Source organism: Methylobacterium sp. 001424705, assembly GCF_059816145.1.
Window position 1 is genome coordinate 1 of the sequence record NZ_JCBANU010000028.1, and the last position, 57,347, is coordinate 57,347.

A 57,347-nucleotide genomic window follows, 5' to 3' on the forward strand; every position below is an offset into this window, starting at 1 on the left:
CCCCCTCCCCTGAACCCCGAATCCAGTCCCTTGCCCCGCCGATCACCCCCGATGCCGCTGACCGTCGCCGCCCTCTACCAGTTCGTCGCCCTGCCGGACGTCGCCACCCTGCAGGCGCCGCTCCAGGCCCTGTGCACGGAACTCGGGATCACCGGCACCCTGCTGCTGGCGCCGGAGGGCCTGAACGGCACGGTGGCGGGCCCGGACGCGGCCATCGACGCCTTCCTCGCCGCGCTGCGCGAAGGCCCGCTCTTCGGCGGCCGCCTCGCCGGCCTCGACGTCAAGCGCTCGCAGGCCGAAGCGCCGCCGTTCCGGCAGCTCAAGGTCCGGCTGAAGCGCGAGATCGTCACCTTCGACGACGGCGCCACCGACGCGGCCACGGGCGCCGGCACCCCCGTGGCGCCGGAGGCCTGGAACGCCCTTCTCGACACGCCCGGCCTGCTCCTGATCGACACCCGCAACGCCTTCGAGGTGGCGCTGGGCAGCTTCCCCGGCGCGGTCGATCCGGGCATCACCCGGTTCAGCGCCTTCCGCGCCTATGTCGACGGCCTCGATCCATCGGCGCATCCCCGCGTGGCGATGTTCTGCACCGGCGGCATCCGCTGCGAGAAGGCCGGGGCCTACATGCGCGCGAAGGGCTTTCCCGACGTGCGCCACCTCGAAGGCGGCATCCTGCGCTACCTGGAGACGGTGCCGGAGGCCGAGAACCGCTGGACGGGCGACTGCTTCGTGTTCGACGGCCGGATCGCCCTCGGCCCCGCCCTGGTGGAGCGGCCCGACCACGCGCCCGAGACGTTGATGTCCGAGCCCCGGATGTCCGAGCCCCTGATCTCCGAGACGCCGCGATGACCGATCTCTCCGCCCGCATCGACGCCCTGGAGATGCGCCTCACCGAGCAGGACGTGGTGATCGACGACCTCAACGCCACGATCACGGCCCAGTGGCGCCAGATCGACGCCCTCACCCGGCAGATGGCCAAGCTCGTGGAAGAGGTGGAGCAGGCCTCCCACCGCCCGGCCTCCGGCGCCCCGGAGCCGCCGCCACCGCATTATTGACGGGACGGTCGCCGCGGGATCCCTCTCCCCCCTGCGGGAGAGGGTGGCCCGCGAAGCGGGTCGGGAGAGGGGAGCGCTGTTTCCGGAGAGGTCGACCCCTCTCCCGCCTGCTCCGCAGGCACCCTCCCCCGCAGAGGGGGGAGGGATGATCCGAGATACGCGACGGCCCTACACCCCTACGCTCGCCTGGCTGACGAACTTCGTGGTCAGGTAGGCCTCCAGGGCCTCCGAGCCGCCCTCGCTGCCGTAGCCGGAATCCTTGACGCCGCCGAAGGGCGTCTCGGGGAAGGCGAGGCCGTGGTGGTTGATGCCCACCATGCCGCTCTGGACCCGCGCCGCGACCTCGACGGCGCGGGAGGCCGAGCGGGTATAGGCGTAGGCGGCCAGGCCGTAGGGGAGCCGGTTGGCCTCGGCATAGGCATCCGCGTCGTCGGAGAAGCGCTGGATCAGCGCCACCGGGCCGAAGGGCTCCTCGTTCATGATGCGGGCGGTGGCCGGCACGTCGCAGAGCACCGTCGGCGCGAAGAAGTTGCCGCGGTTGCCGATGCGCTGGCCGCCGGTGCGCAGCTCGGCGCCCTGCGCCACCGCGTCGGCGCAGAGGCTCTCCATCGCCTCCAGGCGCCGGGCGTGGATGAGCGGACCCATGGTGGTCTCGGGGTCGAGCCCGTCGCCGACCTTGCGCCCCTCGGCGAAGGCCACGAAGCCATCGCGGAACCGGTCGTAGACGGACTCGTGCACCAGCATCCGGGTCGGGGCGACGCAGACCTGGCCGGCATTGCGGAACTTGTTGGCTCCGAGCACCGCCACGGCGGTCTCGACGTCGGCATCCCCGAACACGATCGCGGGCGCGTGGCCGCCGAGTTCCATCGTCGCCCGCTTCATGTGCCGGCCCGCCAGCGCGGCGAGCTCCTTGCCCACCGGGGTCGAGCCCGTGAACGACATCTTGGCGATGACGGGGTGCGGGATGAGGTAGCCGGAGATCGCGGCCGGATCGCCGTAGACCAGGGAGAGCACGTCGCCCGGGACGCCGGCGTCGAGGAAGGCCCGGATCATCGCCGCGCAGCTCGCCGGGGTGTCCTCGGGTCCCTTCAGGATCACCGAGCAGCCGGCGCAGAGGGCGGCCGCCACCTTGCGCACCGCCTGGTTGATGGGGAAGTTCCAGGGCGTGAACGCCGCCACCGGGCCGACCGGCTCGCGCAGAACCATCTGCACGACGCCGTCGGCGCGGGCCGGGATGATCCGGCCGTAGGCGCGGCGGCCCTCTTCCGCGAACCAGTCGGTGACGTCGGCCCCCGCCAGGATCTCCACCCGCGCCTCGGCCAGGGGCTTGCCCTGCTCCAGGGTCATGAGGCGGGCGATGTCCTCCACACGCGTCCGCAGGAGGTCGGCGGCCCGGCGCAGCACCTTGGCGCGCTCGTAGGCCGAGACCTTCCGCCAGGCGGCGAAGCCCCGTTCGGCCGCCGCCAGCGCACAATCGAGATCGGCCCGCGTCGCCACCGCCAGGGTGCCGAGGGTTTCGCCGGTGGCCGGGTTCAGCACCGGCAGGGTCTCCGCGCCGGCCCCGTCGGTCCAGGCCCCGGCGATGTGCAGCGTCACGTTCGGATACGTCATCGGCGTCTCCCGCATGGCAATCGAGCGGGGTTGTCCGCCCTTCGCACGCAAGCCGCAACCCTTATCCGGGAGGGCTGGGGCGTCGTCAGGCGGCGATGCGCGCGGCCACGGCCTCGGGGCCGGTGACGATCACCGGGCCGCCGCGGCGGGCCTGGAGCGTGCCGCCCTTGGGGACGACCTTCCAGCCGTCGCGGCAGCCGTCGATCGGCTCGGAGACGACGACGAGGCCGGTCTCGGTCTGGCGGTAGTACAGGCTGGGCGGGCTGCTGTCGCAGGCCCAGCGGAAGGCCGTGAGGGTGTCGCCGTCGGTGACGACGGCGGTGAAGCGCAGGGGCTCGGTCGCCTCGGCCGCCCGCATCAGCTCGCGCACCGTGGCCAGGGTCTTGTGCATGGCGCCGATCGGGTCCTCGGCGAGGCCGTTGCCCAGGGCCAGCAGGAAGATCGCCTCGGAATCGGTGGTGCCGCGCCGGTCGTCGTAGAGCGCGTCGGGGATCAGCGCCTCGATGCGGCGCTTGATGCGGTGATAGCCGCCGATCTGGCCGTTGTGCATGAAGAGGTGGCGGCCATGGGTGAAGGGGTGGCAGTTCGCCCGGGTGGTGGCGGTGCCCGTGGAGGCCCGCACGTGGGCGAAGAACATCCGCGCCCGCACCTGCTGGCAGAGGTTGACCAGGTTCTCGTCCGACCAGGCCGGGCAGACGTCGCGGTACAGGCCCGGATCGACCCGCTCGCCGTACCAGCCGATGCCGAAGCCGTCGCCGTTGGTTTCCGTCTTCGCCTCGGCCGCGTGGAGCGACTGGTGGACCAGCGAGTGCGTCGGTGCGCAGACGAGGTCGGTCAGGAAGACCGGCTCACCGGAATAGGCGAGAAAGCGGCACATGACGGACGAACACCCCCTGATCTCGACGATTCGACCGACCCGGTCGCCGCCCTCGGGCAGCGTCCGCCTTATACAACCTGTGCGATCCGCACGACCATGATATTCACGCTAACGTGGTAAACGAATGGTTAACGCGCGCCACCGGCCCGGCCTCCTGCAGAACCCGTGATGCAAGAGGCGCACCGTCGGGCCCGGGCCCTGCCCGGTCGATGGCGGCCCGCAGCCCATTCACCATGCGAGCCCGGCGGGAATGCGGCGGCGAACGCGATCATCGATGCGGGAACCGCATGGCCGGAACATGGATTCGGACTCTTGCCCCCCGCACCGTGGCGGCGCAGCATCACCCGACGAGAATCAGTCATTCGATTGGACAAGGCTGGGACGCGGACGGCGGCTCCGTGCCGCCCGCGTACCGCGTCCCGCCCTGCATTCCGCGCGTTCGCCACCCAAACGCCCGACGAGGAGACTTCATGGACCGCTCACACGCCCCCTGCCCGATCGCCCTCGTGGTCGAGGACGACGCCGATGTCCGCAACCTCGCGACGGCGGTCCTGGAGGAAAGCGACCTCGACGTCATCGCCTGCGACACGGCCGAGGCCGCGATCTCGGTGCTGGAGCGCGCCGGCGGCAACGTCGCCCTGCTCTTCGCCGACGTGCGGCTGGGCGCCGGCATGGACGGGATCGCCCTGGCCAGCGCCGTCGGGCGGCGCTGGCCGGATGTCCGCGTCGTCCTCACCTCCGGCGGCGATGCCCGCGGCGTCGAGGCCCTGCCGGCCCAGGCGGTCTACATGCCGAAGCCCTGGCGCGCCCTCGACGTGCTGGTCCAGGCCGAGCACGCGACGGTGGCGGCCCGGGCCGCCTGAGGGTCTCGCCCCAACGCGGAAAAGCCCGGCCGCAAAGCGACCGGGCTTTTCCGTATGTCCATGACAGGCGACGGCCGGTGCAATGCGCACCGCGGCCGTCGCGGGCCGTGTCGCGCCTCAGGCGTTGCCGGCGGGCGGCAGCACGGTCGGAGCGGTCGGCGCGAACGGCGAACCGCCCGGACGACGCGGCGCACCGGCGCCGAAACGGGGCTTCGGCTTCGGCGCGGCGATCAGGCCCTCGCGGATCGCGGTCTTGCGGGCCTGCTTGCGGGCGCGGCGCACGGCCTCGGCCTTCTCACGAGCCTTGCGGACGGAAGGCTTCTCGTAGGCCTTGCGCTGCTTCATCTCGCGGAAGATGCCCTCGCGCTGCATCTTCTTCTTCAGGACGCGGAGGGCTTGGTCGACGTTGTTGTCGCGAACGAGTACCTGCAACGGTTTCAATCCTCTGAAACGATGTTTGTTGGGCGGCGCCGACCCTGAGACCCGCCCGGAGCCCCGCGACGCGAACTGCAAAACGTCCCGGACCCGGGATCTCCCCCGGGCGGGACGTCCATCAGACGGCCTCGAATCGGCGCAGAAACTGCACTTGGGGCAGGCTCATACACCAACCGCCCGCGAGTTCCAACACGCCTCGCCGCGGCCGGGGCGCATTATCGCCGCGCCGGTGGGACAAACCGCGGGCGCTGTCGCCTCCGGGACGCAGGCAGCACCGGGGGCGCGTGCTCCAAGGATTCCGAAGTGGTCGCCGACGTCCGATGCGGCAACGACGGGCGCTCGACAAGATGAAGCGCGCGTTCCTGAGCTTTTGCCCGGACAAGGCGGGTCACGCGAAGCACGAATGGTTGCCCAATCGGTTGTGGGAACGCACGAATTTTCTGATCTTTAATTTTTGTGTCGGAGTTTCTGTGCGCAGCAGCGGACTCATCCGGCGCGATGACCGAGAACTGCGACCTGAGCCCTTCCGGGGTTCTGACTCTGGGGCGTACGATGCTGGGTCTGAAGACGAGGACGGCCGCCGAGACGGCCGCGAAACTGGCGGCCCTCGACAAGTCGCAGGGCATCATCGAGTTCAACCTCGATGGGACGGTGATCACCGCCAATGCGAACTTCCTCGCCGTCATCGGCTACGACCTGGCCGAGATCCGCGGGCAGCCGCACAGCCTCTTCGTCGCCCCCGCCGAGCGCGACAGCCCCGCCTACGCCGCCTTCTGGGCCAAGCTGCGCCGGGGCGAATACGAGGCCGCCCAGTACAAGCGCATCGCCAAGGGCGGGCGCGAGGTCTGGATCGAGGCCTCCTACAACCCGATCCTCGACGGGGCCGGCAAGCCCTACAAGGTGGTGAAGTTCGCCACCGACGTCACGCGGCAGAAGATGCAGGACGCCGACGTGCAGGGCCAGCTCGCCGCCCTGCACAAGGCCCAGGCGGTGATCTCCTTTTCCCTCGACGGCACCGTGCTCGACGCCAACGCGAACTTCCTCGCCGCCGTCGGCTACACCCTGCCGGAGATCGTCGGCCGGCATCACCGGATGTTCGTGGAACCCGCGGAGCGCGACGGCGCCGCCTATGCCGAGTTCTGGGACCGGCTGCGCGAGGGCACCTACCAGGCCGCCCAGTACAAGCGCGTCGCCAAGGGCGGGCGCGAGGTCTGGATCGAGGCCTCCTACAACCCGATCCTCGATGCCGGCGGACGTCCCTACAAGGTCGTCAAGTTCGCCACCGACATCACCGCGCAGGTGACGCTCCTCGAGAACCTGCGCCGGCTGATCGCCCAGAACTTCGGCGAGATCGACGGGGCGGTGCTCCTTTCCAACACGCAGACGCGGGACGCCGACGCCGCGGCCAGCACCACCGCCAGCAACGTCCAGACCATGGCGGCGGCCTCCGAGGAACTCGCCGCCTCCGTCGCCGAAATCTCGCAGAGCATGGCCCATTCGCGGATCGCCACCGAGGCGGCGCAGGGCCAGGTGGTGGCCGCCGCCGAGGCGACCCAGAAGCTCACCCAGGCCGCGGGCGCGATGAGCGGCATCGTCGGCCTGATCCAGACCATCGCCGGCCAGATCAACCTGCTGGCGCTCAACGCGACGATCGAGTCGGCCCGGGCCGGCGAGGCGGGCCGCGGCTTCGCGGTGGTGGCCCAGGAGGTGAAGAACCTCGCCAACCAGGCGGCGCGGGCCACCGAGCAGATCACCGGCGAGATCGACAACGTGCAGGCGGTCTCCCGGCAGGTGGGCGACTCGCTCCAGACCATCCAGGCCTCGGTGGCGCAGATGCGCGAATACGCCATCAGCACGGCGGCGGCGGTGGAGGAGCAGAGCGTCGTCACCCAGGACATGTCGGGCAACATGCAGCACGCCGCGAGCGCGGTCGCGGCGATCTCGCAGAACATCCAGGCGATCGGCCACTCGATCGGCCAGGTCTCCCGCGCGGTCGGGACCACGAAGGACGCGGCCCGCGTCCTCGCCCGCTAGGCCCGCGCCGACCTCCCGGGATCAGCCCTGGGGCGCAGCGCCCTTCGGACGCGCCAGATCGGCCAGCAGGCTCGCCGCCACCGTCGCCTTGGAGACCGTGAGCCCCGAGGCCGTCACGGCCGCCAGGGTGGCGCGGGCATGGTCGAGGGCGGCGCCGCGGCTCCGGCTCCAGGCCGCCACCGCCTCGGGGCCGGCGCCCACCGTGCCGACGACCTCGGCGGTGAGCTGGCGATGCGCGGTGGCGATGGTGGAGACGGCCCGCTCCAGGGCGATGCGGTCGTAGGTGTCGCCGGTGGCGACCTCCCGGGCCGCCGCCGCGAGGTCCGAGAGCCGGAGGGCCCGGTCCAGGGCGAAGTGGGTCGCGGCGATCTCGGGGATCGCGCCGCCGCCGGTCTCGGCGATCCGCACGATGTCGGGGGCCGAGGTCAGGGCGGGGAGCGCCGCGAGGCGCCGGGCCGGCGCCTCGGCCATGCCGAACCCGACGAGTTCGGCCTCGCGCGCGGCGCGCCGCCCGTTCACCGCCTCCCCCATCACCTCCGGCAGGGCCGCCTGCAGGGCGCTGATGCCCTCGCGGTAGCGGGCCACGAGGGGCGCGACGCTGCCCGAGAGGTCGAGGTTGCGCAGGAACCAGACGATCCGGCCCACGAGCAGGTCCTGCACCTCGGCGTAGAGGGCGATCTGTGCCTGACCGCCGATGGCGCCGGCCAGCCCGTCGATGGCGAGGTTCAGCTCCATCAGGCCATAGGCGTCGCGGGTGATGGCGTAGGCCTTGGCGATGGCGCTCGCATCGGCGCCGGTCTCCTCCACGAGGCGGGTGACGAGGGAGGGCCCGCCGCGGTTGACGATGATGTTGGAGAGGGCGGTGCTGATGATCTCCCGGCGCAGGCGGTGGCCGTTGACCGCGTCGGGGAAGTGCTGGCGGAGCGCCGCGGGGAAGTAGCGCTGCAGCTCCCGGTCGAAATAGGGGTCGTTCGGGGCCGGGCTCGCCAGGAGCGCGTCGTAGAGGGCGAGCTTGGCGTAGGCGAGGAGCACCGCATATTCGGGCCGGGTCAGCCCCTCCCCCTTGCGCATCCGCTCCGCGATGGCGGCATCGTCCGGCAGCAGCTCCACGCCGCGGTCGAGGCGCCCTTCCGCCTCGAGGGCCTGCATCGTCCGCATGGCGAAGCCCGTCTCGGGCAGGCCCCGGTGCTGGGCCAGCGAGAGCGCCAGGGTCTGGAGCTGGTTGTTGCGCAGCACCAGGGCGGCGACCTCGTCGGTCATCGCCACCAGGAGGGCGCTGCGGGCTTGCCCGTCGAGGCGGCCGTCGCGCTCCGGGGTCATCAGGGCGATCTTGATGTTCACCTCCACGTCGGAGGTGTTCACCCCGGCGGAGTTGTCGATGGCGTCGGTGTTGAGGCGCACCCCGTTGCGGGCCGCCTCGATGCGCCCGCGCTGGGTCGCCCCCAGATTGGCGCCCTCGCCGATGACCTTGGCCCGGACCATCGCCCCGGTGATGCGCACCGCGTCGTTGGCCCGGTCGCCGGCCTCCTCGTCGGATTCGGCGGTGGCGCGGATATAGGTGCCGATGCCGCCGAACCAGAGCAGGTCCACCGGCGCCTTCAGGATCGCCTGCATCAGCTCCGCCGGGGTCGCCGCGTCCTGCGCGAGCCCGAGCACCGCCCGGATCTCGGGGGAGACCGGGATGGTCTTCAGGCTGCGGGCATAGACGCCGCCGCCGGGCGAGATCAGGCCGGTGTCGTAGTCGCGCCAGGAGGAGCGCCCGAGATCGAACAGGCGCTTGCGCTCGGCGAAGCTCGCGGCGGCGTCGGGGTTCGGGTCGAGGAAGATGTCGCGGTGGTCGAAGGCCGCCACGAGGCGCAGAGAGCGCGACAGCAGCATGCCGTTGCCGAAGACGTCGCCCGACATGTCGCCCACGCCCGCCACCGTGATCGGGTCGCTCTGGGTGTCGATGTCCATCTCGAGGAAGTGGCGCTTCACCGCCTCCCAGGCGCCGCGGGCCGTGATGCCCATACCCTTGTGGTCGTAGCCCTGGCTGCCGCCCGAGGCGAAGGCGTCGCCGAGCCAGTGGCCGCGCTCCGCCGAGAGGGCGTTGGCGATGTCCGAGAAGGTGGCGGTGCCCTTGTCGGCGGCCACCACCAGGTAGGCGTCGTCGGGATCGTGCCGCACCGTGTCGGCCGGCGGCACGATGGCGTCGCCGACGATGTTGTCGGTGAGTTCGAGCAAGGTCCGGATGAAGATCCGGTAGCTCTCGGTGCCCTCGGCCATCCAGGCCTGCCGGTCCGAGGCCGGCGGCAGGCGCTTGGGGAAGAAGCCGCCCTTGGCGCCCACCGGCACGATCACGGCGTTCTTCACCTGCTGGGCCTTCACCAGGCCGAGGACCTCGGTGCGGAAATCCTCCGGCCGGTCGGACCAGCGCAGGCCGCCGCGGGCGACGTAGCCGAAGCGCAGGTGCACACCCTCGACGCGCGGCGCATAGACGAAGATCTCGAAGACCGGGCGCGGCAGCGGCATGCCGCCGACCTTGGCGCAGGCGAACTTGAAGGCGATGGCCTCGCGCCGCCCGCCGCCCGGGGCGACCTGGAAGAAGTTGGTCCGCAGGGCGGCCTCGATCAGGTTGACGAAGCGGCGCAGGATGCGGTCCTCGTCGAGGCTGGTCACGGCGGCGAGGTCCGTCTCGATCCCGGCGCGGATCGCGCCCTGGGCCGCCTCCCGGTCGCCGGCGGCGGCCGGGTCGAACCGGGCCCGGAACAGGGCGACCAGGGCGCGGGCCACGCCCGGATGGGCGCTGAGGGTGGCGGCGAGGTAGTCCTGGCCGTAGCGGATGCGGAGCTGGCGCAGGTAGCGGCCGAGGGCGCGCAGCAGGGCGACGTCGCGCCAGGGCAGCTCGGCCTCCAGCACGAGGCGGTTGTAGCCGTCGGATTCGGCCAGCCCCGTGCCCAGCGCCAGCAGGGCCTCCTCCAGCAGGGTCTCGAGGCGGCCGAGGTCGATGGCCGCCCCCGTGGCGCGCTCCAGCAGCATGTCGTGCAGCCAGACCCGACCGGCCTCGTCGGCGCCGGGGGGCAGGATGCGGTAGGTCCGCTCGTTGATGACCCGGAATCCGAGGTTCTCCAGCACCGGCACCCGCTCGGACAGGGAGAGCGAGGCGCCCCGCGAGAACACCTTGAGGCGGATCTGCGAGTCCGGGTCGGCGGCGCGCCGGCCGATATCGGCCGCCCGGGGCCGCGCGGGGCTGAGGCGCTCCACGGTCATGATGTCGGCGATGGCCACGCGCGGGGCGAAGCTCTCGCGATAGGCCGCGGAGAAGGCCTCGCCGTAGCGGGCCGCCAGGGCGCGGGCCTCGGGGCCGTCCAGGGTCTCGGAAAGGGCCACCCGCAATTCGTCGCCCCAGGTGCGCACCAGGGCGGCGATGCCGGCCTCCAGGGCGGCGGGGTCGCGCTCGGGCGCACCGGATTCGGGCAGGCCGATGATGAAGTGGGTGCGGGCGAGCGGCCCGTCGGGGAAGTACGGGTAGGCCGCCGAGACCCGGCCGCCATATTCGCCGGCGAGGTAGGCGCCGATCCGCGCCCGCACGGTGGAATCGTAGCGGTCCTTGGGCACGTAGACGAGGAGCGAGACGAAGCGGCCGAAGCGGTCGGGCCGCGAGAGCACCCGCAGGCGCGGCCGGTCGGCGAGATGGGCGATGGCGAGGCTGAAGCGGTAGAGCCGGTCGGCGTCGATCTGGAACAGGTCGTCGCGCGGGTAGGTCTCCAGCACGTCGAGGAGGCCGCGCCCCGCATGGCTCGTGGGATCGAGGCCCGCGCGCGTCGCCACCTGCGCCACGGTCTCGCGCAGGTAGGGGATCTCGCGCGTCGGCAGGGTGTAGGCGCTCGCGTTGAACAGGCCGACGATGCCGACCTCGCCGGTGAGGCTGCCGTCCGCGCCGAACAGCTTGCAGGCGATGTAGTCGAGATGGGCGGCCCGGTGGACCCGGGACTTGGCGCTGGCCTTGGTGATGATGAGGGCCTGCGGCCCCTCGAGGAAGGCGCGGATCTCGGGCGTCATGTCCACGAGGGCGCCGCCGCGCCGCAGCACCGCCACCCCCGGATCGCGCAGCAGGCCGAGGCCCGAGCCCTCCACCAGGGCATGCTCCGCCCCGGAGAGGCTGTGCTCGCGCAGGCCGAGCAGGGTGAAGTGCCCCGCGCCGAGCCAGGCGAGGAAGGCCCGCGCCTCCGCCACCTCGGCCGCCGACAGGGGCGGCGGGGCGTGGGCATAGGCCTCCGCGAGGCCGGCCAGGCGGGCGGTCATGGCGTCCTGGTCGTCGGTGGCCAGGGCGACGTCGTGGAACACGCGGGCCAGGCCCTCGACGAGGCGGGTGCGGGCCTCGCCGGCATCGAGCCGGTCGAGGTGGATGTGGATGAAACTCTCCCGCGCGAAGCCGGCCTGGGTGTCGGCGGTGGTCTCCCCCACCACCCGGACCAGGGCGCCCGCCCCGTCGCGTTCGACGCCGAGGATCGGGTGGGCGACGAGGTGGGGGGCCAGCCCCTGCTCCGTCAGCTCGGCCAGGGCGGAATCGAGCAGGAACGGACGGTTGTCGTTGACGACCTCGACGATGGTCAGGTCGCGGGTGCGGCCGTCGCGCAGGACGGCGCGGTCGCTGACGGACAGGTTGGCGGGTGCGCCCGGGTGCCGGGGCTCGGCCAGTCGCCCCCGGGCCGCCAGGGCGAGGTCGGCGAGATCCTGCGCCGTGTAGGGCGCGAGGTCCTCGGGCGGCACGCGCCCGAACAGGTCGGTGACGAAGCCGCCGGGGCCGCCCTGCGCCACGACCCGGTCGGCCGCGGCGCCGAGAAGGTCCGTGCGGGCCCCCCGGGCCTCGGGGCTGGACAGGGCGGCGTTCCGTTCCAGTGCCATGGTCATCGTGTCCTTGCGGGGGGCGTCGACGCGATCGATCCCGGGGGGGCCCGATCAGGGCCAGTTCGATCCGGGCCAGTTCGACCCGGGCAGGTCGTCGCGGCGATCGGGCGGGGATGGCCCGTCGGGCGGCAGGGGGCGGAGGGACGGTGGCTGGATCGCATCGCTGGGTCGCCGATCTCTTCGCTGGCCCGCGATTCGCTCGCGATGGCCGCCGCGCCCTCACTTGAGCATCGGGCTCCCCGTCTTTCCAGGGCCGGACGGCCGGATCGGGCGCGGGCCGCTACGACCGGCGGTCGATGTCAGGCATTGCGGGCACCGCGCGGCGCGGGTGCCGCCCCCGGGCGGCCGACGCAGCCCTGCCAAGAGCGAGGGCAGGCCGGCCGGCTCGATCCGAAATGGGGTACGGGAAGGCGTTCGGGAAGCCGCTCGTCAATGATCGACCGTATCCGTTCGCGCTATTTCCATCCTCTGCTCGTATCTCATCACGAAGACTTGAAGACAACTCAGGGTTTCATTGGGGGTTTTCAGTTTTGGATACGCGTCAATTTCAGGCACATCCATCGATCATCTGTCTGCGGAGGCCCGGAACCACTGTAAGCCAGCGGCCACCCGAGGAGAGAAGTCCTGCCCCCTTCAGCGGGCGTCCGCCCCACCGACCGGCGCAGCGTCCGTCTGCGGTGCCATCCGCCCGTGCGCCGAAGCCGCCGCAGGGTCTCCGACGCCGGTCGAGGGCAAACGCCGGACCTTGTGCCGGCGAGAACAAGTGCAGGACCCACGACCGTGCCGGCGCCGATCGGAGTCGGGTCCGGCGGCCATCAGATCCCCCGATCGCCGGGCGATCGAGACGCGTTTCCCGACCGCGCGGGACCTTTGGCCCGCTCGGGGCGCGTCGCCCCGAGGCGGCGCTCCGCCCCGGGATCGCCCCCCTGGACGCGGCAGCGCATCCTAGGATTGGAAGCATCTGAGAGCTATTGTGAATGAATTTTAATGTAGCGCCCAGGCTTTTAACTGGACTTGCAGCGATGGCGTTTCATAATCTGGCCCGGTTCGGGCAACGCGTGCCTGCCCTTACATCGTCATGAAAGATGATTCTTTGTTTTCCGCGGGTGTGATCCGTTCCGGAATTTCCGTGCCGAGGGAGGAGCCGCGCCAGCCCGTTCCCGCCTCGCTGGCCCAGATTCTCCGGCTGGTCGAGGAGCTGGCCCAGATTGGGCTCTGGTCCATCGACCTCCGCTCGGGCGTGCTCTCGCTGTCGGACGGCGTCGTGCGGCTCACCGGCCTGTCGCAGCAGACCACCCGGATGGAGGCGCTGCGCGCCCTGGTCCATCCCGAGGACAGCCCGATCTTCGACGAGGTCTCGGCCGCGCTGCGCACCGGGATCCCGGTCGATCGCGGCTTTCGGATCGTTCGGCCGGATCGGACCGTGCGCTGGGTCGAGTTCAGGGGGAACGTGGTGCTGGGGACGGATGCCCGTCCGGTGCGGGCCGACGGCCTGATCCTGGACGTCACCAGCCGGCACGAGACCACGCAATCGGTCCTGCGCAATCAGGCGCGCTACGAGGGCCTCGTCCAGGCGATCGCGGCCGTGGTCTGGCTGATGAGCCCGGACGGGGTCCGTCAACCATCCCCGAGCTGGTGCGCCCTGACGGGTCAGACCCCGGAGGAGTGGCATGCCGGCGGCTGGCTCTCGGCGATCCATCCCGAGGACCGGGAGCGCGCGGCCAGCGCCTGGGCGACGGCCTTCCGCCGGCACGAACCCTACGAAGCCAATTACCGCCTGCGCCGCGCCGACGGGCATTACCGCTGGGTCAGCAGCCGGGCCGTCCCGGTGCTCAACCCCGACCGCTCGGTCCGGGAATGGATCGGCCTCGTCATCGACATGACCAGCACGGCCAGCATGATGACCCAGCCCCCGGCCCTGGCGTTGGCCGACATGTCCGGGCCGCTGATCCGGAGCGCCCGGGCGATGCTGAACTGGTCGATCCCGGACCTCGCGGCGGCCGCGGAGGTCTCGGGCTCCAGCATCAAGCGATTCGAGGAGAGCGGGGGCGCCGTGCTGCGGCCGCGGACGCGCGCCGCCATCCGGAACGCGCTGGAGGCCGCCGGCATCACCTTCGTCGCGCGCCTGTCCGGCGAGGTCGGCCTGGTCTACCGGCCGGTCGCGCCCGAGGCGCACCCGGAGTCCCGACCCGACACCGCCGCCTGAGGCGGCGCGGGGCCGCCGGTCGCGCGACCTCGACGCGACCGGCGTGGTATACTAGCGGGCGCCGAGAAGCTCGACGTCGAAGATCAGGGTCGCGTTGGGCGGGATCACGCCGCCGGCGCCGCGCGGGCCGTAGCCCTGGTCGGGCGGGATGATCAGCGTGCGCTTGCCGCCGACCTTCATCGTGGCGACGCCCGTGTCCCAGCCGGCGATGACCTGCCCGGCGCCGAGGGTGAAGGTGAAGGGCGTGCCGCGATCCCGCGAGGAATCGAACTTCTTGCCCGGCTTGCCACCGTCGTCGAGCCAGCCCGTGTAGTGGACGCTGACCTTCTGGCCGGCCTTCGGCTCGGGGCCGGTGCCCACGACCTCGTCACGGTACTGGAGGCCCGAGGGGGTGGTGACGGTCTCGGCGGATGCGGATGCAGTCATGGCGAGGATCAAGGCTCCGGTGAGGGCATAGAGGGGACGGCGCATGGTAGGTCCTGTCTGGCATGCCGAGGCGGCGCAGTAGCACGGACTCGCCAGGACGTCACAATCCCCGCTCTGCGCCGAGCCCCGCGCCCTCAGCGCCGAAGCAGCCGCCGCGCCTCGCCCCGGGCCGTCTCCTCGAAGCGGGCGAGGCGGAGGCGCCGCTCCAGCCCGATCAGCCCGCGCGCCCTCTCCGGCACGGCGACGATCTCCGCGACGGTGTCGCGCTCGCGGTAGAGGCTCTCCAGGGCCGAACCGGCCAGGGTCGCGGAATCGAGGCGGTCGGCGAACCCCTCCGCATGCAGCGCCCGCACGATCTCGGCCTCCAGGACGAGGCCCGGCGCGAAGGCGCGGGCGGTCTCGTCATAGGCGGTCTTCAAGAGGTAGGCGGTCCCGCCCGCCACCAGGGCGAGGCTGACGGCCAGGGTCGTCCCATCCCGGCTCAGGGTGTCGGCCCGGATGCCCACGGGGCCTCCCTCGGCCCGGAACAGCGCGCGGGCGAAGGCGGCATGCGCCGGGCGGCAGGCCATGGCGGTGCCGGCGGCTCCCTTCCATCCGGCGGCCTCGACGTCGAGGAAACCCTCCACCGCCCGGGCGAGAGCCGGTCCCTGCGTCACGGTCTGAAGGCTCACCACACCGCCCTCGGCGAGGCGGCGCTGTCGGCGACGCAGATCCTTGAGCCGCGAGGGATGCGGATGCCCGTCGAGGAAGGCGGCGTGATCGGGGCGCCTGTCGAGGACCGGACGGGCGAACCGCGCCACCTCGCCGAGATCCCAGCCGGCCTCCGCCATCGCGGCCATCAGGTCGCGGCCCGGTGCCGCCTCGACCGAGAGCAGCGGCCAGCGCCACGCCCGTCCGCCGGAAGCGGCGGCAAGGCCCTCGACCAGGGCCGCCAGGATCGCGGACCTGTCCGGGCCCTCTGCCACCAGCGGCGCGGACGCGGTGATGAAGGGCGACGCGAACGGCAGCAGCACGGATCGTCCGAGTCCGCAGATATCGTAGGAGCGGCGAAACGGCAGAACCGCCTCCAGGCGCTCCAGCCCGTGCACGACGACGACGCCCATGTCCGGGGACGCCAGGCCGCTCGCCAGATGGGCCTGCATCACGTGCCGACCGAAGAAGGGATGCGCCCTCCCCGCCCGGACCGAAAGGTCGTCCCAAGCCGCCGCCTCCCGCCCGAGAGACGCGAGCGACGTGATCGCGTGGGTATAGGCCGGCGCAACCCGCCGGGCGTGAGCGGCACTCATCGACCCCGTCTCCCGAATAGACCGATCCGGACCGGCGTGACCAGGCCATGCACCGCATGGGCCGCCCAGGCCATGGCGGCGGCTCGGACCACGGTCGCGAGCGCCATCGCCAGGGCGGCGCCGATCACCCCGAACACCGGGACCAGTATGAGGCAGAGGCCGCCGGCCAGACCCAGGATGCCGACGGCGACGCCGGCGGCCAGGCGCTCTCCGCCGAGCATGTTGAGCAGGTCCTCACCCGGACCGAAGGCGCTGGCGGCGACACTCCCGGCAACGAGGACGGCGAGGATGGGCAGGCTGTCCCGGAATTCGGAGCCGAACAGGCCTAACAGGAGGGGCGCGGCCGCGAGGACGGCGAGCCCGATGAGCGTGGTGGCCGCGAGGGTGAGACGCGCCTGCAGGGCGATCAGATCGGCGAGCCGCCCCCGATCCCCGGCCGCATGGGCTGCGGTGAAGCGTTGCGCCGTGGCGGCGGTGGCGGCGAAATGGACGAAGACCACGAATTGCTGGATCCGCGTCGCGGCGAAGTACAGCCCCACCGTGGCCGGTGGGGCGAGCAGGCTCAGCACGACGACGTCGATGAAGCTCGAAGCGGACGTGGCGAGGTCGCTGCCCGCGATCGGCAGGCAGGCGCGGAACCAGCGCCGCCAGGCATAGCGGCGCGGTCCGGTGGGCAGGATCGCCTGAAGGCGCCGCAGCAGCAGGGCCGCCTGGATCGACACCGCGATCCCGGTCGCCACGAGGGTGCACAGGACGGCGACGCGCGCCTCCGCCGGGGCGCCGAATCCCACAGCCGCCAGCATGGCGGCCATGATCAGACCCTGCCGCAGCAGGTACGGGGGCGCGATGGCGAGCACGGCCCAGTTCTGACCGCGGGCCACGCCCTCGCAGTAATCCTGAAGCGCGAAGAGCGGCAGCACCAACGCCGCCACGAGGAGCGGGGCGGCATAGGGCCCCTCCAGCAGGGAGCCCTCGACCCAGACCAGGGCAAGCCCCCCGAGGGCGACGGCCATTGCGCTCGCCAGGGTCACGGTCGTGCCGCCGACAAGGTAGGCGCGGACGGCAGCCAGGTCACCCCGGGCCTGATCCGCCGGAATGAACCGGCAGGCGCCCTGCGACAGGCCGAGGGTGGCCGAATGACCGAGGATCGCGATCCAGACCCAGATCGCTGCGAAGATTCCGTACTCGGTGCCGCCCATCAGGCGCGCCATCAGCACCTGCCCGACATAGGCGAAGCCGGCGGCGCCGATGCGGATCGCGAAGACGTGGATCGCCGCCCCGGCGGCACCACAGCGCAGACGCGTCAACGCGCTCCACGCGCCGGCGGCTCCGATCCTATCCGTCGCTGTGCTCACCGAATGGCCCCCGCCCGATCGACACCGGTGTAGGGCCTACGCCATTGCGGCGCGGTTAAGCCGAGCGGTAAAGGCTTTGGTTCAGGGCCCGGCGGGCGCCGTCACGGGTAGCTTGGTCCCGGCGGATTCCTTCGGCGGCGCCAACGTCAGGGCGGGTCGCCCGGCGCTGCCCGTCGAGGCCGGATCCGGCTGGAGCAGCGACAGGGTGATCGCGCGGGTGACGTGCTCGGCCATGCAGCGCAGACCGAGATCGTTCAGTCGAAACTGACTGCCCAGGAGATGTCCCTCGCCCTTGTCGTTGCGGCGAGCGAGGTAGCGCATCGCTTCGTAGCGCTGCACCAGGGGCACGCCTTCCCGCAGGGCGACCTCCTGCACCTTGCGCACGAGGCTGGTGTAATAGTCGTCCGAGGCGAGACTCGCGGTGTAGACCGGGCTGACCAGTACGACGTCGATCTCATGCCCCTTGATCCATTGCACGGTCTCGTCGAGGGCCGTGCCGAAGGCATCAAGATCGACCCGGGCGAGGGCATCGTGGGAGCCGACCTGCCAGATGACGAGGTCGGGCTCCACTTCCGCAACCATGCTGCGCAGGCGCTCGCCTGCCCCCGACGCGATCTCGCCTTGCAAACCCCGGCTCTCCACGACCACGTCGACATCCGGTAGGGAGCGCTCCAGGGCGGTCTCCAGCTTGACCGGATACGTGGCGGAGGACCCGAGTCCCATCGTCGAGGCGCCGATGGCGAGCACGCGGACCGGGCGTTTTTCCTTGAGGGCCGCCTTCACCGCGCCGAGGCGGGCCAGGGTATAGAGCTTCGAGCCCGGCACCCGGCATTCTGGCGAGAGGGTCACGTCGACGGCCTCTGCATCCGGCCCCTGACCGGCGGCGACGCTCGGAGGCGACACCACGGTCGGCGGCGGACCTCCCACCTTCGCGGGCTCTTGATGGGGCGCCGGCTCCTGCGCCCGGGCGCTGCCTCCGCCGAGGGGGCAGAGGAGGGCCAGGCTCAAGGCGAGGAGACCCGCGGCTTTCGGGAGCGCCATTCGACGAACCATGCGGTGAAACCCAGTGCGAACAGGCCAGACCCTACGACGAAAACGTCAACAACGACACCGCCGCCAGCCCAGAACCGTATGAGTTGCGCGGCCAGGCTGAGCAGGGAGCCGACAGAGAAGACTGCCAGCGAATTTCGCCCCAGACTGGCGAGGAAGGCCGTGATCCATCCGAGTCGCGGGGCGAGGAATCCGTAGATCGTCTGGAAAGCGAGGAGCACGCCGAGGAAGTGGATCACCCGCGCCGGGGACAAGTAGGTCTTGTCAAAGGTGAAGACGAGGCGTGGATCGGGAACGAGGAGGGGATCCGGCCTGAGATCGAGCACCGACAGGACGATGCCGGTAAGAACGATGATCACTCCCACCGGGACGAGCCGACGCGACCAGCGCTTCAGCCAGGGGGAGGTCCGACTCCAGTCCTGCATGATGAAGCCGAGAACGAGGAGAAGCTGCCAGCACAGCGGATCGAAGAACCAATCGCCCTCCCCCGGCCAGGACGGCAGGTTCCACTCGAACACCAGGCTTGAGGCATAGAGCGCGAAGGACAAGAGGAGGGCAGCGCTCCGGCTCACGCGCCCGATCAGCACGAAGACGGGTGCGATGCCGAGGAGCGCGACGTAGAGCGGCAGGATGTTGAAGAAGCCCAGTTGGTGCGTCAACAGCACGAAGCCGACCATGGTTTGGATCGGATCGGCGAAGAAGCCTCCAGCATTGTGCCATTCGAGCAGCAACGGGTTATCGAGCACAAGGGCCGTGCCGGCAATCATGCCGAGGGCGAGGGCCATCGTGGTGATCTGAGCGCGGTAGACTTCGATGGTGCGCGACATCAGCCGCAGCACGGTCTTCAGCCGCGGCTCGGGGCTCCCATCACGATTGCGCGTGGCGATTCCGATCGACCAGCCGGCCAGGAAGACAAACAGCTCAGCCGCATCGGAGATGCTGTACTGCGAATAGGTGTAGCGCTCGAAAGTGTTGCCGGGAATGTGATTCACGAAGATCGTGACGAGGGCCAGACCCCGCCAGAAATCCACCGCGTTCGGTTCGCGCATCGGGGATCCGCACTCCGGTAGCTCGAAAGGACAGATGCGAGGCGGGCAGTATCTCGCGGCCGCGCGGCAAGGGCCGGCCCTGATACGGTGCCCTCGCGGTTCTGCAAAGGGCAACCTTCGGCGGCGATGACCGGAGGCCGAACTCGTCCTGCACGGAGGGCACGGCGGGCGCTCGGCGAGGCGCATACCCCGGCGGTGTGGCATAAATACCGGCGACGCCGAGGGGTCCCCCACCTATGGTGGATCCGATTTTCACGTTGCGGATTCATCCATGCAGACCCCCGTCGCCGGCGACGCCGCGCCGATCCCGACCGGCGTGCCAGGCCTCGACGAGATTCTCCACGGCGGCTATGCGGCCCAGCGGGCTCATCTCATCGAGGGGCGGCCGGGCAGTGGCAAGACCACCCTCGGACTGCAATTTCTCCTCGACGGTGTAAATCGGGGCGAGCGGGGCCTCTATATCACCCTTTCGGAGAGCCGGCGCGAACTCCTCTCGGTGGCCGAGCGCCATGACTGGTCCCTGGACGGCGTCGAGATCTACGAATTGGTGCCGCCGGAGCTCAGCCTGGATTCGGAGCAGCAGCAGACCCTCATCCACTCGTCCGACCTCGAACTCGGCGAAACGGTCCGGATGGCGCTGGCCGAGATCGAGCGCGTGAACCCGGTCCGGGTGGTGTTCGACAGCCTGTCGGAGATCCGCTTGCTGTCGCAGGGCTCCCTGCGCTACCGGCGGCAGGTGTTGGCGCTTAAGAGCTATTTCCTGCTCAACAACGCCACCGTGCTGATGCTCGACGATCTGAGCTCCGAGGATGACGACCTCAACCTGCACTCGATCAGCCACGCGGTCCTGCGCCTGGAACAAGTGACGCCGACCTACGGCGCTGCGCGCCGCCGGCTCCACATCATCAAGATGCGCGGCACCCCCTACGAGAGTGGCTACCACGACTTCGTGCTGAAGCGGGGTGGGGTTCGGATCTTCCCTCGCCTTGTGGCCGCCGATCACCATGCCGAGTTCGAGCCTGGGACGGTCGCCTGCGGGGTTCCTGAGCTGGACGCGGTCCTCGGCGGCGGCCTGGACCGGGGTACCACGAACCTCATCATCGGCCCTTCGGGCGCCGGCAAGTCGACCCTGGCGCTCGGTTACCTGATGGCCGCCCTCGATCGCGGCGAACATGGGCTGATCATCAGCTTCGACGAGACCTCCGGCATCCTCCAGCGGCGGGCTACGGGAATCGGCTTCGCGATCGGCCCCCACATCCAATCCGGACGCCTGCGGATCGAACAGATGGACCCGGCCGATATCTCGGCGGGCGATTTCGCCGGGCGGATCCGCGATGCGGTCGAGACCGATGGGGCGCGCGTCGTAGTGATCGACAGCCTCACGGGCTACATGAGCGCCATGAGCGGGCAGCCGCACCTAGTGCTGCAGATGCACGAGATGACGACCTACCTGAACCAGCAGGGCGTGGTGACGATCCTAGTGCTGGCCCAGCACGGGATGGTGGGACGGATGGAGGCGCCGGTCGATCTCACTTATGTCAGCGACACGGTGGTGATGCTCCGCTTCTTTGAGGCGGGCGGCCACGTACGCCGCGCCCTCTCAGTGCTGAAGAAGCGCACCGGCCCGCACGAGAATAGCATCCGAGAGTTCAGAATCGATTCGCAGGGGCTCCGGGTGGGGGCCGTGCTCAAGGATTTCCGCGGCGTGCTCACCGGCGTGCCAACCTTCGAGGGGAAGCACGCCGATCTTCTTGATGACCGGCCCGTTGCGTCGGCAAAGATCACCGACAGTCAAACCGGCTCCCATGGCGCAGCCTGATCCCATCGCGCTGATCCTGGCGCCGAGCGGACGGGACGCGCGCATCGCTGCAGCGATTCTGGCTGAGGTCGGCATCGATTCACGGATCAAGGCGAACTTGGCGGACCTTGTGGCAGACCTCGATGTCGCGGCCTGCGCGGTGATCACCGAAGAGGCGCTCCTGCGCTCAGACCGACGGGCGATCGCCGAATGGTCGGAGCGCCAGCCCCCCTGGTCCGACTTTCCCTTTATCCTGCTCAGTCATCGCGGCGCCTCACCCGACGAACGCTTGAACGGCCTGCTCGGCAATGTGACCTTGCTGGAGCGGCCGTTCCATCCGGCGGTACTCGCCAACGCAGTGCGTTCGGCCCTGCGCGCCCGGCGCCGGCAGTGGGAGGTAGCGGCCCATCTGGACGAGCGCCAGAAGACTCATGAGCGCCAAGCCCTGCTGATTCGAGAGCTTCATCATCGTGTGAAGAACACCCTCGCCACGGTACAGGGCCTGCTCGGCGCGACCGCGCGGTCCACCCACGATGTCGAGACGTTCTACCAATCGTTCTCCAACCGGATCGTCTCCCTGGGCAAGACCCACACACTCCTCACGGAGGATTATTGGCAGACGGCCCCACTGCACGAGCTGCTTGAGAACGAGCTGAGCCCCTACAATGACGCCAAGAGCCAGCGCATCCGCCTCCAGGGACCGATGATCGAGTTGGCGGCCGACCTCGCCGTCCCGACCGGGATGGCGTTCCATGAACTGACCACGAACGCGGCCAAGCACGGAGCCCTCTCCGAACCGGGTGGCCGGATCTTTGTCAGATGGGATGTCGTAGCGGGTGAGGCCGGACGGCGCCTGACCCTCGACTGGACGGAGTCAGGAGGGCCGGTGGTGACACCACCGCAGCGCAAGGGCTTCGGCTCGACTCTGCTTCAGCGGGTTCTGGCACAGCAGTGCAACGCCGCCGTAACCATCGACTATGCAGAGAGCGGACTGCGCTTCCACATGGAAGCGCCGCTGCCGGAGGAACGGCTGGTCCCGAGCTACTGAGGAACCGCCGTCCGCGGGACCGCCGTCCCGACGCATTCAGTCGAGGTAGTCTCCGTACTTCTCGACGTGGCGGGCGAGGCCCAGGCCGTGCTCGCGCACGAGACGTTCGGCGCGCTCCGCATCCCGTGCTTCCAGAGCCTGAATGATCTCGACATGCTCCTTGATTGAGTTCGCCGCCCGGTCGCCCTGGCGCAGGGCCGTGTTCCGGATTCCGCGAACATGCATCAGCAGATTGCTGGTGATGTCTTTGATCACCTCGCAGCCGCCGAGCGAAATGATCTTCTGATGGAACCGGATGTTCGCATCCGAGTACTCGTCCATGTGATCGGTCGGGCGCCCCTCATAGAATTCGGGGAAATGAATACGCAGGCAGCCGAGTTGCTCGTCGGTGGCATGCTCACAAGCGAGCCGGGCAGCCATGCTCTCCAGGGCCGACCAAGCCTGGATCATCGCCACGATCTCCTTCTTCGACTTCTTGATCACGAAGACACCACGACGTGCTTCGAACCGGACGAACCCCTCCTGCTCCAGGACCGTGAGGGCTTCGCGGACCGGGGTGCGGCTGACGCCGAGATCCTGAGACAGCTTGCGCTCGTCGAGCCGGACCTCGTCGCGCTGGCTGTAGATGTTCATGTTGGTGATGGCTTCCTTCAGCGCATCGTAGGCAAGCGCACGCAAGCTCGACGTCGCGGCGAGCGGCTTGATCTGAAAGGTCGTGGACTCAACCATGCTTACACCTGGAACGATCGCTAGGACGCTGACGCGACGTCAATTTGATTAGGAACATGCCGAACCCGCTTCCGGAACACAAGGAAACCTTGGCGATTGAGCCGGGACACGATCTGAATATCCCCCCTGCAACAACAACATAGCTACGTCGACTCACCAAGGCGTGACGACGAACGGTTGCTCGTGTTCCCGGAAGCAATGATTTTCCCATTCGGGGGCCGCCTCGGAGGTGCTGCCGCTGATGACCGATCCCGGGCGCGAGCGATCCGGTCAGATCCGGTTTGACACTTGGTATTTGGTATGCCACCATTCTTGGACTGACAACGGGCCGGTCGCGATTGGCAGCACTGCACCTAACACAATCCTCGAACCGGATCATCGCCCAGCGTACAATTATGCGAAGTGATCGATCGGCTGAAGACTGATTTACTCACGATTATACGCCTCATGGCTATATGAGTTGTCGAGAAATCCGACTGTGAGCCGCAGAGATCGTTGCGATCTGACTGATGCCTCGGCCGAAAACTCCGATCATTCCGGATTAAATTTAGTCCGACGCCCACCTCAAACGTTCGAAGACACTCAAAAATAGCGCGCCACCCAACAAGAAGCGCCCCAACTGGAGGAAACATGATGGATAGAACCGCTGGCTCCGAATCCCCGCAGGCCGTCCATGACGTCGCCACCGGCGTTGGTGTCACGTCCGATCATGCGGGCGAGCAGATCGACGGCTTCCACCTCGTCATCGATGCCCTGAAGCTCAACGGCATCACCAACATCTATGGCGTGCCCGGCATTCCGATCACGGATCTCGGCCGCCTCGCGCAGGCCGCCGGTATGCGCGTCATCTCCTTCCGCCATGAGCAACACGCCGGAAACGCCGCCGCGATCGCGGGCTTCCTCACCAAGAAGCCAGGTATCTGCCTCACCGTTTCCGCCCCGGGCTTCCTCAACGGCCTGACGGCGCTGGCCAACGCGACCACGAACTGCTTCCCGATGATCCTGATCTCGGGCTCCTCCGAGCGCGAGATCGTCGACCTGCAGCAGGGCGACTACGAGGAGATGGACCAACTCGCTATCGCCAAACCCCTGTGCAAGGCCGCATTCCGCGTGCTGCACGCCTGCGATATCGGCATCGCGGTCGCCCGCGCCATCCGCGCCGCGGTTTCCGGCCGTCCGGGTGGCGTCTACCTCGATCTGCCCGCTAAGCTGTTCAGCCAGGTCATGGATGCCGAGGCGGGCACCAAGTCACTGGTCAAGGTGATCGACGCGGCCCCCGCGCAGCTACCGGCCCCGGCAGCCATCACCCGTGCCCTCGACGTGCTAAAGAGCGCCAAGCGTCCGCTCATCGTCCTCGGCAAGGGAGCCGCATACGCCCAGGCCGACGAGGAGATCCGCAACTTCGTCGAGCGCAGCGGCATCCCCTATGTGCCGATGAGCATGGCCAAAGGCCTCCTCCCCGACACCCATCCGCAATCGGCCGGTGCGGCACGCTCCCTCGTCCTCAAGGAAGCCGACGTGGTCCTCCTGGTCGGCGCGCGCCTGAACTGGCTGCTCTCGCACGGCAAGGGCAAGACCTGGGGCGCCCCGGGCTCGAAGAAGTTCATCCAGATCGACATCGAGCCGAAGGAAATGGATTCGAACGTCGAGATCGTTGCCCCGGTGGTCGGCGACATCGGCTCCTGCGTCACCGCCCTCCTCGACGGCATGGGCCAGAACTGGCAGGCGCCCCCGACGGCCTGGACCGACGCGATCCGGACCAAGAAGGAGGAGAACCTCGCCAAGATGGCCTCGAAGCTGAAGAAGAACTCGGCTCCGATGGACTTCCACGGAGCGCTAGGCGCACTCCGGACCATCATCAAGGAGCGGCCCGACGCGATCCTCGTCAACGAGGGCGCCAACACCCTCGATCTCGCCCGCGGTATCATCGACATGTATCAGCCGCGCAAGCGCCTGGACGTCGGCACCTGGGGCATCATGGGCATCGGCATGGGGTTCGCCGTGGCTGCCGCCGTCGAGACCGGCAAGCCGGTCCTGGCGGTGGAGGGCGACAGCGCTTTCGGCTTCTCCGGAATGGAGGTCGAGACGATCTGCCGGTACGACCTGCCGGTCTGCATCGTGGTCTTCAACAACAACGGCATCTATCGCGGCACGGACACCGACCCCACCGGCCGCGATCCAGGCACCACGGTGTTCGTAAAGGACTCGCGCTACGACAAGATGATGGAGGCCTTCGGCGGCATCGGCGTCCACGTCACAACCCCGGACGAACTGTCCCAGGCCGTCAACGCCGCGATGGACTCGGGCAAGCCCACCCTGATCAATGCGGTGATTGACCCGAGCGCCGGCACCGAGAGCGGCAACATCGGGAGCCTGAACCCGACGAGCACGGTGGTCCGCAAGAAAACCGCCTGAGGCGCGAGACCTCGCCCTCCCCGGAGACGACTCCGTCTCCGGGGACACGACACGCGCAGGCGGCCTCCCGGTGGGCCGTCTCGCATGCTCCGAATATCGTGGTATCGGCACCGTGCTGCAGGAGAGCATCCTCCACCCGCCGTCGCCCGAACGGATGCCCGTGCTGACGTCTCCCGGATAGGTGAGCCTGTGCCATGAAAGCCCTCGAAGGCGTCAAGATCCTCGACTTCACGCACGTCCAGTCGGGCCCGACCTGCACGCAGTTGCTAGCCTGGTTCGGTGCCGACGTGATCAAGGTCGAGCGGCCGGGCGTGGGCGATGCGACGCGCCAGCAGCTCCAAGACATTCCAGATGTAGACAGCCTCTACTTCACGATGCTGAACCACAACAAGCGCTCGATCACCCTCGACACCAAGAATCCGAAGGGCATCGAGGTGCTGTGGCGCCTGATCGGCGAGTGCGATGTCCTGGTCGAGAACTTCGCTCCCGGCGCGCTCGCCCGGATGGGCCTGACCTGGGAGGCGATCCACGCCGCCAACCCACGCATGATCCTCGCCTCGGTGAAGGGGTTCGGCCCCGGCGCCTACGAGAACTGCAAGGTCTATGAGAACGTGGCGCAATGCGTCGGCGGCGCTGCATCGACCACGGGGTTCCGCACCGACATCCCGATGGTGACCGGCGCGCAGATCGGTGATTCCGGCACCGGCCTCCACTTGGCACTGGGCATCGTCACCGCTCTGTACCACCGCACCCAGACCGACCTCGGCCAGCGGGTCGACTGCGCCATGCAGGACGGGGTGCTCAACCTCTGCCGGGTCAAACTGCGCGACCAGCAACGCCTAGAGCGTGGCCCCCTGCCGGAATACAGCCAGTTCGGCGAAGGCATTCCGTTCGGCGGCTCGGTGCCGCGCGCCGGCAATGATTCCGGGGGCGGCCAGCCGGGCCGGATCCTCAAGTGCAGAGGTTGGGAGACCGACCCGAACGCCTACATCTACTTCATCACCCAGGGCGCGGTCTGGTCGCAGATCTGCGACGTCATCGGCGAACCCGCCTGGGCGACACATCCCGACTATGCCACACCGAAGGCTCGCCTGCCGCACCTGAACGAGATCTTCACCCGCATCGAATCTTGGACGATGTCGAAGACCAAGTTCGAGGCGATGGAGATCCTCAATGCGCTGCATGTGCCATGCGGGCCGATCCTCTCCATGAAGGAGATCGCGGAGGACGAGTCCCTGCGTAGATCCGGTACGGTCGTAGAGGTCGATCACCCCACCCGTGGCAAGTACCTCACTGTGGGCAACCCCATCCGACTCTCGGCCAGCAATACCGAGATCACGCGATCTCCGCTGTTGGGCGAGCACACCGAAGAGATTTTGACCGAGGTCCTCGGATACTCTGAAGCCGAACGTCTTGAGATTGCCGAGTCCGGGGCCATCGGCGTCGTCCAGAGGATCGCCGCCGAATAGGCAGTCTCCTCAACTCGACCTCTCTTCTCCCAACTTGCGCGGCCTCGATCCCTCGACGCCGCGCTTCCCTTTAGAAGGATCATTTATCCGTCTCAACCGCAAACAGCAAAGCACCGTTTCTGTTTCCGACGACGACTTCATTGTGTCTTTCGACGGAACTTCTGTCTTGTGACAGCCAGTCAGCGACCTTGATCACGCGTCCGACCTGCAGAGCCATATGGACGAGGATCGTGACAAGAAAGGATGCGAGCACGGACAGTGTTTCAAAAACATATAGTGGCGCAACATTTCCTGTTGCATCGCAAATTCACAGTGGTAGCCAGAGATCTTTCGCCCAATCCGCACCGTCGTATCTGCTCTCACGTCAAACGCCTCAGCGTTGTTTTCTCGCCCCAGGCTCCGAGGGTGCACGCTCCACTCACCTGCAGAGCTTCACTGGATCCTTCATTTGCTTCCGCTTGCCTGATGACCCCAAGGCCTGTCAGGACTCGGTGAACGACCGGGTCGGCTTCAGCCAACGTCGGCACGAGACTGGTAAGGCGCCCGCTGTCGAGGCGCGCGAGGACACGGCCTGTGGCGTGATCGGCAAAGCGAATGGTGGTCATCCGGCGCAGGCAATCGCGCAGGAAACGCATCTCCCCTGGCGCATCCCGGGGTGGAACGCCGCGATAGACCGCCTCGGGATTGCGGGCCTGAATGTTGATGGCCTGATACCGATCGATGTCGAGCAAGACCTGAACGTCAAGAATGTTCATCACGCCATTCGCACCAAAAGCGACGGTCCGCGGAAGGCAACCCTCGGGTACACCGTTGTCCAGGAACTCGAAATGCACCTCCTTGTCCGGCCGCAACACCCAGGTGAAGAACAACCGCGGCATGCCTGTGTAAGCTTCGACATTGTGCGCCAGTAGGTCTTCCACCGCCTTGTAGCGACCGAACTGTTCGCCACGTTTCCAAGCCCGCTCGACAGTGGCATCCGGCGGCGTGATCATGAACTGCATGTAGACTTGGCGCCCGAAGCGCGTGAGGAGCTGGCTCCCAAGTTCGGTACCGGGATTGACTGCAAAACTGTCAAAGCGGAAGCGGTCGATGACGAGATGGGAGATCCGGCCAGCCTCAGCCTTCCGCGCCATGTAGCCATCGAGCTTGCGGTCGATGATCTCGACCTCGTGTCCTGTCAACGGCCCGGCATAGCGCCGCGCTGACCCGAGACTGTCGTAATCCAACAGGAACTTACGCCAGACATCAGGCGTGATGAGGGCGAAGTCGGACCAATTCAATCCCAGGGTCTCGACCAGAGCGCGCTGATAGGGACGGATGGTACTCTTGCCTGAGGCGGACGAGCCCTTCACGTTCAGGATGACAGGAGTGTCCTGCGGCTTAAGGCGCACGTAACCGCGCTTCGCCACCACTGCCTGCATCCAGGGCTCAATCAGCGCGCCCAGGGCAAGACTACCATAGCCGTTCGATACGAGCGTGACGGCAAGCCTTCCGAGCAGTGACGGGTCACGGATGAGAAAGCCACGTCGACCGATCAGACTCTCAACGACGCAACGCAGCGCGGCGCAGGCCGCCACGGCGAGAGCATCCTCTGCCGCGGCGACCCGCGCATGCCAGGCGTCAAGGTGATGCCAGACCTGATGTATAGGGTCCCGGCCAACGCAAGCAGAGCCGGAAAGTTTTGAGCTTTTCCGTCCGGTGCGGTGAGGCCAGAAACGACGCCAGAGAGCACCGCGCGGTGGCCACCCCTCGGCGGTGTGAAGGTACTCGCCCAATATTTTGTCTATCTGGCCATCGAGAAGTTCCGCGGCTGCGACCCGGATCTCCGCATGTCGCGCGGCGATCTCTCTGCCATGTTCGGCAATACCCTCGTTCAGGATGGCAGAGACGATAGCACGAAAATTTACCCCGAGATCGCCGTACGTCTGGCCGACCGGAACGGAAAGATCAGCCATGACGCGGATCAAAACTTCGTGGACCACCAGCCGCTCAGGCCGGAAGCAGACAAGCGATGTCAATGGCAGACCACTGACATCGCTTAACTCATAGGCATCGTTGAGGGAGGTCTCGACGTTTTCCTCGCGGAAAACGGTAGCTAAGGGCAGGAGCGCGCGCGGAAGGCTCGACTCGATACCCGGACTCCAGGGCCCGTAACAGTCCGGATCGGCGCCGTCGCTTGCCGGACTCGCCAAGGCATGGATGGTCATGCCAGTAGACTTTGCATTCTGTGATGGTCCGAACGCACGAGATTCGAGCCCAGACCCCAATCCACCGCGGGTGCTCAAACGGCCTGCGGTTCCTCAATGACCTCCAGGCGAAGCTGGTACTCTTCTCCCCAAAGCTCCCCAGCTTTCTGGTACCACGCCGCATCGAAATACTCGCGACAGAGTACCTCGCCTGTCCAAATGCAGACAGCGATCAGGCGACCGTCAATCACCTTGACGTGGCGACTGATCAGGCCGTTCGTGATACCAGTCGAGGGACACATGTCGATACTGGTCATCCCGTAGCTGTTCTCGCCGCTGAAGATTACCGGGCAGTCGAGGATTGCCAGGAAACGCATGGGGATCACTCCTTTATTTTCTTCACCACCGACGATGGCAAATTGCAGAGGCGCCGAGCGGTGATGCGCGCCGGCATGCAAACGCCAGCCTTGCCTTGCCCTACCCGTCGTCGAGCGAGCTTAAAAATGTGTATTTAAACGCATCAAGCGTCAAGTTCTGTGCATTGTTGAAGGATCTGCGATCAATCCAACCGCTTTTGCATCGCACGATTTTGTATCAATCTGTGTAATTCTTGAACATCACCAAGGGGATCGGGTCCGACCCCACCTCGGACGCTGCGATTATACAGTCGAAGCGTGTGATGCATCTACAACACAATCCCAGATACTCTGAATCGAATGAAGGCACATTCCATTCATGATCGCGATATGGTTGGTCTTATGTGTGCAAAACAGTTGCAACCGATCGGCGAGCGGCGTCCGAACGTCGGCGGAGACGAACTCCGGCGTAGTCAGCATCCAAACCAAGCTGTCGAGCGTCTCCAGGCCCTCCCTGGCCATTACGCGAAAGATCTCACGATCGCTCAGTATTCCGATAAATGAACCAGTGTCGTCGCATGGGCCGTCAACGACAATTAGCGCGTCAACGTCTGGAGCGGCTAGAAGCCGAATTGCTTCCCGCACAGACCGATCCATACGAATATAGCGCACGCGGGAGGCTTCACTGCCAAGCTTCTGGCGCGCGCTCATGGCACCGCTCCTCTGATCTTATGGCATTTTTCACTCGCGAGCCTGGTATACAAAATATTTTCTGTCAATGAGTGGGGCGAAATATCATGCCGGAATGAGAGACAGATCTGCTGCTTTGTCGTTTCAAACACGCGAACCGGCTTTGAAGAATCTTCCCCGCCTGGATGGCAAACAACAGTTTTCGCCTATCTGCTTGCTGCACTGCGTCATCGCGCACCCGTCCCCAGTGCAGGACCGCAACTAAAACGCTTGGGACATCACACAATGCTCACGTGCGGATGCGCCGCCAGCATGTGCTTCGACCGGCACTATTGCGCATTAGGCGGCGAGGTAACTTCCTCTGCACATAAGCTTATCCGGCATCTGGGTATCGTCGGATAAGGATTCTTGCGTTTCGACGAGACGACACGCTGAGGTATCGCCGGGATTCAAATATCGTCTGCGCTCAGATCGCTGGTGCCCGTGCAAAGCAAGCAGATCGACCGCCTGCAAACACTAAGAGCGATCTCGCGGATGGAGCGAAACTACCAGCATTTGGCCGTCACGCTGCAGTGCGGGATCGATTTCTCGGCAACCAACTCTTGACGATTGGTTCGCAGAGAGAGAGGCTGGTATTCCACATACCAAGCCGGCGATAAGTCCGGCGGTCAACGGCCCCTACGCTCAGCATCGGACGAAGAGCCGATCGCGTATCTCGTTTCATCAAGAGCCTATCGGAGGAAAAGCCATGTCGAGGGTGGAAACTACAACCGAGCACGTATCCGACAGTTATCGATGGGGTCAGCTCGTCATCGGCGTCATCTGCATGGTGATGATTGCCAATCTGCAATACGGCTGGACATTCTTCGTCCCCGACATTCAAAAAAAATTCGGATTTGATCGCGCCGCGATCCAATGGGCATTTACCCTGTTCGTGTTGTTTGAGACTTGGCTCGTTCCGGTCGAAGGCTGGTTCGTCGACAAGTACGGCCCACGGGTCGTAGTCCTATTCGGTGGTCTCCTTTGCGGGATCGGCTGGGTGATCAACTCCTATGCCAGCACCCTGAACATGTTCTATCTTGGCCAGGTCGTCGCCGGCATCGGCGCGGGCGCGGTCTATGGCACCTGTGTCGGCAGCGCCCTGAAATGGTTCCCGGACAAGCGTGGTCTCGCCGCCGGCATCATCGCCGCGGGGTTCGGTGCCGGCTCAGCCCTCACCGTCGCGCCGATCCAGTGGATGATCGCCGATCATGGTTTCCAGGCGGCGTTCTTCAACTTCGGCATCGGCCAGGGCCTCGTGGTCGCTGTGTTGGCTTTCTTTTTCACCTCGCCGAAGAAGGGGCAAGTTCCGGACGCCGTCGCGAACACCAACGTCATCCAGACCCGGCGCAACTACACCCCCGGTGAAGTCGCTCGGCAGCCGATCTTTTGGCTGATGTACTTCATGTTCGTTATCGTGGGCGCAGGCGGCTTGATGATCACCGCCAACCTCAAGCCCATCGCTGCAGATATCGGCGTCGACAAGGTGCCGGTCACGATTATGGGCATCACCATGGTCGCCATCACCTTCGCAGCCACCATCGACCGCGTACTTAATGGCTTGACCCGCCCGTTCTTCGGCTGGGTCTCGGATAAGATTGGTCGCGAGAATACCATGTTCGTCGCCTTCGCCATGGAAGGCTTCGGCATCTACATGCTCTACCTCTGGGGCCATGACCCCCTGTGGTTCGTGCTGCTCTCCGGCTTCGTGTTCTTCGCCTGGGGCGAGATCTACTCCCTCTTCCCCTCGACCTGCACAGATACCTTCGGTACGAAGTTCGCTGCGACCAATGCGGGCCTGCTCTACACCGCGAAAGGCACCGCCGCGCTCCTGGTTCCGGTAGCGAACTATCTGCAGCAGGCGACCAACAGCTGGGACGGCGTCTTCCTGGTCGCCGCCGGCGCCAACATCCTCGCCTCGCTCCTCGCCATCGCGGTACTGAAGCCCTGGCGTAAGCGCGTGGTGGCGCAGGCGCTCGCTGTCTCCGACGAGACTAAGCCAGCCCCCCGCATCGTCGCGGCCTGACAGCCCAACCGAAGCGCCGAAGAAAGAGCCGCGGGGGCCGGACGCCAAGTCCTGGCCTCCGCGCCCGTTTCAGCCCACCCGATCGTCTCGCAGGAGATCTCCGATGCCGCCGACCTGGCGCCCGATGCAGACGGCCCCGCAGATCGTCAACCGGATTTGGCTCAACCACCTGACCCTAGGCCCGATTCTTGCGGAAGGCCTCCCCGGCCGCTGGTACTCTCCGAGCGCGACGCGTCAGGTCTGGCGCTGGTACCGCCCGGCCGAGCCGAACGCCCTGGAGCCCTTCAGCGGCTGGCTGCCCTACGATGCGCTCGCAGCGAACGGGATTGACGGCACCACGACGATGGACGATCCAAAGGACCGCTTCGCCATGTCATCCCACTTCGCGGGGCAGCAAGACAAGCCCGCATCCCTCAGGGTGTAGGTCGCGCGTGCGATGACAATACGGTCGGCGATGTATGAGACTTCCCCGACCGTCTGGCGGACATCGCGCAGGCTGTCGGCGGCAAGCCGGTAGAAGTCTGGTTCTGTGACGAGGCCCGTGTCGGCCAGAAGAACACCCTGACCCGACGCTGGGCCAAGGGCGGAACGCGACCCTCGGCCCCCAAGGACCAGCGCACGGCTTCGGCCTACATCTTCGGAGCGATCTGCCCGGCCCGGGGCGTCGGGGCAGGCTTGGTCATGCCCCGCTGCACCACGTCAGCGATGGCCCATCATCTCGAAGAGATTTCGGCGACCGTGGCTCCTGGCGCCCACGACGTCCTCCTGCTCGATCAAGCCGGCTGGCACACCACCAGGAAGCTGCCGGTTCCCGACAACATCACCCTCTTGCCCCTGCCGGCGCGCTCACCCGAACTCAACCCGGTCGAGAACCTCTGGCAGTTCATGCGGGACAACTGGCTCGGAAACCGGATCTTCCAATCCTACGACGACATCCTGGATCACTGCTGCGATGCCTGGAACAAGATCATCGCCTAACCCTGGCGCCTCATGTCCATCGGATTGCGCCGATGGGCCCATGCGTTCTGATCAGTGAGGATTGGTATAACCCGTCACTGCGGCCCCGTGCCAGGATTTCCATGCCGCGGTCGTCCGGGCCGATGACGGACGAGCCGTATGGGCGAGCCTCGCTCCCGTACCAGAAAACGGAAACGGCGCGCCTCAAGGCGCGCCGTCTTACTTGATTCAGCGGCCTGTCCGAGAACAGGCCGCTGGCATCTCCGTTTCAGACGCCGCCTCAGACGGCGCGGGCCTGATGAAGTTGCTCGATCTGCTGCTGGGTGTAGCCGAGATCGAGCAAGACTTCGTCGGTGTGCTCGCCGAGCAGCGGAGAGGCCTTCACCTCGACCTGCATGTCGGAGAACTTGATCGGGCTGCCGACGGTCAGGTACGAGCCGAGCTTCGGGTGCGGCACCTCGACAACGGTGCCGCTGGCGCGCAGCGACGGATCGTTGGCGATCTCCTTCATCGACAGCACCGGTGAGCACGGGATGTCGAACTTGCGCAGGATATCGACGGCCTCGAACTTCGTCTTGTCGGCGAGCCAAGCCTCGATCGTGCCAAAGATGTCCATGATCTTGTCCTGGCGGGCGCGAGCGGTGTTGTAGGCCGGATCGTCGATCCACTCATCCTTGCCGATCGCCTTACAGATCGGGGCCCAGGCATGACCCTGGATCGTGAAGTAGATGTAGGCGTTCGGATCGGTCTCCCAGCCCTTGCACTTCAGCACCCAGCCTGGCTGTCCACCGCCACCCGCGTTGCCGCCGCGCGGCACCACATCCGAGAACTCGCCGTGGGGGTACTGCGGGTATTCCTCCAGGTAGCCGAGGGCATCGAGACGCTGCTGGTCGCGCAGCTTGACGCGGCAAAGGTTGAGCACCGAGTCCTGCATCGAGACGGCGACCTTCTGGCCCTTGCCGGTCTTGTTCTTCTGGTGAAGCGCCGTGAGAATGCCGATCGCGAGGTGCATGCCGGTGTTCGAATCACCGAGAGCCGCGGCGCTCACAGTAGGCGGACCGTCCCAGAAGCCGGTGGTGGAGGCCGCGCCGCCGGCACACTGCGCCACGTTCTCGTAGACCTTCAAGTCCTCGTAGTGGTGGCCATCCGAGAAGCCCTTCACCGACGCCAGGATCATGCCGGGATTGAGCTCTTGGATGCGGGACCAAGAGAAGCCCATGCGGTCGAGGGCGCCAGGGCCGAAGTTCTCGACCATGACATCGGATTGCTTGATCAGGTTCTCGAGGACTTCCTTGCCCTCGGGAGTCTTGGTGTCGAGCGTCAGGGAACGCTTGTTGGAGTTGAGCATGGTGAAGTAGAGCGCGTCGGCATCCTCGACGTGACGAAGCTGCGTGCGCGTCACGTCGCCGGCCCCAGGGCGCTCCACCTTGATCACGTCGGCGCCGAACCAGGCCAGTAGCTGGGTACAGGCCGGACCAGCCTGGACGTGGGTGAAATCGATGATCTTGATACCCTCGAGCGGCTTGCTCATCGTGGCGTTCTCCCTGTTGGCTCAGACGATTGTCGAAGTTCGCGGCTTGCCCGGTCGATCCGGGTTCTGGGTTGGCCGGAAACCCGTGGTGGGTGATCCCGGCGGTCTGTCGCGCCTCGCCCTCAGGCGACGCGGGATTCGAGGGCCGCCAAGCGGCGGCGTAGTTCACGCTCGTCGTTCCAGCGCTGGGTTTCATCGCGGATGATCGCGGCGATACCCGTAACGGCGTTGTCGAAGCCGTGGATCAGCCCGACCGTGAAGGCGATGGAGAGCGTGTGGCCATCCTTATGGATGGCTGGGACTCGCAGGACGTCGGCACCGTACTTGGTGACGCCCGTCTTCATGGTCTTGGCATAGCCCTCCCAGTGGCGCCGGCGCTGACGCTCCGGGGTGATGAGATCGAGAGACTGACCGACCGCCTCCTCCGCCGCGTACCCGAAGATCCGCGTCGCGGCGGGATTCCACACGGTGATCGCACCGCTCGTGTCCGACACCACAACGGCATCGCCGGCTGCTGCCACCAGGACAGCAAAATCGATCGGGCTCGTCATGCGCTGACCCTCATCTCCCTGTCCGTGCTGCGGATATCGTCTCCGTCGCCCGGTTTATCGACCGGGCGGGCTCGAACCTGGGGCGAGACGATGGTCATCCATCGGCATGGAACACTCCCCTCTTTGTCAGTCAGGCTTGAAGCCGTTCGATGGCGTCGGAAGGACTTCGTATTTTTCGCTGTTCCAATCGTTGGTATTTGGTATGCCAACGTAGATAAGGTGTCAACTCGCGGAGCTGACGTCAATTGCCCGAGGGAGCTTGCGCCTTGGTGACAGCGTTCTCGAACGACGCCGGCACGCTGCAGGCAACGAGGATCGGCAGGGGAGAGCCGCCATGGGTCCAGGCCCGAGCATCACGATCACGCAGATCGAGGGCTACAAGTTCGCGATCGATTTCGGTGGGATCCTGCCCCACCTCATGGTCGATGAGGCCATTCCCATCGGCAGCGGCGAAGGCCCGTTCCCCGAACAGCTCGTCGTCTCGTCGGTGACGAACTGCCTGTGCGCCAGCCTCGTCTTCGCGCTCGGTAAGTATAAGCAGGAGGCCGGCGGCATCCGGGCCGAGGCGCACTGCGAGGTCACCCGCAACGCCGAGAACCGTCTACGCATCGCCGGCATCGCGGTCGCGATCAGCCTCGGGGCGACCGCCGACTCCGTACCCCGCATCGACCGGGTGCTGGAGCAGTTCCAGCGCTTCTGCACGGTTTCCGAAAGCGTGCAGGCCGGCATCCCCGTCGTCGTCTCTGTCCGGGACAGTGCCGGCACGCTGCTTACCTGAGCCTTATGCTTTTCCGAGAAGGAGTCGCCATGACGACATCACCGAAAGTCTCCGGCCAGAACCCGCCGATTGCCCACGAGCCGGAAGACCTCGCCCGCCTCTTCAACGAACGCGCCAATGCAGGCGACGTGGACGGCCTCGTTGCCCTCTACGAGCCCGATGCGGTGCTGGCGGCCGGCAAGGTCGTGGCCACCGGACACGGCGAGATCCGGCAATTCTATGCCGACCTCTTGGCGCGCAAGTCTGATTTTCCGGTCGCCGAGACCCTCCCGGCGATCCGGAACGGCGATCACGCCATGACCTTCGCGCGACTGCCCAACGGGACGATCTCGGCTGAAACCGCACGGCGCCAGGCCGATGGCGGATGGCGCTGGCTGATCGATCAACTGAAGATCAAGCCCCTCCAGGCGGACATGGCCGGTTGACTGACGCCTCCCCTCCGACTGCTTCCGAAACCCAGGGTTCCCGCATGATCGATCCCCGCCTCGCCGGCCGGCTCGCCTTCGCGCACCGGCTCCCCACCAAGGAGCCTCTTCCCCCCGGTCGCCATTGTCTCGGGCTGTTCGCCGAGCGGGACGCGATCCTCGTGGTACCCGAAAGCGTCGATCCACGCCGGCCAACACCTCTCGTGGTCCTGTTCCATGGTGGTGGCGGCAGCGCAGAGAAGATCCTGCCGATGCTGGAGGCCCATGCCCAAGCGCGGGGCTTCCTACTGTTGGCACCCCAATCGATGTTCCCGACTTGGGATCTCGTCATTGGCGGCCATGGACCCGACCGCGAGCGTGTCGACGAGGCTTTGGCCGAGGTGAGCACCCGTTACCTACTCGATCCGACGCATCTGATTTTCGCGGGCCACTCGGATGGTGGCAGCTACACGCTCTCCCTCGGCCTAGCCAACGGGCATGTGGTCACCCATCTCCTCGTCTCCTCGGCCGGCTTCCTGTCCGTTCACCTGCAATCGGGCGTTCCACGGATCTTCCTTTCCCATGGAATCCGCGACGAGCAGATTCCGATCGATCGCAGCGCGCGGGTTCATGTCGCCCGGTTGCGGGAGGCCGGATACCCGGTCATGGCAGTCGAGTACGACGGCCCCCACGCCTACAGCCCAGTCATCGTCGCGCAGGGCGTCGATTTCGTTCTCGCCGCAGCATAGCTGCCGGAAACCGCAGGTAGCGCGGAGATCCATCCCGTCGAATCCGGTACGGGCCCTCTCTTTTTATGTTGGTGCAGTGCATCGCGGATTAGCAACCTGCTCTGGGACCAGCGCAGTCATCACTGAACCCAGCTACCGCGGTAACCCCATCCGCCGGCGTATTCATGCCGACTGCGCCAGGGAATGCAGGCCTGCCAGACGGATCTGGCGCCCCCCCCTTGGCAGATCCGATGCGTGCGGTCCTGCGTGTTTGCGCGGTCATCCCGCCATCTTGAAATATGCCCGCAATTCACAACGCAGCCTCCCGAACGTGACGATCGCGCTGCTTTTAATCCGATTTTTACAAGATGAGTCTTCTCTAAGGTCAGACTAGACTATCCTGGACTGGGGTGCATACGTGATGGAAGCAGCCGAGAAACCCGTCCTCGTGGATTCGCTCGATCAGGAAGCGGAGCGGATTCGGAACATCTTCAGCACTTCGTTCCCCCACTCGAGCGACGATCTGAATCGTCTGATTCCCGAGAACTTTACGGATACGTTGTCCCGTAGGTCTGAGCTCACGCCGAAGGCGGAGACCGACGAGTTCGACTGGTCGATCACGCTCGCGAACATCGAGGCGATCGTCGATGCCAGTAACGCCAGCAAGAGCTCGGTGGCTGACGCGGAGCGGCGGGCTGAAATTGCCGAAGCCAAAGCCCGGGAGGCGATCCATTGGCTCCGCCTTCTCCATGAAGCCGTCCTGAAGGGGATGCCTGCTCCATCTGTCTAGGGCATCAGGCCTGCCCAGGATCACCGATTCTGCAGCATCGCGACGGTTGGAACGCTGGCAGCGTTGCGATCGAGAGCGACTTCGCGTGTCCCTCGGCGCTCAGCCACCGCGGCAGGGGCCGCGAAAAAGATCCTCTGAAGCCTTGCGCCGAAACAGCGTCCGCCAGCGTCGTCGTCGATGCTTCGGGCGAGCGTGGTTGATGTGGCAGTGCTGACAGGAAGCGACGAGATTCATGCCCGCATTGTTAGCGATGGCTTGATCGCGATGCGCCGTCACCAGAACCACGTGTTGAGCGTACCTGCTTGAGGCCGACAGCTGTCCCAACCGAGACGGCGACCGCTTGGTCGGCGCAATCCCAGACCGTTGTCGCGACATCCCATCAGCGGCCATCACCAAGATGAAAGACGACCTCTCGATAAGCCGCCCACTCCCTCGCAACGATCGCGCGCTCGGAGCGGATCACGGCCGAAAGTTCCGGCCAGTCGATTGCATAGAAGGCGAGGTCACGCGGCGGATTGGCATCACCAGCAAAAGGCCACGCAGTTCGGGGACTGAAAAGTGCCCGATCTTCAGTCAGTCCGACTTTGGCGGATGCGGGGGCGATCGAGACCGTCGGCGCGTTAATCTGCGTGGCTCGAAGGTGCCTGCCATTCCACCCCAGCATGTTCGCGGATATCACCCGGTGCACTTCCGGTATCGGCATCGCTCGCCCAGCCGCTGGGTTCTGCGACATCAACGATCTCGTCTTCCGGATACGCAGCTTCCAAGAACAGCCGCGCTTCCCCTTCAGCAGCGGCCCGAACGGTCACCAAGGGCTTTGTCCCCGCGGCGGAACGGATCTTGGCAATGAACAGCTTCGTCATGGTCACCCTTCCTGAACGATCCCCCCTCTCACAGAGGGCAGCGCTGGCGAACAACAAGGGATTCCCGTCCCATCATTCAAAGTTACCGCTGACGTCTGATGGAACCGGTTGCATGCCTTGGAACGAGAACCGTAGCCGTCGCAACACAACTTGAGCTCATCACCGATGATTTTCACGATTTTCACGCGCAGCAACTTCAAAGATGCAGACCCTTTGATCGGGGCGCAGACGCCAAACCATGCGTTGGATGATAGGCGGTCTGAGCGGCCCACGCTGCAATCTCGCGCTGCGCGTATCCTCATCAAGATTGCCAATTGCGAGTTGTGCCCTCGTTGACCACCCGTTGGGTGGAACACGATCGCGGGTCGTTGGCGTTCTGGGAATCCCCGATCGTTTCGTCCTGTAAATCCGATCCGTGCAACTTCCGGTACGGGTAGCTTGGCGCAACCCTGCCGAACTCCGCGTTGCGTTCGAGGGAGATTGATTCCCACACGGTCACGAAGTCAGTCCATCATCTGGCCTCGTCGCATCCGGCGGTCTCACCCGCGACATCCCCGGCTCGCCATTTCAGCGGAACTGGGGATAGCCGTCAGACCGGTTCCGTTTGGCGGTCTGCGGACGCTGCGGTCGCAACCAGTCCGAAACTTCCGCGACGGCATGCTGATACCGGCAAGATCGATCCAGGGTGAGCGATCCGTGTGCGAGGGACATGGCACAAACGTTCAGACGCCGCCTGTTCCTCGAACGGGTTTCCTGCCGGACATCTGCACAACCTCTCGCGCTTGAGGCCGAATTCACGCGGGACAACGTGGATATCGCCTGTCAGGCTCTGTCCTTGAAGCTCGTCTCGCTCGTGGAAGTGGATGATGAGAGCAACTACGCATTTCGGATCACGCGCCCCGGGCTTCTCCTGCTTGCCGGGCAGATCGAGGACGCGGCGGCGCTGATCGATCGGGGGCTAGGCATCAGGCGGCTTCCGATCCCAGCGCCTTGGGGCTTGATCGGCAACAAGCTCCGCCCCGGCGGCCCGGGAATGTCCCTGAAAGGAAGTGGACCTCGTGCCTACGCGACGCAGCTGATCCTGGCGGTCGCCTCCGGCCATGCGATCGTTCAGGGGGATGTCGTTCGCGGCAACGCGAATGCTCCACGTCCTGGCGCGTTCACCGAAGCGCCGCGCCAATCGGAGCGACTCGGAACGTCGTTGCCTTTTAGAGACTGGGGCCGAACCAAGGATCGGAATCACCCAGTGTGATCCGGGCTTGGCCGCTGCTGCCGCACGCGGTGTTCGCGCACCGGATAGGTGCCGGCCAGCGCCTCGACACTCCGTCTTGATCACCCAAGCGTCATCGAAAGGCTTGCCTGGATGTGCAAGCGGCATGTCCGATGTACGTTCAGGCCGATCAGGATTCCGCGTTAAGGAACTGCGTATTACGAATTTTCATATTGCGCTGGTCTGGAGCTCTGCCTGATTATCACCGCACTGCCGTGACCAACCCCAGCGCATGGAGGGCGCATTTCGGGGGTGAAGGATCGAGGTCACGCCACGTAGGAGATGCGAGCGTAGAATCCGCAGCGCCGCGGAAAGTCGGCGAACGCCGAGCCATCTCGGGGGCGTCGGATCGTCGGAAAGGCTCAGCGTAGGCCGCGCGCCGCCATTTCCTCGGGAGCCTGCAGCGCCGCGTCCAGACGCGCGATGAGCGTTGTCAGGTCGACTGGGCGGTAATCGCAGGCATCAGCGCCGACATCACAGGAACGGGTCGTATCCGGCAGGCAGGCATGCGTATGTCCATACAGGTGCCGGGTCTCCCGCCAGAAGCCCGGCCAGGACCGGTGCGGGTAATGCGAGAGAAAGAGCCGCAAAGCGAAGCCTTTGGAATTCTCTACGGTGATACGGGCGCTTTCCACCGGTGGCTCGCTCCAGGGCAGTTCGAGCACCCGGTTCGTATCATGATTGCCTCGCACCAAGCGCTTGATGCCATTCAGGCGAGCAAAGACAGTGGCACAATGCGCGCGGCTGGCATCAGCGGCGAAGTCACCGAGGTGCCAGACCTCGTCGGCCACTCCGACGACCGTATTCCAGCGGGCGATCAGGGCCTCGTCGTGGGCCTCCACGGACCCGAAAATCTGACGTCGACGCTGAACCAGAGATGCGTCACCGAAATGCGTGTCGGCCGTGAAGTAGGTTGTCATGCATCCTGAGGAATAGTTGCGCTTCAAAGAGGAATGAAAGAGCCGGCGCTCTGCCACGCAACGAGGTTGTGCGACCTCTTTGGCGTTCAAGCTGGCGCAATGTCGCTTGTATCGAGACGACAATCTTCACGGGGTCGGCCGTTCAGCGCGCTGCCACGCGCAGGAACCCTGGCTCGTTGGCATCCATTTCCCCGACGCAGCCCTACTCAGAGCCTGTTTGAGCCCCTCCGCCGGCCGCCCCCATCTGTCTGATCTTGCAAGCGGGATTGGACGAGGTGGCCCGTTTCCTGATTCGAGCCGATCCGCCGGGCCGTCCAGAAGCGACGGCGGCGCGTCAATTGCTGGCGGGGATCGCATGGTACCTGCGAACGGGCGGAGGATGGCGGACGTTGCCGGCCGGCTTTCCGCCCTGGCGCACGGTCTACGGCTGGTTCCGGCGCTGGATCGAGAAGGGACTGTTCGAGAGCCTGATGCCGGCTCTGGCGCGCCGTCAGCGGCGGCGTTGCGGACGTCGGCCCGATCCACGGCTGGCGATCATCGACACGCAGACAGTCAAGTGCATCGGGGTACGCGGGCCGCGCGGCTACGATGGCGCCAAGAAGCTGGTCGGGCGCAAACGCGTGGCCCTGGTGGATGCCGAAGGGCACGTCCTGGCGCTGGCCGTCGTGCCGGCCAACGTGCAGGATCGCGACACCCTGCCGGCGCTGGGTGCGGACAAGCAGGCGTGGCCCAGCCTGCGTCCGGCTCTCCTTGACGGTGCCTTCATAGGCCGAGCGCTGCAAAAATGGTGCAACCTTCGAGGCATGCGCCATCGCGTGGTCTAAACGCAGCCGGACCAGAAGGGCTTCGTCGTGCTAGAGCGACGCTGGGTCGTAGAAAGGACCTTCGGCTGGCTCAGTCACTGGGGCGGCCGACACCGTGAGCGCGCTGGTCGCCTCGACGTCGCAAAGGGTCGCCTCGCCTGCGTCGCTAGCCTCATGGCCGCCAACGCCCTCAAGAATCCCGCCTGAAATCATGATCTCAAACAGGCTCTGAGGCGGACGCGCGCCCCGTCTCCGCCGGGTTCAGCGGACTTGGCCGGGCCGGACCGCTGGAACGAACGTGGGTTGTCTCCCATGCCGGCAGTCGCCGCACGGCTTCGTGAAGCAGTGAGTGAGCTGGGCATGGTCTACAGACAGCGCCTGTTGCCTCCCTGATGGCCGCGTCGTCCTCAGGGTCACCGGGTCCTCGGACGGAGGCGGCCAGCACCGTACGGGCAATTCCATGGTTCATACCGGCTACGACCCCGCCCTTGTGGCGCTCTCGATCGCCATCGCGGTCTTCGCTTCTTACACGGCGCTCGACCTCGCCGCGCGGATCCGCGGCGCGACGGCCGGCCTGCGCTGGGTCTGGGTCGGCGCCGCCTCCCTCGCGATGGGGGGCGGGATCTGGGCGATGCACTTCGTCGGCATGCTCGCCTTCGAGATGGGCGCTCCCGCCACCTATGATCTAAGCATCACGGCCCTGTCGCTGCTCGTTGCCGTGACCGCCACAGCGGCGGCCTTCGGCTGGGTCGCGATCCGAGGAACTTCGCTCCAGTCGCTCCTCGTCGCTGGGCCTCTGATGGGCCTCGGCGTTGCCGCCATGCACTATGCCGGCATGTCAGCGATGCGGGTCCCGGGCAACACGGTCTACGATCCGGCCATGGTGGCCGCCTCGGTCGCCATCGCGGTCTCGGCGGCGACCGCCGCTCTATGGCTCGCCTTCCGCCGCAACCGTCTCTGGCAGAAGCTGATCGCCGCCTGCATCATGGGGCTCGCCGTGGCCGGCATGCACTACACCGGCATGGCAGCGGCCAGTTTCACCTTTACGGCGGGCGGCGCCCCCGCGGCGCAGCGGGCGATGCCGGCGGCCGGCCCGCAGAACCTCGCCCTGGCCGTAGCGGGCGTGACTTTCGTTATCCTGTTTCTCGCAATGATGGCGGGCTCCCTCGAACAGGGACGGGTTCAACGACGCCTGCACGTCAGTGAGGCGCGGTTCCGCTCCGCCGTCAGGGCGGTCCACGGCGTCATGTGGAATACCAACGCGGCGGGCGAATTCGTGGAGGAGCAGCCCGGCTGGGAGCAGATCACCGGGCAACCATTCGCGGAATATCGTGGCGGCGGGTGGACGCGCGTCTTGCACCCCAACGACGCGGAGAATGCCCGCCTCGTCTGGGAATTGGCGGTCCGAACAGGCACGCCCTACGTCGTCGATCAGCGCGTGCGTCACCCGGACGGCGGCTGGCGCCATTACGCGGTGCGCGCCGTGCCGGTACACGACCTCGACGGTGCGATCCGGGAATGGGTTGGCGTCCATGTGGACGTCACCGAGCGGCATGCCTACGAAGCGGCGCTGCGGGAGGCGCGCGACGCCGCTGAGGAAGCGAGCCGCGCGAAGAGCCGCTTCCTCGCCAACATGAGCCACGAACTGCGAACCCCGCTCTCGGCAGTCATCGGCTATGCCGAGATGCTCGAGGAGGAGGCGGAAGACCTCAGGCAAGACAGCTTTCTTGCTGATCTCGGCAAGATCCGCACGAATGCTCAACACCTGCTCGGTCTGATCAACGACGTGCTCGACCTATCGAAGGTCGAGGCCGAAAAGATGGACGTGTATGCCGAGGACATCATCGTTGAGGCGTTCGCGCGTGACGCCGCCGCGACCGTCGAGGCACTGGTGGCCAAGAAGGGCAACCGCCTCGTTGTCGACCTCGCATCGGACCTCGGCGATGCGCGCACCGACGCGGTGAAGCTGCGCCAGTGCTTGTTCAATCTGATCGGCAACGCCGGCAAGTTCACCGAGGAGGGGACCGTCACCCTCCGCGTCCGGCGCCACACAACGGCGACGGAAGATTGGCTGAGCTTTGCCGTCGCCGATACCGGCATTGGCATGTCGCCCGAGCAGGTGGCGGGGCTGTTCCAGCGCTTCGCCCAGGCGGACGAAACGACAACGCGCAAGTACGGTGGAACCGGCCTTGGCTTGGCCTTGACCAAGGCGTTCGCCGGCCTAATGGGCGGGGATGTCGTGTTGGAGAGTGCCGAGGGGCGAGGGACGACCTTCACCCTGACCGTGCCGGCCGTTCTCCCCGCCGTCGCGGTTTCTGACATTTCTGAGCCCGATGAGCGGTCCGAGCACGGGGCCGGGGGCAACCGGGGCCTCGTGCTCGTCGTCGACGATGAGGCGAGCCAGCGGGACCTCATGGCGCGCTTCCTGGTCCGGCAGGGGTTCTCGGTGCGAACGGCCGGCGACGGCCGGGCCGGCCTCGACTTGGCTCGCACCCTGTCGCCCCGGGTCATCCTGCTTGACGTGATGATGCCGGAGGTCGACGGCTGGACCGTCCTGGCAACCCTGAAGGCCGATGCGGCGACCCGCGAGATACCGGTGGTGATGGTCAGCTTCGTGTCCGATGCGGCGCTTAGCGCCTCGCTGGGAGCAGCCGATGCGCTGCCCAAACCGGTCGATTGGGGACGCCTGAAAGCGGTACTTAGTCGGCTCGGCCCTGTGGGCGGCGGGGTGCTGGTGGTGGACGACGATGCGGGAATGCGCGAGCGCCTGCGCCATGTGCTGGAGCGCGACGGCTGGTCGGTGCGTGAAGCCGGCGACGGGGTCGAGGCCCTGGCGCAGGTTCACGAGACGCGCCCCGCCGTGATCCTACTCGACCTCACCATGCCGGTCATGGACGGCTTCTCGTTCCTCCTACGGCTGCGTGCTCTCACCGACTGCGGCGACATCCCGGTGGTGGTGCTGAGCGCCCGGGACATCTCTCCGGCCGAGCGTAACGAACTCACCGGCGTCGATCGCGTCGTACGGAAGGGGGATGCCAGCCTGCAGGAGTTGGCCGCCGAAATCGCACGGCTCGGACAGCCTGCGGAGATGTCGCCCGTCGAAACCTTGGGAGGCAGCCGGCAGAGCGGTTGACCAGCAAGAAGGCAGCGTCCACCCGGTCAACTGCGCGCGCTGGCGCGGGACGAGGTCCGGCATCAACAGAACTTCGGGCGGACCGCCATCCTCCGCCTCGACCCGCGCGAAGGCCTGGGCACGACACGATCGAGGCCCACGTCGACCGTGGTCAGGCGATAGGGAGGCCGGGCTGACCCCGCGATGTGGTCGTAACCGGCGCCCAGCACGCCCCCTGGACAGCGTAGACAGAATTTCGACCCTCAACGCGTCGATGGTGCTCATCGCCGCCAGATCGTTCTGGCAGAACAGGCCATCCGGCCCGATGCCGAAGGCATAGAGTGCCCTCACCGCCGCGGACCCGCCGCCGTGGTGGTGGTCTCCCTGCGCCCGGGCGCAGTCCGTGATGCCGAGTTCAGCGAGGCCTTGTCGGAAGGCGGCCTCACGGCGCTCCTGGGCAAGCGTTCCCAGCCAGCCCGCGATGTAGCCGAAGCGACAGGCGCCCTGCTCGTACAGATGCTGCGAGATCGTGTCGCTGGCCCCATGGTCGTTCGGCCATCACAGTGCGGACCCAGCGATTGGTGACCGAGGCGTTCATCGATCACGATTGGGAACGCCGAAGCGCGTCACGGCTTCGGGGGGTATTCACCGAAAGCGCACCGAGCATGGCGTCAACCTGATTATCCGACAGCAGGTCCACGGCCGAGGCGAGCACCCCCTCCATCCTCGACTAAGACGAGCATGACCCACTGTCCCTCCGTTGGCGGACGCGTCCTGAGCATCTGTCGAACGCCCCTAACGGCACCTGCGCGGAGCGCAAGGCATCCCTGCGGGTCTGGCTGCATCGCTATGCAACATCTGCTGCAGCGCACAGTTGACGGGAAACGCCTTTCGAAACCGCGGCGAGGCCCCCGGCCGTGATCGCGACTCCTGACATGCTTCCCCTTTCGCACCCGGAGATTCGCATGAGCCTCGCATCTGCCCTCGGCCTCACCTCGGTTCGAAAGGTTCGCTACGCTTTCGTCGCCCTCGGCGACATCACCCAGGAGGCGATGCTGCCGGGTGTGGCACACACTGGAAACTCCGAACTGGTGGCTTTCGTCACCGGGGATCCGGAAAAGGCGCGGGGTGTCGGCAAGCAGTACGGCGTCACAAATTCCTATGGCTACGAGCAATTTGGCGAACTCGTCGACTCGGGCAAAATCGACGCGCTCTATATCGCCACCCCGAACTGGCGCCACGCGGAGTTCGCGATCCCCGCCCTGAAAGCCGGCATCCATGTCTTGGTGGAAAAGCCCCTGGAAATCTCGACAGCGAAGTGCCGCGAGATCCTCGACGTCGCGAAGGGCTCGCCGGCGAAGCTGATGGTGGCCTACCGGCTGCATTTCGAGCCCGCAACCCTCGCGACCATCGACCTGATCCGCTCTGGCAAGCTCGGCGACCTGCTAACCTTCGCCTCGACCTTCACCCAGATGGTCTCGCCTGAAAACCACCGGGCTCGCAGTGGCATTGAGGCCGGACCCATCTTCGACATGGGTCCTTACCCAGTGAACGCCGCCCGCTACGTTTTCGGGTCGGAGCCGACCGAAGTGGTCTCCGCCGTCGGCGTACGCCACCCTGAGGCAGGTCTCGGCGATTTCGACGACACGGTCGCCGTGACCTTACGCTTCCCGGGCAACCGCTTGGCGCAGTTCGTCCTATCCTATGTGGGCAATACGCTCGACACCTACACGGTGGTGGGTACGAAGGGGAGCGTCGAGGTAAACCCCGGCTACATGTACGGCAAGTCTCTCGAACGCACCGTTACCATCGGTGGAAGTAAGACCCACGAGAGTTTTAAGAACACAGACCATTTCGGTGGTGAACTGCGCTACTTCTCCGACTGCATCCTGAACGACCGCCACCCCGAATGCGACGGCGAGGAGGGCTATGCCGACGTGCGGGTCCTGGAAGGCATCGCCAAGGCGCTGAGGACCGGCGAATCCGTCCACCTCGATCCGTTCGACCGGAGCAGGCGGATCGACACCGACGCCCAGCGCCAGACGCTCCGCGCCAAGGCATCGCCCGAACTCGTCAACACGTCGAACCCTGGCAAAGGGAAGGAGAAGGTGCCGAAGAACTGATCGCAGCTCGTTCTCGCCCCCCCGTACCGGACCCTAGAACCATGATCGCATCTACGAGGCCCGAGTGGGCCTCGATTCAAGGCCGGACCGGCACGCCCGGCCTCGACGCGGCGCTGACCGGCGGAAGCCAGCGATGAGCGTCGTCGATCTCCGACAGACAACTCCTCTGGAAGCTGCGGCCGCGGCGGATCGCATGCCCGGCCTGCCGGCGCCTGCGTCGCATCCGAACCTTATTCTCGTCGCGCTGGCGACCGGGGGCTTCGCGATCGGCACCACCGAATTCGCCGCCATGAGCCTACTGCCCGCCTTCGCCCCCGATCTTGGGATCGATGCCGCCACGGCGGGCCATGTCATCAGCGCCTACGCCCTTGGCGTCGTGGTGGGCGCTCCCATCATCGCCGTGCTGGCGGCTCGCGTCGCACGGCGGACCCTCCTCGTCACCTTGATGGTTCTGTTCGCTCTCGGTAACGGATTGTCGGCGCTAGCTCCGAGCTACTCTTGGATGCTGGCCTTCCGTTTCCTCGCCGGACTGCCGCACGGCGCCTATTTCGGGGTGGCAGCCCTGGTCGCCGCCTCGCTTGTCCCGCGCGAGCGGCGCTCGCAGGCGGTTTCGCGGGTCATCGCGGGCCTGACCATCGCGACGGTGGTTGGGGTGCCGCTGGCCAACGGCATCGGCCAACTCGTCGGCTGGCGCTGGAGCTTCGGTCTGGTGACCCTCCTCGCCACGGTGACCGCGATCCTGGTTCGGATTCACGCCCCTCTCGGCGCACCGGCCCGGGGGGCCAGCGCCCTGCAGGAGCTTGGGGCTCTGCGGCGCGGTCAGGTCTGGCTGACCCTCGCCACCGGTGCCATCGGCTTCGGCGGGCTGTTCTCCGTCTACACCTATCTGGCTTCGACGATGCTGGAGGTCACCCACGCATCGCCGAGCGCCATCCCGCCGGTGCTTGCCCTGTTCGGCCTGGGCCTCACCCTCGGGAATCTCGTCTGTGCCTGGGCGGCCGATCGAGCGCTGATGCTCTCGGCCGGCGCGACCCTGGTCTGGAGCGCCTGCGCACTCGCTCTCTATCCCTACGCCACCGGGAGCCTCTGGACTCTCGGGCCGGTCGTCTTTCTCATCGGCTGCGGTGGCGGACTCGCCACGATCCTGCAGACCCGCCTGATGGATGTCGCCGAGGATGCACAGACGCTTGCGGCCGCTCTGAACCACTCCGCCTTCAACGTCGCCAACGCTCTCGGACCCTGGCTTGCAGGGTTCGCGCTCACGGCGGGGTTCGGCCTCCCCTCCACCGGCTGGGTTGGCGTCGCCCTGGCCTTGGGCGGTCTGGCGATCTGGGCGGCGTCGTTCCTCATGGAGCAACGCGTCGAACACCGGCTTGCCATCGACAGGCCGTGAAAGCAGCGAAGCCTGCGTTCCTTGCGGGATCGCGACGTCGCGGCGGTCGGCCCCGTGTGCGAGCCCGTATTACGCTGGTTCTCCACGGGTTCGGGGCGACGGCGAGCGACGGGACATGATAGCAGACGCTGCCTTTCGACATGCAGTATGAGGGACCGGACGATGGTGGGAGGCGAGGACGATCTGCTGAGATTTCTCGATCGCGACGCGGCGGATGCAGTCTTCCGCGAGCATGTTGCCAGAGCGACGGAGGCAGCACCGTTGGCCGATGAAAAGGTTTCCACGGCGTCACCTGCGGTTTCCTTGATGATCACCAATCGTCAGAGAGCCGAGCTCCGGGCCCTTGGGTTTTCGGAGGATACCATTCGGTGCATGACGCCGGCCGAAGCGCATGAGCACCTTGGGCTCGACAAGCCCGGAGGCTAGCGGACCGAATCCACGGCATACCGATGCTCGACGGCGGGACGACCCTGCGCCGCAGCACTGGCAGTCTTCTGGGGATACTGAGCCGGCACGGACTACCAGACCGCGCCGATCGGCGCATAAGCTCCGCCCCGGATCGCCCCGGTACGAGTTCGCGCGATCGGAGACCTGCTGGACCTGGACAACGTGGCACCGACGCACGCCCTCGACGTGATCGCAGACGCCCTTGAGACGACGGGCGCGTACCGCGTCCTCCGGCAGCTCAGGCCCTTCGCGGATGCCGACGAGCGGCCGACTGAACCGACCTTCGTCGGCCTGATCGTCGACACGGAAACCACCGGGATTGATCACACCCACGACACGGTGATCGAACTCGGCATGATCAAGTTCGAGTACGGCGCGAGCGGGCGGGTCTATCGCGTACTCGACACGCTCAATCAACTCCACGACCCCGGTCGGCCCATCCCGCCCGAGATCACCCGCCTGACCGGAATCGGTGACGCCGATGTGGCTGGGCAGTGCATCGACGACGAGGCTGTGAAGGCGATGGCGGCCGACGCTGCCGTGGTGATCGCCCACAACGCCAGCTTCGACCGCCAGATGTGCGAGACCCGCTGGCCAGTCTTCGCCGAGAAGAACTGGGCCTGCTCCTGCCATCAGGTACCCTGGCGCGCGGAGGGCCACGAGGGGCTGAAGCTCGGCTACCTGCTCATCGATCACGGGTACTTCCACAAGGGCCACCGCGCCATCGACGATTGTCACGCGCTGCTGGCACTCCTCGCGGCGCCTCTGAAGGCCTCTGGGCGTTTGGCTCTCGCCTGCCTGCTCGAGACCGCGCGCAAGCCGACGGTGCGCGTCTGGGCCACGGGCTCTCCCATCGCCACGAAAGACGTCCTGAAGGGACGAAGCTACCGCTGGAGCGGGCGGCGACGCTGCTGGTACATCGACATTGAGGAGGAGCGTCTCGACCTCGAGCGCGCCTTTCTCTGCCAAGAGATCTTCCAGCGCGAGGTCCACGACTTCGTGGCGGACCGGATCACCGCCCGGGATCGATTCTCCGTCCGAACCAATCCGGAAATCTGAGTCAGTCTGAGGTCGGCCGCCTCACAACGGACGCTTGGCACGCCGCCCGAGAACCAGGGCTGTCACCGTCGCGAGACCGGCGGCGATCGACAGGGTGGTCAGTGGATGGAGTGTGGCGCGCGTGTAGGCGCTGGTGCGCATCACGTAAATCGGCGGGTCGCCACGCTCTGCGCCGGCCTGAACCGGGGCGTGCAGGGCACCGGTCGGGTTCCGGGGCGTCTCGGAACGCTTCTGCAGGGCAATGATGGCGGGCGCGAGTTCGTCGTAGGCGCCGGGCACGAACTCCTTGCCCATGACGAACATCTTGCCGGCCCCGCCCACGAAGATGTCCCGCTGCGGATGTACGGCCGCGTGGAGGATGGCGTTGGCGACCTCGGACGGCGGATAGATTGGCGGGGGCAGCGTCGGCTCCCGGTCCATGTAATTGCGCGCCCGGTTCGGCAAGGGCGTGTCAATGGAGGTAGGCTTGACCAGGGTGACCGAGACTGGCGCGCCCTCGGCGATCAACTCCATGCGTAGAGTGTCGGTGAATCCCTTCACGGCATGCTTGGAGGTTGCGTAGAGGCCCTGGAACGGGAAGGCGAGGTCAGAGGCGACGCTTCCGACATTGATCAGGGCTCCGCCGTGCCGGCGCAGGTGCTCAACCGCGACGAGGGAGCCGTTCACCGTACCCCAGAGATTGGTTTGAATCAGGCGCTCATGATCAGCGTAGTCGATCGCGCTCAATGGGCCGTAAACGGTCAGCCCGGCAACGTTGACCCAGGTGTCGAAACCGCCAAAGCTCGCCCGCGCCTCGTCGGCGATCGCCTGCACGTCGTCGCGCCGACCGACATCCGCCGTCACGGCGACGGCGTGACCGCCCTCGGCCTCGATCTCGCTGACCACGCGCGCGAGGACATCGGTGCTGCGGGCCGCCAACACGACTCGGGCGCCCCGCTGGGCGGCCATTCGCGCGGTCGTCAATCCGATGCCGCTAGAGGCCCCGGTGATGACAATAACCTGATCCCGCAGGGCCTTGTGTCTCATGCACCCGCCTCCTCACTAAACCCACCGATCCGCCGGCTGAGGAACATACGCACGAAGCAGCCGGCTGTTGCGCGAAGGAGGCCAGCTTGCGTGCATTTCGCGCAGGCCAGCGTAGCCTGCGCTGGGCTCGTCCTAGAACTTGCGCAGGATGGGACGTGATCCCTCCGGCAGGTCCTTGTCTTGGTAAATCGACACCGTGGCGCGCAGCCACCCACGGGTCTCGAGACCTGCATAGTTGCGCTGAACGATGTCGCGCGTGACGTAGGCCTGAAGGTTCACGGGGCCGAAATTGTAGCCGACGAGCGCGCCCACCGCGACTTGGCCCTGACGTGCGTAGCTCGGATCGTGCGTCGGGAGATCGGTCGATCCGAAAGCGACCGGCCCGACCTCCCACCGGTCGAAATGTTTCGTGGCCGTGAGGTCGAGATTGAGGAAGTCCGGGTAAAAGGTCCCGCTGGACGAGCGCGTGTCGAAGAAGGTGCCATAGAGGAAGTTACCCGTCAGATTCCAGCCGTCGCCGTTGTAGGTGATGGCGAAGCGCTGATGCAGGACCGGGTTCTGGATGACGATCTCCGTGTCGCTCGGGAGATAAGCGCCGAGGAGGTAGCTGAAGTTCACGTCGTGCCCGAGCTTCCAGGCCACCTGCGCGGCCAGCAGCGTCTGGCCGAACCCGCTCTGGTAGGCAGCCCCCCGGGTGCTCGACGCCACGATCGGTTGCAGGACGACGAATTGCAGTCGTCCTCCGACGACCTCCGCCGGGGTCGCCCAGATGAACGACGGCAGGTTGATGTTCGAGTCGGTGGAGCGTGGAGCGAGATCGCGCGAGCCAAAACTCGACGTGTTGATGAAATAGAGGCCCACCGGCAACGGCGCACCCGGCGGTTGCCCCACCGTCTGCCCCGGCTGTGCCGCCGAACCGGCCCTCGCGGAAGGGCTGCCCAACGCGAGGGCCAGGAGGACGGCAATCGGCGCGCCCTGCATTGTCCGGCGAAACCCAGCTGTCTTCATGTCCATGGTCCAAACCAGCCTGTTATCGGCTGGGGTTCATGACATGCCAATCGCGAGGATGGTGTCCTCCTATACGCGCGGCGCACAGTTGCAGTGGTGCCGTCGCCGTCGCGCAACACCCGCCGCCGTCGCCCGACAGCGACCATCGCCGCGGCGTCCATGGCTCACCTCATCGGGGCCGAAATTGCGCCGCGCTCACGGTGGACGGAACCCGATCCTCGGCGGTCTCTTCCCCGTATGGGGCACGAACCTGAGAGGGAAGCATGACTTCGGACAAGGTAGAAACGGATACCCGCGCCATCCCGCCCAGGGCCAAGTCGTTCGTCGAACCGCGGACCAGCAACGATGCCGCCGAGGCCGGCCCGACCTCACCCGGCAGTGTCGAGCCGTCCCGTAATCGGGGGCCGGAGACGGGCGGTTACGACGACCACTCGCCCAACCGGCACCCGACGAATAAGGAAGGCGGGTATGGCGCCGGCTGAAGGCGGTCAACGGGGCATCGTACATCGGCAGGATGCCCCGTGCAGCCTCATTGCATCCGGTCCAACGACCCGCCCTAAGCAGAGGCGTCGGACCGTTGTGTGTGACGGTCAGTCGTCAACTGCGGGAATGGCGAGGGGCGGCGTCTGCTGGTGTTGGACGACCTGCCAGACTTCATGGGAGATCCGGCGATAGGTCGACGTGCAATTGGCTTCGTACGACTCGTCGTCGCGCGATGCCTTCGCATGATAGGCGATGATGATGAGACCCTCCTGGGGACGCGAGATCTGGCCTTTCGTGATCTCAATGCCCGACCAGCGTGGGGTCGCGGCAACCGCCTCGATCGCTTGTGCGCCGCTGAGCACGAAGGGCGGCGTCGGCAAGACCATGAGACACTCGTCGTCGACCAGTTCGCGGTAATGGTTCGCGTCGCCAGTCCATAAGCTCTTCTCGAACGACCAAACGCGATCATCGTCCATGGCAGTCTCCTCCAACTTCAACAGAGTCGAAGGATGACGCCCCTTGTGCGCGGTTCGTTCCCTCCTCCGACGCGGCGGAACCCGCGTCGGAGGAGCCACGGGCCGGGTCGAAAGCACAGGGAGCCATGATGGCGGCGCATTGTGACCGACGGTCAGTCCGAGGCGACGCAGTCTCTATACGGCTCGCGCAGCAGACTCGACCGGCCTGACAGAGCCACTCAGACCCAGCCATCCACCGTAGTGCGATGGTTGATACCGAAAGACGGAGCGTCCGTTAGAACTGGGGAATCAATGGTGCCCAGGGACGATTTGAAATTCCCTAAAGGAATCAGATACGTCCGCCCAAGGTGCGGGAAATTGGGTGCACTTGAATCGGATAGGTAATTTTCGACGCCTCCCGCACCAGTTTGGTGAAATATCTTCCGAAAGGGTGAGTTCATCATCCCCAAATTATCTGCTCAAATCGTGTCCATGGCCGGGAATTTCGCAACCAATCATCGGATAGGAAAAGGTGCGACGAATTATTCTCAAAGTAGAAGTTGCCATGGACATCCCACAATCAGTTCGCAATGTTCTTTTCTGTCATGGAATCATATACGTACTAGTTCTAGGGTTTTCTTGTGGAATGATACTTATAGGGACCAAGGTAGGATTCGGATATTTTGTTATATTGTATATCTTAGTAGCAATAGTCTGCTTTATACTGATGTCTAACGATAATATAAGATATAAACCAATAAAGGCTGCCTCAGATACCTTATGGAATTTCTGGAGCCTATCGGCCATACTTGGAATTATGTACAATGTTCTGCAAGGCGAAAAAGCTGATTTTGCCTCCAGGATGCTGGATTTCGATCCGCGCCTGGCTTCTATTGTCTTGGTAGGAGCGGGAGCAACAGCAGCGGCGAAGCTCGCAGTCTCAGCCTACGAGAGTAGAGTTGAGCTCGGCGCCCTTAAGAAAAGCACTTCGCCTGACAAATCAGCTGAAGCTGCTGGTCCCTGAACCAAAGCAGATAGCCCTAGCCCTGATATCCAAACGAAAAGCCCGCCACGGCTTGCGCCCGGCGGGTTTCGTTCTATCGTCAGACTCGGAGCCTCAGAATCTCCCGCAACCGGGCCTGCCAGGGCTAGCGGTTGCAGTCACAGAGCGTTGAGATTTCCTGCCAGGGACATCCCTTCGCATTCGCACCGTGCCGAATTTAGCCATTCGGTGCGCCCGGTGAAACTATGCCGGGAGTCTCGCCGCTATACAAGACCCGAAAGGGGAAAGCGATGAGGCGGTTCTCTGTGACCGTTCTGAGCCTCCCGGCGCCAGTCCCGTTGGCTGGTTGGACGCCCCCTCCCGTAGGGCGTCCCGGCCCTCAGAAGCCGTTTCACAGGAAGCTCGAAATGTCTGCCCAAATCATTCCGCTTAATCAGCACCACACCGCATCGACCGCTGAGATCAGCGGCCAGCGTCGAGGTCCGGTTTCGCTCGAGGTTTTCTCGGACGGGGTATACCGCGGCATGGTGAGTAAGCGCGGCCAAGTGCTCGCCTATGACGCTCAGTGGAGTCTGATCGGCGAATTCCCGACGCTCGACAGCGCAGCAGCAGCGGTCATCGAACACGCACAATGACAAGCTCGCCTCAACGGCAGCTTAAATTATCGATTGGAGGCGTGGCTCATATCTTGGGGCCGCGCCTCCTTTGTGTGCGTGAAGGCGACAAAGCGTTATGAGCGATCAATCTTCTCCGAAAGAGCGAGCCCGCCGACGTGCACCCGCTGAAACCCGGCCAGCCGATGTGCTGACCTGGAGCGCAGGCGGGAAAATGCGTGAGATTGAGCGCTGGACCGCAAGCGTATTAGGGGACGACGAACTACCATCAGCGGCAAAGTAAGCAGCGTGGGTGCTCAGTTTCGGGTTTTCGAGCGGCGCCGACGCGAGATCCTGGGAAAGGCGTGAGCTCACAGCAGCGCGCTTCGGATTGAACATCAATACATTTCGGCAAAGCCTCCAGTGGCTTGAGCGCCGCGGCCATATCGTCCGTAGGCAAGAGCGTGTTCCGCGTATGAAAATGCAAGTTCAGGTGACACGACCGTCCATTCCGAAGGATGTGGTGGCGCCATACCCCGAGGACGTTCGCCCTGTGGCGACGCCACAGCCCTCCACTGTGGTTACACCATACCCTGGCCCTGTGGCGCAGCCAGAGCCATGTATACTTCCTACTGATCCTTCATGGAATCCATTACCTTCGGAGGGCGTCAAAGACGGGAGGCCTCTGACCGGTAAGGGACGTAAATGTGATTTTTGTTTTCGAGATGCAGAGGGGCACTACAAGGTAGGAGATTTCCACTATTATCTGTGCAGCGACTGCAAATCTGAGGACGAAAGCTCTGAGCATATGGTTTGCGTCGAATTGTTCTGAAGCTGGCCTACTAAATAGGCCTGCCGGGAGCTCGCACCGCTGAGTCAGCACGCATCGCCGAAAGCTGGCAATACCCTCACGAAAATAAATCCTCAGAGGCAAATTCCCTTGTGATACCTGTACGTTCGGGCTGAACGTACGAATAATGGTTTCACGCAAAATGCATTCCGTTGTTTGACCCTCCAGGCAAACACGGCCACGGTACATCTACACCGCGAAATGCGCCTGGAGCGCACCGCACCCCCGACAGCCCTGCACGAAGAGCATCGCCCGGTTGAGCCGCGTGGTGCTTTCGCACGTCTGGAGGCCATCATCGTGCAATTCCTCGATGAGCAAGCCCGCATTCTCCAGGAGCGTGTGAGCCGCCTCCAGCACGCGAACAGCGGTCTGGAGAACCGCATCGAAACTGTCCTGCGCCTGGCAGATGCCGAGACACGGCGTGCAGAGGCCGCCGAGCGAGCGATGCGGGATATGCGCCGCGAGCTTGATGCGATTCGCCTGCGCCTTCGCGAAGGCAAAAAGCTGCACCCCTGATGGCACGCCCTACCTTCCGCCAACGCGGCTACGGCACGGCCTGGGACAAGGCGCGGGCCGGTTTCCTGCGCTCGCACCCAAATTGCGCCTGGTGTGCTGCCGAGGGCAGGCAGGTGAAGGCTGAACACGTGCACCACACCACTCCTCATCGAGGTGATCAGGCGGTGTTCTGGGACAAGAGCAAATGGATTGGCCTCTGCGGCGGGCACCACAATCGAGATGCACAGCAGATCGAGAGGCGCGGCTACCGTGATGCCGTAGGCGCTGACGGCCAACCCCTCGATAAGGCGCATCCCTGGTATCGAGACTGAGAACACCGCCACGCGGCAACCCTGGTGACGCAATCAGCATCTCAGCCTCAAACTCCCCCCAGGGGTAGGGCGGGTCGAAACTCGGAAATCTAATTTCGTTCGGGGCCGGTCATTTCCCGACGCTCAGATTTAATTCGACGCACCGGCCCGCGCAGCGGCCGAAACCCCCTTAAAATCTGGAGTAATTGAATGCCCGCAGCAATTCGCTACGTGGTGACGGCTCACCGTATTTTCGGTGCTGGCGTAATTTCGGATCTCCCTCATCGAATTGCAGCGAGCGGCCGGCTCACCTCCGCCGATGCCAGCACGCCGAGTGCTACTGTGACCGTGCCGGCCGCCGCGGCAGACGAGGAGCTTCGGCTCACCGTGGGAATGGATGAGGCGGATCTCAGCACCCACGCCTATCGCGGTTCGATCCTGGCGGTGGCACGGGCGGGCGCGGTGCCGAACCCGGTAGGCGCGGCTGCGGTCGCAGATGCAGCCCCCCGATTTTCCGTGAACGGTCCGGACGGCCTGGTGCGTGTGGTCGTGGTCCCAAGCTCGAGTTTCGCGATCGTGCAGGGCGACAGCTTCGTATCGGCCGGCGGGACCGTCAGCGCGATCACCCTGCCGACAATCCAATACGAAATAGCGGCGCATCGCATCGTCCGGCCGGGTGTGATCTCCAGCGCACCTCACCGGATGTTCGCGAGCGGTCGCTTCACCCTGGCCGCGGCGCCGCGGGTGATCACGGTCGGCCAGCCGAACGCCGATGAGCAATTGCGCCTGTTCGTCGGACTCGACACCTCGAATGGGGACAACACGACGCGATACGATCGCGGGTTCTTCGCACTCGGCGAGCCAGGAACGCCGGCTGATGTGACAGGTGCAGAGCAGGCCGTCGAGACGCGGCCGCGCCTCTGGGTCGCCGGCTGGAAGGATGCAGTCCTCTCCCGCATGATCGTGCGCGCAGGTTCGTCCTTCGCTGTCGCCGCGACCGGCCGCGCGTGACGAATGGGCCTTCGCGGGAAGGGCGCCAAGCCACGTCGAATTCTGACGGAGGCAGAAGCCAAACAGCGCGCCCGTAAGCGCCCTTGGGAGCGTGCGGGCCTCAGCCGATCCGCGCGCGTCATCAAGTTCATCGAGGGCTTGAAGATCATGTCCGGCAAGTTCGCAGGAAAGCCATTTCGGCTCCGGTCATGGCAGAAAGATTTTTTACAAAAAGTCTATGCCGTCGACAGCAAGGGGCACCGGCTGATCAGGACAGCAGTGCTTTCGATGGGCCGTAAGAACGGCAAAACCCAACTCGCCGCAGCCATCGCCCTTTGCCACTTGGTCGGACCCGAGCGCGAGGCCCGATCCGAAGTCTATTCCTGTGCCAACGATACCGAGCAGGCGGGCAAGCTGTTCGATGAGATGTGGGCGATGATCCGCACGGACGACAGGCTTGATGGCGAAACGAACATCATCAGCTTCAAAAAAGAAATCGAGCACTTCCCTA

General features: G+C 65.9%; 47 protein-coding genes and 4 pseudogenes (1 of these 51 running past the window's edge). 30 read left to right on the forward strand and 21 right to left on the reverse strand.

The genetic code is table 11. The annotated features are described in order from the left end of the window. Positions 1-51 precede the first annotated feature (51 nt). Both trhO and AC6EUL_RS18920 read left to right on the forward strand, forming a co-directional pair. Entirely contained in the window at positions 52-849 is a 798-nt protein-coding gene (gene trhO / locus AC6EUL_RS18915; protein WP_499871965.1) for an oxygen-dependent tRNA uridine(34) hydroxylase TrhO, read from the forward strand. Further along, positions 846-1,055: a SlyX family protein gene (locus AC6EUL_RS18920; protein ID WP_056277927.1), complete on the forward strand. Its 210-nt coding sequence runs from the start codon at positions 846-848 to the stop codon at positions 1,053-1,055. Before trhO ends, AC6EUL_RS18920 begins: the two co-directional genes overlap by 4 nt. Before the next feature lie 168 nt (positions 1,056-1,223). Here the strand turns inward: AC6EUL_RS18920 and AC6EUL_RS18925 are convergent, their stop codons facing one another. Together AC6EUL_RS18925 and AC6EUL_RS18930 are read right to left on the reverse strand one after the other, a co-directional pair. After that, entirely contained in the window at positions 1,224-2,666 is a 1,443-nt protein-coding gene (locus AC6EUL_RS18925) for an NAD-dependent succinate-semialdehyde dehydrogenase (RefSeq protein WP_499871969.1), read from the reverse strand. 85 nt (positions 2,667-2,751) lie between these two features. Next, positions 2,752-3,543 (reverse strand): class II glutamine amidotransferase, encoded by a 792-nt coding sequence (locus tag AC6EUL_RS18930; RefSeq protein WP_056216531.1) that lies wholly within the window; start codon positions 3,541-3,543, stop codon positions 2,752-2,754. A 470-nt stretch (positions 3,544-4,013) separates the two neighbouring features. On the opposite strand from AC6EUL_RS18930, the gene AC6EUL_RS18935 reads away from it, so the two are divergent. After that, positions 4,014-4,406 carry a response regulator gene (locus AC6EUL_RS18935; RefSeq protein ID WP_056216533.1) on the forward strand — a complete coding sequence of 131 codons (393 nt, stop codon included), beginning with the start codon at positions 4,014-4,016 and terminating at the stop codon, positions 4,404-4,406. Positions 4,407-4,523: 117 nt separating this feature from the next. Here the strand turns inward: AC6EUL_RS18935 and rpsU are convergent, their stop codons facing one another. Then, a complete protein-coding gene (gene rpsU, locus AC6EUL_RS18940; RefSeq protein WP_055957071.1) occupies positions 4,524-4,838 on the reverse strand; it encodes a 30S ribosomal protein S21 in 315 nt (104 codons plus the stop codon). 555 nt (positions 4,839-5,393) lie between these two features. On the opposite strand from rpsU, the gene AC6EUL_RS18945 reads away from it, so the two are divergent. Continuing rightward, the gene (locus tag AC6EUL_RS18945) at positions 5,394-6,875 is read left to right on the forward strand and encodes a methyl-accepting chemotaxis protein (protein WP_499872047.1); all 1,482 of its coding nucleotides are present in this window, start codon (positions 5,394-5,396) and stop codon (positions 6,873-6,875) included. 21 nt (positions 6,876-6,896) lie between these two features. On the opposite strand, the gene AC6EUL_RS18950 is transcribed toward AC6EUL_RS18945, so the two are convergent. Beyond that, complete coding sequence (locus AC6EUL_RS18950; protein WP_499871973.1) at positions 6,897-11,762, reverse strand: NAD-glutamate dehydrogenase; 4,866 nt, start codon at positions 11,760-11,762, stop codon at positions 6,897-6,899. A gap of 1,132 nt (positions 11,763-12,894) precedes the next feature. Here AC6EUL_RS18950 and AC6EUL_RS18955 point away from each other — a divergent pair. Further along, positions 12,895-13,971: a PAS domain-containing protein gene (locus AC6EUL_RS18955; RefSeq protein WP_056380220.1), complete on the forward strand. Its 1,077-nt coding sequence runs from the start codon at positions 12,895-12,897 to the stop codon at positions 13,969-13,971. A 51-nt stretch (positions 13,972-14,022) separates the two neighbouring features. Here AC6EUL_RS18955 and AC6EUL_RS18960 read toward each other — a convergent pair whose 3' ends face one another. The 5 genes from AC6EUL_RS18960 to AC6EUL_RS18980 all read right to left on the reverse strand — a co-directional run bounded on the left by AC6EUL_RS18960 (position 14,023) and on the right by AC6EUL_RS18980 (position 19,137). Further along, a complete protein-coding gene (locus AC6EUL_RS18960; RefSeq protein WP_056216539.1) occupies positions 14,023-14,442 on the reverse strand; it encodes an FKBP-type peptidyl-prolyl cis-trans isomerase in 420 nt (139 codons plus the stop codon). An 89-nt stretch (positions 14,443-14,531) separates the two neighbouring features. Further along, a complete protein-coding gene (locus AC6EUL_RS18965) occupies positions 14,532-15,683 on the reverse strand; it encodes a GNAT family N-acetyltransferase (RefSeq protein ID WP_499871976.1) in 1,152 nt (383 codons plus the stop codon). Continuing rightward, positions 15,680-16,990: a lipopolysaccharide biosynthesis protein gene (locus AC6EUL_RS18970; RefSeq protein WP_499871978.1), complete on the reverse strand. Its 1,311-nt coding sequence runs from the start codon at positions 16,988-16,990 to the stop codon at positions 15,680-15,682. The genes AC6EUL_RS18965 and AC6EUL_RS18970 overlap by 4 nt, the downstream gene beginning before the upstream one ends. A 129-nt stretch (positions 16,991-17,119) precedes the next feature. After that, positions 17,120-18,079, reverse strand: a complete 960-nt coding sequence (locus AC6EUL_RS18975) for an SGNH/GDSL hydrolase family protein (RefSeq protein WP_499871980.1) — start codon at positions 18,077-18,079, stop codon at positions 17,120-17,122. Continuing rightward, positions 18,043-19,137, reverse strand: coding sequence for an OpgC family protein (locus AC6EUL_RS18980; RefSeq protein ID WP_499871982.1), 1,095 nt, complete (start codon positions 19,135-19,137; stop codon positions 18,043-18,045). Before AC6EUL_RS18980 ends, AC6EUL_RS18975 begins: the two co-directional genes overlap by 37 nt. Before the next feature lie 271 nt (positions 19,138-19,408). On the opposite strand from AC6EUL_RS18980, the gene AC6EUL_RS18985 reads away from it, so the two are divergent. Further along, positions 19,409-20,956 (forward strand): ATPase domain-containing protein, encoded by a 1,548-nt coding sequence (locus AC6EUL_RS18985; protein ID WP_499871984.1) that lies wholly within the window; start codon positions 19,409-19,411, stop codon positions 20,954-20,956. Next, positions 20,943-21,983 carry a sensor histidine kinase gene (locus AC6EUL_RS18990; protein ID WP_056277910.1) on the forward strand — a complete coding sequence of 347 codons (1,041 nt, stop codon included), beginning with the start codon at positions 20,943-20,945 and terminating at the stop codon, positions 21,981-21,983. The genes AC6EUL_RS18985 and AC6EUL_RS18990 overlap by 14 nt, the downstream gene beginning before the upstream one ends. Positions 21,984-22,019: 36 nt before the next feature. Here the strand turns inward: AC6EUL_RS18990 and AC6EUL_RS18995 are convergent, their stop codons facing one another. Further along, a complete protein-coding gene (locus AC6EUL_RS18995) occupies positions 22,020-22,712 on the reverse strand; it encodes a GntR family transcriptional regulator (protein WP_056216554.1) in 693 nt (230 codons plus the stop codon). Positions 22,713-23,342: 630 nt separating this feature from the next. On the opposite strand from AC6EUL_RS18995, the gene oxc reads away from it, so the two are divergent. Together oxc and frc (AC6EUL_RS19005) are read left to right on the forward strand one after the other, a co-directional pair. Then, a complete protein-coding gene (gene oxc / locus AC6EUL_RS19000) occupies positions 23,343-25,127 on the forward strand; it encodes an oxalyl-CoA decarboxylase (protein WP_499871987.1) in 1,785 nt (594 codons plus the stop codon). 194 nt (positions 25,128-25,321) lie between these two features. Further along, the gene (gene frc, locus AC6EUL_RS19005) at positions 25,322-26,596 is read left to right on the forward strand and encodes a formyl-CoA transferase (protein WP_056495246.1); all 1,275 of its coding nucleotides are present in this window, start codon (positions 25,322-25,324) and stop codon (positions 26,594-26,596) included. A gap of 359 nt (positions 26,597-26,955) precedes the next feature. Here frc (AC6EUL_RS19005) and AC6EUL_RS19010 read toward each other — a convergent pair whose 3' ends face one another. The 3 genes from AC6EUL_RS19010 to AC6EUL_RS19020 form a co-directional block, all read right to left on the reverse strand. After that, positions 26,956-28,803, reverse strand: a complete 1,848-nt coding sequence (locus AC6EUL_RS19010) for a DEAD/DEAH box helicase family protein (RefSeq protein WP_499871990.1) — start codon at positions 28,801-28,803, stop codon at positions 26,956-26,958. Positions 28,804-28,877: 74 nt separating this feature from the next. Further along, positions 28,878-29,159 (reverse strand): hypothetical protein, encoded by a 282-nt coding sequence (locus AC6EUL_RS19015; RefSeq protein WP_056216559.1) that lies wholly within the window; start codon positions 29,157-29,159, stop codon positions 28,878-28,880. A gap of 282 nt (positions 29,160-29,441) precedes the next feature. Continuing rightward, complete coding sequence (locus AC6EUL_RS19020; protein WP_056354647.1) at positions 29,442-29,849, reverse strand: CBS domain-containing protein; 408 nt, start codon at positions 29,847-29,849, stop codon at positions 29,442-29,444. 727 nt (positions 29,850-30,576) lie between these two features. On the opposite strand from AC6EUL_RS19020, the gene oxlT reads away from it, so the two are divergent. The 3 genes and pseudogenes from oxlT to AC6EUL_RS19035 form a co-directional block, all read left to right on the forward strand. Further along, the gene (gene oxlT, locus AC6EUL_RS19025) at positions 30,577-31,893 is read left to right on the forward strand and encodes an oxalate/formate MFS antiporter (RefSeq protein WP_056216563.1); all 1,317 of its coding nucleotides are present in this window, start codon (positions 30,577-30,579) and stop codon (positions 31,891-31,893) included. Between the two features lie 103 nt (positions 31,894-31,996). Continuing rightward, entirely contained in the window at positions 31,997-32,317 is a 321-nt protein-coding gene (locus AC6EUL_RS19030; RefSeq protein WP_056495243.1) for a hypothetical protein, read from the forward strand. 41 nt (positions 32,318-32,358) lie between these two features. Further along, positions 32,359-32,871: pseudogene (locus AC6EUL_RS19035) on the forward strand (IS630 family transposase); the annotation flags it as partial. A gap of 259 nt (positions 32,872-33,130) precedes the next feature. Here the strand turns inward: AC6EUL_RS19035 and frc (AC6EUL_RS19040) are convergent. Then, complete coding sequence (gene frc / locus AC6EUL_RS19040; RefSeq protein ID WP_056217950.1) at positions 33,131-34,381, reverse strand: formyl-CoA transferase; 1,251 nt, start codon at positions 34,379-34,381, stop codon at positions 33,131-33,133. Positions 34,382-34,503: 122 nt separating this feature from the next. Further along, positions 34,504-34,932, reverse strand: coding sequence for a PAS domain-containing protein (locus AC6EUL_RS19045; protein WP_056354638.1), 429 nt, complete (start codon positions 34,930-34,932; stop codon positions 34,504-34,506). A 334-nt stretch (positions 34,933-35,266) separates the two neighbouring features. On the opposite strand from AC6EUL_RS19045, the gene AC6EUL_RS19050 reads away from it, so the two are divergent. The 4 genes from AC6EUL_RS19050 to AC6EUL_RS19065 all read left to right on the forward strand — a co-directional run bounded on the left by AC6EUL_RS19050 (position 35,267) and on the right by AC6EUL_RS19065 (position 37,632). Next, a complete protein-coding gene (locus AC6EUL_RS19050; protein ID WP_056497174.1) occupies positions 35,267-35,710 on the forward strand; it encodes an OsmC family protein in 444 nt (147 codons plus the stop codon). 29 nt (positions 35,711-35,739) lie between these two features. Beyond that, a complete protein-coding gene (locus AC6EUL_RS19055; RefSeq protein WP_056217941.1) occupies positions 35,740-36,135 on the forward strand; it encodes a YybH family protein in 396 nt (131 codons plus the stop codon). 44 nt (positions 36,136-36,179) lie between these two features. Further along, a complete protein-coding gene (locus AC6EUL_RS19060; RefSeq protein WP_056217938.1) occupies positions 36,180-36,863 on the forward strand; it encodes an alpha/beta hydrolase in 684 nt (227 codons plus the stop codon). 400 nt (positions 36,864-37,263) lie between these two features. Next, on the forward strand, positions 37,264-37,632 hold the full coding sequence (locus AC6EUL_RS19065) for a hypothetical protein (protein ID WP_499871994.1): 369 nt from the start codon (positions 37,264-37,266) through the stop codon (positions 37,630-37,632). Positions 37,633-38,252: 620 nt separating this feature from the next. Here AC6EUL_RS19065 and AC6EUL_RS19070 read toward each other — a convergent pair. Continuing rightward, entirely contained in the window at positions 38,253-38,495 is a 243-nt protein-coding gene (locus AC6EUL_RS19070) for a hypothetical protein (protein ID WP_082504746.1), read from the reverse strand. A gap of 709 nt (positions 38,496-39,204) precedes the next feature. On the opposite strand from AC6EUL_RS19070, the gene AC6EUL_RS19075 reads away from it, so the two are divergent. After that, complete coding sequence (locus AC6EUL_RS19075; RefSeq protein ID WP_156389634.1) at positions 39,205-39,747, forward strand: hypothetical protein; 543 nt, start codon at positions 39,205-39,207, stop codon at positions 39,745-39,747. 380 nt (positions 39,748-40,127) lie between these two features. Here AC6EUL_RS19075 and AC6EUL_RS19080 read toward each other — a convergent pair whose 3' ends face one another. Beyond that, positions 40,128-40,685, reverse strand: coding sequence for a metallophosphoesterase (locus AC6EUL_RS19080; protein WP_499871997.1), 558 nt, complete (start codon positions 40,683-40,685; stop codon positions 40,128-40,130). A 275-nt stretch (positions 40,686-40,960) separates the two neighbouring features. Here AC6EUL_RS19080 and AC6EUL_RS19085 point away from each other — a divergent pair. Then, positions 40,961-41,695: pseudogene (locus tag AC6EUL_RS19085) on the forward strand (IS5 family transposase). 253 nt (positions 41,696-41,948) lie between these two features. After that, entirely contained in the window at positions 41,949-44,621 is a 2,673-nt protein-coding gene (locus AC6EUL_RS19090; protein WP_499871999.1) for an MHYT domain-containing protein, read from the forward strand. Between the two features lie 252 nt (positions 44,622-44,873). Here AC6EUL_RS19090 and AC6EUL_RS19095 read toward each other — a convergent pair. Next, a pseudogene (locus tag AC6EUL_RS19095) lies at positions 44,874-45,128 on the reverse strand (substrate-binding domain-containing protein); the annotation flags it as partial. A gap of 437 nt (positions 45,129-45,565) precedes the next feature. Between AC6EUL_RS19095 and AC6EUL_RS19100 the strand changes: the two are divergent. From AC6EUL_RS19100 to AC6EUL_RS19115, 4 genes are all read left to right on the forward strand, one after another. Continuing rightward, positions 45,566-46,723 (forward strand): Gfo/Idh/MocA family protein, encoded by a 1,158-nt coding sequence (locus tag AC6EUL_RS19100; protein WP_056497159.1) that lies wholly within the window; start codon positions 45,566-45,568, stop codon positions 46,721-46,723. Positions 46,724-46,916: 193 nt separating this feature from the next. Beyond that, positions 46,917-48,116 (forward strand): MFS transporter, encoded by a 1,200-nt coding sequence (locus tag AC6EUL_RS19105; protein ID WP_056275905.1) that lies wholly within the window; start codon positions 46,917-46,919, stop codon positions 48,114-48,116. A gap of 162 nt (positions 48,117-48,278) precedes the next feature. Continuing rightward, a complete protein-coding gene (locus AC6EUL_RS19110; protein WP_156649606.1) occupies positions 48,279-48,542 on the forward strand; it encodes a hypothetical protein in 264 nt (87 codons plus the stop codon). Between the two features lie 183 nt (positions 48,543-48,725). Further along, entirely contained in the window at positions 48,726-49,622 is an 897-nt protein-coding gene (locus tag AC6EUL_RS19115) for a 3'-5' exonuclease (RefSeq protein ID WP_056349391.1), read from the forward strand. Positions 49,623-49,643: 21 nt separating this feature from the next. Here the strand turns inward: AC6EUL_RS19115 and AC6EUL_RS19120 are convergent, their stop codons facing one another. Beyond that, positions 49,644-50,648 carry an SDR family oxidoreductase gene (locus AC6EUL_RS19120; RefSeq protein ID WP_499872003.1) on the reverse strand — a complete coding sequence of 335 codons (1,005 nt, stop codon included), beginning with the start codon at positions 50,646-50,648 and terminating at the stop codon, positions 49,644-49,646. Between the two features lie 132 nt (positions 50,649-50,780). Beyond that, positions 50,781-51,656: a transporter gene (locus AC6EUL_RS19125; protein ID WP_082504752.1), complete on the reverse strand. Its 876-nt coding sequence runs from the start codon at positions 51,654-51,656 to the stop codon at positions 50,781-50,783. Between the two features lie 263 nt (positions 51,657-51,919). Between AC6EUL_RS19125 and AC6EUL_RS19130 the strand changes: the two genes are divergently transcribed. Then, a complete protein-coding gene (locus AC6EUL_RS19130) occupies positions 51,920-52,138 on the forward strand; it encodes a hypothetical protein (protein ID WP_156653441.1) in 219 nt (72 codons plus the stop codon). A 108-nt stretch (positions 52,139-52,246) separates the two neighbouring features. Here AC6EUL_RS19130 and AC6EUL_RS19135 read toward each other — a convergent pair whose 3' ends face one another. After that, positions 52,247-52,615, reverse strand: a complete 369-nt coding sequence (locus tag AC6EUL_RS19135; RefSeq protein ID WP_056497355.1) for a DUF4440 domain-containing protein — start codon at positions 52,613-52,615, stop codon at positions 52,247-52,249. A gap of 544 nt (positions 52,616-53,159) precedes the next feature. On the opposite strand from AC6EUL_RS19135, the gene AC6EUL_RS19140 reads away from it, so the two are divergent. From AC6EUL_RS19140 to AC6EUL_RS19165, 6 genes and pseudogenes are all read left to right on the forward strand, one after another. Further along, positions 53,160-53,618 (forward strand): hypothetical protein, encoded by a 459-nt coding sequence (locus AC6EUL_RS19140; RefSeq protein WP_499872005.1) that lies wholly within the window; start codon positions 53,160-53,162, stop codon positions 53,616-53,618. A 386-nt stretch (positions 53,619-54,004) separates the two neighbouring features. Further along, positions 54,005-54,232, forward strand: a complete 228-nt coding sequence (locus AC6EUL_RS19145; protein ID WP_499872007.1) for a hypothetical protein — start codon at positions 54,005-54,007, stop codon at positions 54,230-54,232. Between the two features lie 964 nt (positions 54,233-55,196). Continuing rightward, on the forward strand, positions 55,197-55,556 hold the full coding sequence (locus AC6EUL_RS19150) for a hypothetical protein (RefSeq protein WP_499872009.1): 360 nt from the start codon (positions 55,197-55,199) through the stop codon (positions 55,554-55,556). After that, positions 55,556-55,867: an HNH endonuclease gene (locus AC6EUL_RS19155; RefSeq protein WP_499872011.1), complete on the forward strand. Its 312-nt coding sequence runs from the start codon at positions 55,556-55,558 to the stop codon at positions 55,865-55,867. Before AC6EUL_RS19150 ends, AC6EUL_RS19155 begins: the two co-directional genes overlap by 1 nt. A gap of 189 nt (positions 55,868-56,056) precedes the next feature. Then, positions 56,057-56,857 carry a hypothetical protein gene (locus tag AC6EUL_RS19160; protein WP_499872013.1) on the forward strand — a complete coding sequence of 267 codons (801 nt, stop codon included), beginning with the start codon at positions 56,057-56,059 and terminating at the stop codon, positions 56,855-56,857. A gap of 147 nt (positions 56,858-57,004) precedes the next feature. Further along, positions 57,005-57,347: pseudogene (locus AC6EUL_RS19165) on the forward strand (terminase large subunit); it runs 1,226 nt beyond the window's last position.

Bases quoted from the DNA above. Each gene is read 5' to 3' on its own strand.
- AC6EUL_RS18990 (WP_056277910.1), top strand. From the start codon at position 20,943: ATGGCGCAGCCTGATCCCATCGCGCTGATCCTGGCGCCGAGCGGACGG.
- AC6EUL_RS19135 (WP_056497355.1), bottom strand. From the start codon at position 52,615: ATGGACGATGATCGCGTTTGGTCGTTCGAGAAGAGCTTATGGACTGGC.
- AC6EUL_RS19060 (WP_056217938.1), top strand. From the start codon at position 36,180: ATGATCGATCCCCGCCTCGCCGGCCGGCTCGCCTTCGCGCACCGGCTC.
- AC6EUL_RS19160 (WP_499872013.1), top strand. From the start codon at position 56,057: ATGCCCGCAGCAATTCGCTACGTGGTGACGGCTCACCGTATTTTCGGT.
- AC6EUL_RS18920 (WP_056277927.1), top strand. From the start codon at position 846: ATGACCGATCTCTCCGCCCGCATCGACGCCCTGGAGATGCGCCTCACC.
- oxc (WP_499871987.1), top strand. From the start codon at position 23,343: ATGATGGATAGAACCGCTGGCTCCGAATCCCCGCAGGCCGTCCATGAC.
- AC6EUL_RS19075 (WP_156389634.1), top strand. From the start codon at position 39,205: ATGGCACAAACGTTCAGACGCCGCCTGTTCCTCGAACGGGTTTCCTGC.
- AC6EUL_RS19130 (WP_156653441.1), top strand. From the start codon at position 51,920: ATGACTTCGGACAAGGTAGAAACGGATACCCGCGCCATCCCGCCCAGG.
- AC6EUL_RS19080 (WP_499871997.1), bottom strand. From the start codon at position 40,685: ATGACAACCTACTTCACGGCCGACACGCATTTCGGTGACGCATCTCTG.
- AC6EUL_RS19015 (WP_056216559.1), bottom strand. From the start codon at position 29,159: ATGCGTTTCCTGGCAATCCTCGACTGCCCGGTAATCTTCAGCGGCGAG.
- AC6EUL_RS19110 (WP_156649606.1), top strand. From the start codon at position 48,279: ATGGTGGGAGGCGAGGACGATCTGCTGAGATTTCTCGATCGCGACGCG.
- AC6EUL_RS18950 (WP_499871973.1), bottom strand. From the start codon at position 11,762: ATGGCACTGGAACGGAACGCCGCCCTGTCCAGCCCCGAGGCCCGGGGG.
- AC6EUL_RS19120 (WP_499872003.1), bottom strand. From the start codon at position 50,648: ATGAGACACAAGGCCCTGCGGGATCAGGTTATTGTCATCACCGGGGCC.
- AC6EUL_RS19155 (WP_499872011.1), top strand. From the start codon at position 55,556: ATGGCACGCCCTACCTTCCGCCAACGCGGCTACGGCACGGCCTGGGAC.
- AC6EUL_RS18935 (WP_056216533.1), top strand. From the start codon at position 4,014: ATGGACCGCTCACACGCCCCCTGCCCGATCGCCCTCGTGGTCGAGGAC.
- AC6EUL_RS18975 (WP_499871980.1), bottom strand. From the start codon at position 18,079: ATGGCGCTCCCGAAAGCCGCGGGTCTCCTCGCCTTGAGCCTGGCCCTC.
- AC6EUL_RS18930 (WP_056216531.1), bottom strand. From the start codon at position 3,543: ATGTGCCGCTTTCTCGCCTATTCCGGTGAGCCGGTCTTCCTGACCGAC.
- AC6EUL_RS19100 (WP_056497159.1), top strand. From the start codon at position 45,566: ATGAGCCTCGCATCTGCCCTCGGCCTCACCTCGGTTCGAAAGGTTCGC.
- AC6EUL_RS19045 (WP_056354638.1), bottom strand. From the start codon at position 34,932: ATGACGAGCCCGATCGATTTTGCTGTCCTGGTGGCAGCAGCCGGCGAT.
- AC6EUL_RS19055 (WP_056217941.1), top strand. From the start codon at position 35,740: ATGACGACATCACCGAAAGTCTCCGGCCAGAACCCGCCGATTGCCCAC.
- AC6EUL_RS19140 (WP_499872005.1), top strand. From the start codon at position 53,160: ATGGACATCCCACAATCAGTTCGCAATGTTCTTTTCTGTCATGGAATC.
- AC6EUL_RS19050 (WP_056497174.1), top strand. From the start codon at position 35,267: ATGGGTCCAGGCCCGAGCATCACGATCACGCAGATCGAGGGCTACAAG.
- trhO (WP_499871965.1), top strand. From the start codon at position 52: ATGCCGCTGACCGTCGCCGCCCTCTACCAGTTCGTCGCCCTGCCGGAC.
- frc (WP_056217950.1), bottom strand. From the start codon at position 34,381: ATGAGCAAGCCGCTCGAGGGTATCAAGATCATCGATTTCACCCACGTC.
- frc (WP_056495246.1), top strand. From the start codon at position 25,322: ATGAAAGCCCTCGAAGGCGTCAAGATCCTCGACTTCACGCACGTCCAG.
- AC6EUL_RS18925 (WP_499871969.1), bottom strand. From the start codon at position 2,666: ATGACGTATCCGAACGTGACGCTGCACATCGCCGGGGCCTGGACCGAC.
- AC6EUL_RS19065 (WP_499871994.1), top strand. From the start codon at position 37,264: ATGGAAGCAGCCGAGAAACCCGTCCTCGTGGATTCGCTCGATCAGGAA.
- oxlT (WP_056216563.1), top strand. From the start codon at position 30,577: ATGTCGAGGGTGGAAACTACAACCGAGCACGTATCCGACAGTTATCGA.
- AC6EUL_RS18985 (WP_499871984.1), top strand. From the start codon at position 19,409: ATGCAGACCCCCGTCGCCGGCGACGCCGCGCCGATCCCGACCGGCGTG.
- AC6EUL_RS18965 (WP_499871976.1), bottom strand. From the start codon at position 15,683: ATGAGTGCCGCTCACGCCCGGCGGGTTGCGCCGGCCTATACCCACGCG.
- AC6EUL_RS19105 (WP_056275905.1), top strand. From the start codon at position 46,917: ATGCCCGGCCTGCCGGCGCCTGCGTCGCATCCGAACCTTATTCTCGTC.
- AC6EUL_RS19125 (WP_082504752.1), bottom strand. From the start codon at position 51,656: ATGAAGACAGCTGGGTTTCGCCGGACAATGCAGGGCGCGCCGATTGCC.
- AC6EUL_RS19070 (WP_082504746.1), bottom strand. From the start codon at position 38,495: ATGACGAAGCTGTTCATTGCCAAGATCCGTTCCGCCGCGGGGACAAAG.
- AC6EUL_RS19030 (WP_056495243.1), top strand. From the start codon at position 31,997: ATGCCGCCGACCTGGCGCCCGATGCAGACGGCCCCGCAGATCGTCAAC.
- AC6EUL_RS18960 (WP_056216539.1), bottom strand. From the start codon at position 14,442: ATGCGCCGTCCCCTCTATGCCCTCACCGGAGCCTTGATCCTCGCCATG.
- AC6EUL_RS19020 (WP_056354647.1), bottom strand. From the start codon at position 29,849: ATGAGCGCGCGCCAGAAGCTTGGCAGTGAAGCCTCCCGCGTGCGCTAT.
- AC6EUL_RS19090 (WP_499871999.1), top strand. From the start codon at position 41,949: ATGGTTCATACCGGCTACGACCCCGCCCTTGTGGCGCTCTCGATCGCC.
- AC6EUL_RS18945 (WP_499872047.1), top strand. From the start codon at position 5,394: ATGCTGGGTCTGAAGACGAGGACGGCCGCCGAGACGGCCGCGAAACTG.
- AC6EUL_RS19145 (WP_499872007.1), top strand. From the start codon at position 54,005: ATGTCTGCCCAAATCATTCCGCTTAATCAGCACCACACCGCATCGACC.
- AC6EUL_RS19010 (WP_499871990.1), bottom strand. From the start codon at position 28,803: ATGACCATCCATGCCTTGGCGAGTCCGGCAAGCGACGGCGCCGATCCG.
- AC6EUL_RS18980 (WP_499871982.1), bottom strand. From the start codon at position 19,137: ATGCGCGAACCGAACGCGGTGGATTTCTGGCGGGGTCTGGCCCTCGTC.
- AC6EUL_RS18995 (WP_056216554.1), bottom strand. From the start codon at position 22,712: ATGGTTGAGTCCACGACCTTTCAGATCAAGCCGCTCGCCGCGACGTCG.